At 71.4% G+C, this 48,180-nt stretch carries 38 protein-coding genes and 3 pseudogenes; 20 read left to right on the top strand and 21 right to left on the bottom strand.

The genetic code is table 11. From position 1 onward, the window contains the following. Positions 1-130: 130 nt before the first annotated feature. Positions 131-1,651, bottom strand: coding sequence for a glycoside hydrolase family 16 protein (locus tag ACFXI4_RS40585; RefSeq protein WP_385001490.1), 1,521 nt, complete (start codon positions 1,649-1,651; stop codon positions 131-133). A 326-nt stretch (positions 1,652-1,977) separates the two neighbouring features. On the opposite strand from ACFXI4_RS40585, the pseudogene ACFXI4_RS40580 reads away from it, so the two are divergent. Further along, positions 1,978-2,178, top strand: a pseudogene (locus ACFXI4_RS40580) (hypothetical protein); the annotation flags it as partial. A gap of 226 nt (positions 2,179-2,404) precedes the next feature. On the opposite strand, the gene ACFXI4_RS40575 reads toward ACFXI4_RS40580, so the two are convergent. The 7 genes from ACFXI4_RS40575 to ACFXI4_RS40545 all read right to left on the bottom strand — a co-directional run bounded on the left by ACFXI4_RS40575 (position 2,405) and on the right by ACFXI4_RS40545 (position 11,823). Further along, positions 2,405-3,733, bottom strand: a complete 1,329-nt coding sequence (locus ACFXI4_RS40575; protein WP_385001487.1) for a lanthionine synthetase LanC family protein — start codon at positions 3,731-3,733, stop codon at positions 2,405-2,407. 9 nt (positions 3,734-3,742) lie between these two features. Continuing rightward, entirely contained in the window at positions 3,743-4,522 is a 780-nt protein-coding gene (locus ACFXI4_RS40570) for an IclR family transcriptional regulator (RefSeq protein WP_385001484.1), read from the bottom strand. Positions 4,523-4,690: 168 nt separating this feature from the next. Further along, entirely contained in the window at positions 4,691-7,612 is a 2,922-nt protein-coding gene (locus tag ACFXI4_RS40565; protein WP_385001481.1) for a glycoside hydrolase family 2 TIM barrel-domain containing protein, read from the bottom strand. After that, on the bottom strand, positions 7,609-8,469 hold the full coding sequence (locus ACFXI4_RS40560) for a carbohydrate ABC transporter permease (protein WP_385001478.1): 861 nt from the start codon (positions 8,467-8,469) through the stop codon (positions 7,609-7,611). The genes ACFXI4_RS40565 and ACFXI4_RS40560 overlap by 4 nt, the downstream gene beginning before the upstream one ends. A 14-nt stretch (positions 8,470-8,483) precedes the next feature. Continuing rightward, positions 8,484-9,440 (bottom strand): carbohydrate ABC transporter permease, encoded by a 957-nt coding sequence (locus ACFXI4_RS40555; protein ID WP_385001475.1) that lies wholly within the window; start codon positions 9,438-9,440, stop codon positions 8,484-8,486. Continuing rightward, on the bottom strand, positions 9,440-10,726 hold the full coding sequence (locus ACFXI4_RS40550) for an ABC transporter substrate-binding protein (RefSeq protein ID WP_385001471.1): 1,287 nt from the start codon (positions 10,724-10,726) through the stop codon (positions 9,440-9,442). The genes ACFXI4_RS40555 and ACFXI4_RS40550 overlap by 1 nt, the downstream gene beginning before the upstream one ends. Before the next feature lie 77 nt (positions 10,727-10,803). Further along, positions 10,804-11,823 carry a carbohydrate kinase family protein gene (locus ACFXI4_RS40545; RefSeq protein ID WP_385001468.1) on the bottom strand — a complete coding sequence of 340 codons (1,020 nt, stop codon included), beginning with the start codon at positions 11,821-11,823 and terminating at the stop codon, positions 10,804-10,806. Positions 11,824-11,949: 126 nt separating this feature from the next. Here ACFXI4_RS40545 and ACFXI4_RS40540 point away from each other — a divergent pair, with 126 nt between their 5' ends. From ACFXI4_RS40540 to ACFXI4_RS40525, 4 genes are all read left to right on the top strand, one after another. Continuing rightward, the gene (locus ACFXI4_RS40540; RefSeq protein ID WP_385001493.1) at positions 11,950-12,714 is read left to right on the top strand and encodes a DeoR/GlpR family DNA-binding transcription regulator; all 765 of its coding nucleotides are present in this window, start codon (positions 11,950-11,952) and stop codon (positions 12,712-12,714) included. Positions 12,715-13,000: 286 nt separating this feature from the next. Then, the gene (locus ACFXI4_RS40535; protein WP_385001464.1) at positions 13,001-14,338 is read left to right on the top strand and encodes a 6-phospho-beta-glucosidase; all 1,338 of its coding nucleotides are present in this window, start codon (positions 13,001-13,003) and stop codon (positions 14,336-14,338) included. Between the two features lie 44 nt (positions 14,339-14,382). Next, positions 14,383-17,427: an alpha-mannosidase gene (locus tag ACFXI4_RS40530; RefSeq protein ID WP_385001461.1), complete on the top strand. Its 3,045-nt coding sequence runs from the start codon at positions 14,383-14,385 to the stop codon at positions 17,425-17,427. 4 nt (positions 17,428-17,431) lie between these two features. Then, a complete protein-coding gene (locus ACFXI4_RS40525; protein WP_385001458.1) occupies positions 17,432-18,682 on the top strand; it encodes an alpha-L-fucosidase in 1,251 nt (416 codons plus the stop codon). A 218-nt stretch (positions 18,683-18,900) separates the two neighbouring features. Here the strand turns inward: ACFXI4_RS40525 and ACFXI4_RS40520 are convergent, their stop codons facing one another. Together ACFXI4_RS40520 and ACFXI4_RS40515 are read right to left on the bottom strand one after the other, a co-directional pair. Further along, positions 18,901-20,583, bottom strand: a complete 1,683-nt coding sequence (locus tag ACFXI4_RS40520; RefSeq protein WP_385001455.1) for a carbohydrate binding domain-containing protein — start codon at positions 20,581-20,583, stop codon at positions 18,901-18,903. Positions 20,584-20,767: 184 nt separating this feature from the next. Continuing rightward, positions 20,768-21,889, bottom strand: a complete 1,122-nt coding sequence (locus ACFXI4_RS40515) for an ATP-grasp domain-containing protein (protein WP_385001452.1) — start codon at positions 21,887-21,889, stop codon at positions 20,768-20,770. 356 nt (positions 21,890-22,245) lie between these two features. Between ACFXI4_RS40515 and ACFXI4_RS40510 the strand changes: the two genes are divergently transcribed. Then, a complete protein-coding gene (locus ACFXI4_RS40510; RefSeq protein WP_385001449.1) occupies positions 22,246-23,151 on the top strand; it encodes a metallophosphoesterase family protein in 906 nt (301 codons plus the stop codon). Next, the gene (locus tag ACFXI4_RS40505) at positions 23,099-23,779 is read left to right on the top strand and encodes a 4'-phosphopantetheinyl transferase (RefSeq protein WP_385001446.1); all 681 of its coding nucleotides are present in this window, start codon (positions 23,099-23,101) and stop codon (positions 23,777-23,779) included. The genes ACFXI4_RS40510 and ACFXI4_RS40505 overlap by 53 nt, the downstream gene beginning before the upstream one ends. Before the next feature lie 27 nt (positions 23,780-23,806). On the opposite strand, the gene ACFXI4_RS40500 is transcribed toward ACFXI4_RS40505, so the two are convergent. From ACFXI4_RS40500 to ACFXI4_RS40490, 3 genes are all read right to left on the bottom strand, one after another. Then, on the bottom strand, positions 23,807-24,037 hold the full coding sequence (locus ACFXI4_RS40500) for a hypothetical protein (RefSeq protein WP_362729813.1): 231 nt from the start codon (positions 24,035-24,037) through the stop codon (positions 23,807-23,809). A 168-nt stretch (positions 24,038-24,205) separates the two neighbouring features. Beyond that, on the bottom strand, positions 24,206-24,775 hold the full coding sequence (locus tag ACFXI4_RS40495) for a toxin-antitoxin system, toxin component (protein ID WP_385001441.1): 570 nt from the start codon (positions 24,773-24,775) through the stop codon (positions 24,206-24,208). 38 nt (positions 24,776-24,813) lie between these two features. After that, complete coding sequence (locus tag ACFXI4_RS40490; protein WP_385001438.1) at positions 24,814-25,470, bottom strand: helix-turn-helix domain-containing protein; 657 nt, start codon at positions 25,468-25,470, stop codon at positions 24,814-24,816. Between the two features lie 246 nt (positions 25,471-25,716). On the opposite strand from ACFXI4_RS40490, the gene ACFXI4_RS40485 reads away from it, so the two are divergent. Further along, entirely contained in the window at positions 25,717-26,385 is a 669-nt protein-coding gene (locus tag ACFXI4_RS40485; protein WP_362729804.1) for a hypothetical protein, read from the top strand. A 629-nt stretch (positions 26,386-27,014) separates the two neighbouring features. Here the strand turns inward: ACFXI4_RS40485 and ACFXI4_RS40480 are convergent. Together ACFXI4_RS40480 and ACFXI4_RS40475 are read right to left on the bottom strand one after the other, a co-directional pair. Then, complete coding sequence (locus tag ACFXI4_RS40480; RefSeq protein WP_385001435.1) at positions 27,015-27,794, bottom strand: cache domain-containing protein; 780 nt, start codon at positions 27,792-27,794, stop codon at positions 27,015-27,017. Positions 27,795-27,832: 38 nt separating this feature from the next. Next, positions 27,833-28,573 carry a FadR/GntR family transcriptional regulator gene (locus tag ACFXI4_RS40475; RefSeq protein WP_385001432.1) on the bottom strand — a complete coding sequence of 247 codons (741 nt, stop codon included), beginning with the start codon at positions 28,571-28,573 and terminating at the stop codon, positions 27,833-27,835. Positions 28,574-28,696: 123 nt separating this feature from the next. Between ACFXI4_RS40475 and ACFXI4_RS40470 the strand changes: the two genes are divergently transcribed. The 10 genes from ACFXI4_RS40470 to ACFXI4_RS40425 all read left to right on the top strand — a co-directional run bounded on the left by ACFXI4_RS40470 (position 28,697) and on the right by ACFXI4_RS40425 (position 40,964). Continuing rightward, complete coding sequence (locus ACFXI4_RS40470) at positions 28,697-29,728, top strand: ABC transporter ATP-binding protein (RefSeq protein ID WP_385001429.1); 1,032 nt, start codon at positions 28,697-28,699, stop codon at positions 29,726-29,728. A gap of 77 nt (positions 29,729-29,805) precedes the next feature. After that, on the top strand, positions 29,806-30,996 hold the full coding sequence (locus tag ACFXI4_RS40465; RefSeq protein ID WP_385001426.1) for an ABC transporter substrate-binding protein: 1,191 nt from the start codon (positions 29,806-29,808) through the stop codon (positions 30,994-30,996). A gap of 3 nt (positions 30,997-30,999) precedes the next feature. After that, positions 31,000-31,863, top strand: coding sequence for an ABC transporter permease (locus ACFXI4_RS40460; protein ID WP_385001423.1), 864 nt, complete (start codon positions 31,000-31,002; stop codon positions 31,861-31,863). An 11-nt stretch (positions 31,864-31,874) separates the two neighbouring features. After that, a complete protein-coding gene (locus tag ACFXI4_RS40455; RefSeq protein WP_385001420.1) occupies positions 31,875-32,690 on the top strand; it encodes an ABC transporter permease in 816 nt (271 codons plus the stop codon). Positions 32,691-32,747: 57 nt separating this feature from the next. Continuing rightward, on the top strand, positions 32,748-33,743 hold the full coding sequence (locus ACFXI4_RS40450; RefSeq protein WP_362714966.1) for a LacI family DNA-binding transcriptional regulator: 996 nt from the start codon (positions 32,748-32,750) through the stop codon (positions 33,741-33,743). Positions 33,744-33,894: 151 nt separating this feature from the next. Next, positions 33,895-35,247, top strand: coding sequence for an ABC transporter substrate-binding protein (locus ACFXI4_RS40445; RefSeq protein WP_385001416.1), 1,353 nt, complete (start codon positions 33,895-33,897; stop codon positions 35,245-35,247). A gap of 6 nt (positions 35,248-35,253) precedes the next feature. Beyond that, positions 35,254-36,210 carry a carbohydrate ABC transporter permease gene (locus tag ACFXI4_RS40440; protein WP_385001413.1) on the top strand — a complete coding sequence of 319 codons (957 nt, stop codon included), beginning with the start codon at positions 35,254-35,256 and terminating at the stop codon, positions 36,208-36,210. Further along, the gene (locus tag ACFXI4_RS40435; RefSeq protein WP_385001410.1) at positions 36,207-37,088 is read left to right on the top strand and encodes a carbohydrate ABC transporter permease; all 882 of its coding nucleotides are present in this window, start codon (positions 36,207-36,209) and stop codon (positions 37,086-37,088) included. The genes ACFXI4_RS40440 and ACFXI4_RS40435 overlap by 4 nt, the downstream gene beginning before the upstream one ends. Before the next feature lie 30 nt (positions 37,089-37,118). Next, positions 37,119-38,726 carry an alpha-amylase family glycosyl hydrolase gene (locus ACFXI4_RS40430; RefSeq protein ID WP_385001407.1) on the top strand — a complete coding sequence of 536 codons (1,608 nt, stop codon included), beginning with the start codon at positions 37,119-37,121 and terminating at the stop codon, positions 38,724-38,726. 60 nt (positions 38,727-38,786) lie between these two features. Continuing rightward, positions 38,787-40,964 (top strand): discoidin domain-containing protein, encoded by a 2,178-nt coding sequence (locus ACFXI4_RS40425; protein WP_385001404.1) that lies wholly within the window; start codon positions 38,787-38,789, stop codon positions 40,962-40,964. Here ACFXI4_RS40425 and ACFXI4_RS40420 read toward each other — a convergent pair. Both ACFXI4_RS40420 and ACFXI4_RS40415 read right to left on the bottom strand, forming a co-directional pair. Next, positions 40,933-41,124 (bottom strand): annotated as a pseudogene (locus tag ACFXI4_RS40420) (ABC transporter ATP-binding protein); the annotation flags it as partial. The gene ACFXI4_RS40425 and the pseudogene ACFXI4_RS40420 sit on opposite strands and share 32 nt — an antisense overlap. A 127-nt stretch (positions 41,125-41,251) precedes the next feature. Beyond that, positions 41,252-41,395: pseudogene (locus ACFXI4_RS40415) on the bottom strand (ABC transporter permease); the annotation flags it as partial. A 104-nt stretch (positions 41,396-41,499) separates the two neighbouring features. Between ACFXI4_RS40415 and ACFXI4_RS40410 the strand changes: the two are divergent. Then, a complete protein-coding gene (locus ACFXI4_RS40410; protein ID WP_385001496.1) occupies positions 41,500-41,781 on the top strand; it encodes a hypothetical protein in 282 nt (93 codons plus the stop codon). Here ACFXI4_RS40410 and ACFXI4_RS40405 read toward each other — a convergent pair. The 4 genes from ACFXI4_RS40405 to ACFXI4_RS40390 form a co-directional block, all read right to left on the bottom strand. Continuing rightward, complete coding sequence (locus ACFXI4_RS40405; RefSeq protein ID WP_385001401.1) at positions 41,732-42,670, bottom strand: PDR/VanB family oxidoreductase; 939 nt, start codon at positions 42,668-42,670, stop codon at positions 41,732-41,734. The genes ACFXI4_RS40410 and ACFXI4_RS40405 overlap by 50 nt on opposite strands. Continuing rightward, the gene (locus ACFXI4_RS40400; RefSeq protein ID WP_385001398.1) at positions 42,667-42,837 is read right to left on the bottom strand and encodes a hypothetical protein; all 171 of its coding nucleotides are present in this window, start codon (positions 42,835-42,837) and stop codon (positions 42,667-42,669) included. The genes ACFXI4_RS40405 and ACFXI4_RS40400 overlap by 4 nt, the downstream gene beginning before the upstream one ends. Then, entirely contained in the window at positions 42,834-43,898 is a 1,065-nt protein-coding gene (locus ACFXI4_RS40395; RefSeq protein WP_385001395.1) for a Rieske 2Fe-2S domain-containing protein, read from the bottom strand. Before ACFXI4_RS40395 ends, ACFXI4_RS40400 begins: the two co-directional genes overlap by 4 nt. 147 nt (positions 43,899-44,045) lie before the next feature. Continuing rightward, a complete protein-coding gene (locus ACFXI4_RS40390; RefSeq protein ID WP_385001392.1) occupies positions 44,046-44,357 on the bottom strand; it encodes an ATP-binding protein in 312 nt (103 codons plus the stop codon). 399 nt (positions 44,358-44,756) lie between these two features. On the opposite strand from ACFXI4_RS40390, the gene ACFXI4_RS40385 reads away from it, so the two are divergent. Then, positions 44,757-48,137, top strand: coding sequence for a S8 family serine peptidase (locus tag ACFXI4_RS40385; RefSeq protein WP_385001389.1), 3,381 nt, complete (start codon positions 44,757-44,759; stop codon positions 48,135-48,137). Positions 48,138-48,180 lie beyond the last annotated feature (43 nt).

Genomic DNA, 48,180 nt, shown 5'->3' with positions numbered 1-48,180 from the left:
GGTGGCCCGCGGGCGCGGGCGGGGGGGGGGGGGTCGGGGGGGGGCCCCCGGTCCCCGGGGCCCTGCCGCCCCCGGGGCTGGGCCTGGGGGGGCGCCGGCACCGCCCGGGGGGGCGTCCCCCGCGACCGGGTCAGCGACCGAAGTCGAACCAGTTGACGTTCACGAAGTCGGCGCCCTGCCCGCTGGTGTAGGTCAGATAGACATCGTGGGTGCCGGTGACGCCGGTGATGTTGGCCGGGACCGTCCGCCAGCTCTGCCAGCCCCCGGTGTCGCCGATCGCGAAGCTGCCGACGGGTGGGCTCGTGCGGCTGTCGAGGCGTACCTCGACCAGCCCGCTGACACCGCTCGCCGCGCCGCCGGCGACCCGGGCGTAGAACTGGCTGGCCGCCGAGGAACCGAAGTCGACGTCCTTGTAGAGCGCCCAGTCGCCGTTCGCCACCGAGGTGATGTCCTGGCCGCCGCCGGTGTCCGAGGTGGTCTCGGTGCTGGTGCCGGACTGGCTGTCGTAGGACTCGGCCTCGATCGCGCTGTACGCGTCGCGCGTGCCGCCGGTGCCGCCGGTGCCGCCTGAGTCTCCACCGCCACCGGTACCACCTGAGCCGCCGGTGCCGCCTGAGTCTCCGCCGCCACCGGTGCCGCCTGAGTCTCCGGTGCCGCCGGTGCCGCCCGAGTCTCCACTGCCGCCCGCCGACTGGAGGACCTGGACGTAGTCGACGACGAGCGGGTGGCCGGGAACGGTGCCCGCGTCCGGGCCGCCGCCGAAGGCGTCGGGGAACTCGCCGCCCATGGCGACGTTCAGAATGATGAAGTAGCCGTGGTCGGTGGCGTTGGCCCAGGTCGTCGGGTCGACCTGGTTCTCCTTGACCGTATGGAAGCTGACCCCGTCCAGGTAGAAGCGCATCTGCTCGGGGCTGGTCGACCTGTCCCACTCGACGGCGTAGGTGTGGAAGCCGCCCTGGCAGGTCGCGCCCTCGCAGGCCTTCTGGCCGCCGATGCCGGACTTCTCGTTGCAGGGGCCGTTCGGGAGTGTGCCGCAGTGCATCGTGGCCCACTCGTTGTTCAGGCCCTGGACGTTCTCCATGATGTCCAACTCGCCCACGCCGGGCCAGTTCCACCAGTTGCCGCGGTACGGTGCGCCCAGCATCCAGAAGGCGGGCCAGTAGCCCTTGGCCGCGGCGCCGGTCACGTTCGGCATCTGGAGGCGGGCCTCGACGCGCAGCTTGCCTCCGGGGGCCGGCTGGAAGTCGGAGCGCGTCGTCTCGATTCGGCCGGACGTCCAGTTACCGGCGCCGTCGCGCCGCGGTGTGATGCGGAGGTTGCCCGCACCGTCGAGCGAGACGTTGTCGGGACTGGAGGTCATCGTCTCGACCTCGCCGGTGCCAAAGCCTCCTGGGCCGCCGGGGTAGCCCGTGCCCGTCGTGTACTGCCAACGGGACGTGTCGATGCCGGATCCGGCGGCGCCGTCGAAATCGTCGACGAAGACCCGGCTCCAGCCGGACGGAACATCTGGTGCGGAGGCGATGGCGGGATGGGTGGCGGTCGTGGCGGCGGTCGCCGCCAGGCCCATCGTGGCGAACGCGGCCACGAGGGTACGGCGGAAGGAGTGCCGCCGTCGCTGGCCGGCCGGGGAACGGCCGGGGGATTCAGTCATGAGGGGCCTCTCGCGTACGGGCAGGGGTGCGGGGTGCCACGAGGAGCGCCGAACACCTTATTGAGAGCGCTCTCAAGGCGCCGCCCAGCGTGCTCCCCGAGCCTTGCGTCGTCAAGTGTTAAAGCAAGGAAACTCCTTATCCCCCAAGGGAGTTCAGGCAGTGAAGGCGACGATCGGCCGGACCGCACCGGCCGCCTTCCCGGCCGGCCAGGGCGGGTCTCGGCCGTCGAGGCCGTTGGCGGCTCGCCCACCGCGCCCCGACCGCCGAACCCGCCTCCGGACACGTGGTGCACGCGCTGGCCCATGTCCACTGAGAGTCCGGGGCGCACGAGGCGGCCCGCGGACCGGACCTGCCGCTGCCGGTGCTGCGCGGGGTCGGCGGCAGCGCGGCCCAACGGGAGGTCGTGGCACGGACGTTGCTGTACGCACTGGTGGAGGGCGGCCGCCGCGACGCGGCCCGGCGCCTCCCGGACGCCCGGCTCGATCGCAAGCCGGCACCACGCGACCGCCGGCTGCGCGCGGAACCGCCCGCTGAACCGGCGGCCCGCCGCCGGGGGACCGCCGCCGGGGGACCGGGCCCGGTCATGCGATCGTTCTGCCGCCGGGCGGAGGAAGACCGCGGGCGCCGGGGCTCCCTCTCACGAGTCGGAACAGCGCTCACAGCGTGTGCGAGGTCCCGGACCGGTGGCGGCGATCACCATCGGTCCGGGGACGACGAGACCGGCTGCACGGCGACGCTCGGCCGACCCGCGCTCACGTGCCGTACGTGAGCCGGGTCCCGGCCGGTACCGCCCACCACTGGTCCGGGCGGTCCACCACCGGGGCGCCCGGGCCGGTGTCGAGGTACCGGGCCAGGCGCAGCAGGTAGGCGGCGATGCCCGCCGCGCCCTGCATCCAGGACGTGCCCGGCGGCAGCAGCGGGTTCTCGACGCGGTACTCCACGAACCGCCAGCGGGCGCCCGCCGCGTCCCTTATCGCCCGCTCCACCAGGGCGTCGCCCATCCGCAGCGCGCCGTCCACCAGTGTCTTCGCCCTCGGTGTCCCCGCGCAGTCCTGGGCCGCGTCCAGGAGGACGTCACCCACCCCGGCAGTGCCGCAGCAGCGGCCGTCGTTGTCCCAGAACCCGGGGCGCAGCCGCTCCGGGAGTCCCGAGGCGAGGACCGAGGTCATGCAGCGCTGCCGCAGTTCCCCGACGTCGTGCCCGGCCACCTCGTTGACGCCCGCGTGGGCGAGCGCCGTGAAGAGGTGCGAGGTGCCCGTCGGCCCGTGGCACCAGGTGTAGGTGACCGGCTCCACCTCGCGCTTCGACGGAGGGATCGTGTGCGGCACGACGAAGCCGCCGTCCGCCAGTGAGCCCATGGACAGCACGTGCCGGGCCCCCGCCACGGCGGCCGTGACGAAGTCCTCGCGGTGCAGGGCCGCGCCCGCCACCGCCAGGGCGGAGGCCACCCCGGCGGCGCCGTGCGAGTAGTTCGGGCAGCGCGACTGCGTGCTCGGCGAGATTCCCCAGTCCAGGCCCGCCTCGGTGCGGTCGGCCATCCGCAGCAGGGCCTCGCCGCCGGTCGTCGCGATCGGTTCCGCGTACTCGCCGCCCGCCCAGACGGCCGTCATGACCACGCCCGCGACGCCCATGATGATGTCGGTCAGGGGCGCGTCGGAATCCGGTACGAACGCGGTGGTGGTCCGCCAGCCCTCGGGGGTCGCGAGCTCGGCGAGCCGCCGCAGCACGACCGCCTCGCTGCCCGGTTCGAGCAACCGCAGCGCCGTGGCGTGGCCAGCCAGGCCGATGTAGAGGGAGGGTTCGGCAACGACGGGGGCCCGCGCCGACAGGCGGCGCACGATCCCGGCCGCCAGGGCCTGTTCCCGCTCGCCGAGCGCCCGGTACCGGGCGATCTCCGCCAGCACCGGGGCCAGCCCCGCGATGCCCGAGTACAGCGAGTCCCGGTCCTCGGCGGGCGCGAGGTCGCCGGTGTCCTCGGGCACGTCCTCCGGCAGCCAGGGGCCCTCGTCGTCCCGCACCTGGTCCAGTACCCACGACCAGGCGGCCTCGCCCAGCTCCCGGTAAACCTCGCTCACTGTCACCCGGTCACGCTACACGGCCTGGTCCGTGCGCTCCGGCCGCCAGCCCAGGGCCCGGGAGACCCCCCGGGCAGCCAGCCGCACCGCCGGGACCAGCGCCGGTACCTCGGCGTCCGCCCACGGCACGACCACCGACACGGCGGCGGCCACCTGTCCCGCGGCTCCGCGCACCGGGGCCGCCACCGACAGCGCGTCGTCGGTGACCTGACGGCTGCTCACCGCGACCCCGGTACGCCGGACTTCGGCCAGTGCACGGCGCAACCGGGCGGGTTCCGTCAGGGTGTACGGCGTGAAGGCGGCCAAAGGGCCGCTGCAGTAGTCCTCCTGGAAGCCGGGCGTCTCGTGGGCGAGCAGGGCGAGCCCGACTCCCGTGGCGTGCAGCGGCCAGCGGGCGCCCACCCGGATGTGCACGCCCACCGCCGAACGCCCGGCCAGCCACTCGATGTACACGGCCTCGGCGCCGTCCCGCACCGCCAGCTGCACGTTCTCGTGCGTCGCCTCGTACAGGTCCTCCAGGTACGGCAGCGCGGCCTGGCGCAGCGCGAGCCCCCGGGGCGCCAGCGCGGCCAGCTCCCAGAGCCGCAGCCCCACGTGGTACAGGCCCTCGGCGTCGCGTTCCAGCGCGCCCCACGCGGTGAGCGCGCCGACCAGGCGATGCGCGGTGGTCAGGGAGAGCCCGGCCCGGCGGCCGATGTCGCTGAGACTGAGCGCCGGATGCCCGTGGTCGAACGCGGCCAGCACCGACAGCAGCCGGTCGGGCGCCGAGCGGAGGGCGGGTGCGCTGTGGGGCACGGATCGCAGCATGGCGCACCCGCGGGCCGGCGGCAACCGCCGGCGAGCGACCGTCAGGAACCCACTACGTCCGCGGAGAGGGGGTTCGACCAGAGCCACGTGTCCGCCCACGGGTCGCCGTCGCCCGGTTCGTGGGTGACCGGGCCGTGCGAAGGGCGCGGCGGGATCTCACAGGACGCGCAGGGTCCAGCTCCAGCGGTGGACTCCCGGGGCGACGAGGTACGAGGGGAAGGTGTCGGAACCGCACGAGGCCGTACCGAGGCCCCGGTGCGCGGCGTCGATGTGGACCACGCAGCCCGCCCGGGGCACGAGTTCGTCGTGGTGGGTGACGGCGGTGAGGTCCTCGGCGCGGTAGCGGCTGACGGAGACCTGGCGGGGCCCGTCCAGCTCGACCGCGAGTCCGGTGGCGTCCGGCGCCGACAGCGTGAAGCGCCGTACACCGTGCCGGCCACCGCTCTCCTGGGGCCGCAGATACGGGGTGAACAACTCGTCCACCGGGAGGCGGTGGTGGCCGACGGGGGCACCGGAGGCACGGTCCGGGTACGACTCCCAGGGACCCTGACCGAACCACTCCAGCACATCCGGGCCGGCCACCGTCTCGAAGACCGAGCCGACCCGGGCCACGTCGTCGAACTCCGCGGGCAGTTCGGCCGACTCCTCGACCCGGACGCCACCCTCGACCGCGGTGAACTCCTGCCGGTGCCGCACGGCTCCGGTCGTTCCTGCGTACTCGGCGAGCACCGTCACCCGGTCGTCGTCCCGCCGTACCGAGACCACCTTGCGCACCAGGCTGTCCAGGCCCCAGGCCCGCCAGCGCACCGCGATCCCGCCCAGCTCGTCGTTGTCGGTCGGCGCCCGCCACAGGGAGAGCGCCGGCGCGGCGGCCAGCAGCGGATGCCGCAGCAGCCCCTCGCCGTCCACCTCGACACGGGCCCCGACCGGGACGGCCGCCGGCGCCGGGGCGGGGGCCCGCAGCCGGATCTGCGGCGCGCACACCTCCGTACCGGCCGGTGCCCACGCCTGGTCCCCGGCCGTGGTCACCCGCAGCGTCAGCCATGCCTCGCCGCCGTCCGCCGGGACCTCGAAGGGCAGCGGCACCGCCGCGGTCTCGCCGGGGCACAGCTCGGGCAGCTCCGCCGGACCGGTCAGGGTACGGCCGTCGGCCAGCGTCAGCTCCCAGGTTCCCGTCAGCCAGTCGAAGCCCCGGAAGTGCTGGTGGTTGGCGAGCACGATGCCCTCGTGCCGGAAGCACCTGATGCGGACCGGCGCCGCGATCTCCCGGTGCTCGTACATCGCGGGCTTGGGGGTCCGGTCCGGGAAGACCATGCCGTCCGCGACGAACGCCCCGTCGTGCAGGGCCTCGCCGAAGTCGCCGCCGTACGCCCAGCGGTGACCGGGCGCGGCGACACCGTTGTCGTACAGTCCGGCGCCCGCGCGCCCGACCGGTCTGCCGTCGCTCACCCGCTGGAGGATTCCGTGGTCCCAGAACTCCCAGATGAACCCGCCCTGAAGACCCGGAGTGGACTCGATGGCAGCCCAGTGGTCGGCCAGCGTGCCGTTGCTGTTGCCCATGGCGTGCGAGTACTCGCACTGGATGAGCGGTTTCGTCTGTTCCCCTGACAACGCGTGCGCCACGCAGTCCGCCAGCGGCGCGTACATGGGGCAGGCGATGTCGGAGGTGACGTCCGGGTCGGCCCAGCCGCGCTTGGCCGCGCCCTCGTACTGGACCGGCCGGCTCGGGTCGTGCCGCCGCACCCAGCCCGCCGCCGCGTCGTGGTTCGCCCCGTAGTCGGACTCGTTGCCCAGGGACCAGATGATCACCGACGGATGGTTCTTGTCCCGCAGCACCATCCGGGAGACCCGGTCCACGAAGGCGTTGAGATAGCGAGGGTCGTCGGCGATCTCGTGCGCGTGGTCGTGGGACTCGATGTCCGCCTCGTCGACGACGTAGAAGCCCAGCTCGTCGGCGAGGCCGTAGAGCGCGGGGTCGTTCGGGTAGTGCGCGGTGCGGATCGCGTTGAACCCGAACCGCTTCAGCACCACCAGGTCCGCGCGCATGTCGTCGTACGACACCGTCCGCCCGGTGAGCGGGTGGAAGTCGTGCCGGTTGACGCCCCGCACGAAGATCCGCTCGCCGTTGACCAGCAGGTCCCGGCCGACGATCTCGACGTCCCGGAAGCCGATGCGCTGGTACGACGTGTCGGCGACCGTGCCGTCGGCGCGGTGCAGCCGGACGGTCAGCCCGTACAGCTCGGGCTGCTCCGCGTTCCAGGTGCGGACCCCGGCCACGGTGGCACGGATGCGGGCCTCGCCGAGGAAGTCGGAGACCCGGTCGTCCTCGGTGTTGAACCGGTCGAACTCGGCGTCCTGCGCGAGGAGCGTGCCGTCCAGGTCGCCGGTGACGTACCAGCCGTCCGGCAGCGCACCGCCGCGGTCCCGTACGAGGCAGTCCACCCGCAGGTCGCCGTCCCGGCGTGCCCGCACGGTCACGTCCGCGAGATACAGCGGGTCGGTCGCGTACAGCAGCACGGAGCGGGTGATCCCGCCGTGCCACCAGTGGTCCTGGTCCTCGAGGTGCGAGGCGTCCGACCACTTGACGACGGTCAGCCGCAGGAGGGACCGCTCACCGGGGCGTACCACCCCGGTGAGGTCGAACTCGGCCGCCAGATGGGAGTCCTTGGAGATGCCGACGGGCCGCCCGTCCACGTGCACGAGGAGCACGCTCCCGGCGGCCCCGACCTGGAGGACGATCCGGCGGCCGGCCCACTCGGCGGGCACGTCCAGCTCGCGCTCGTGGACGCCGGTGGGGTTGGCGGCGGGGGAGTGCGGCGGGAACTCGGGGAAGGGCATCCGGACGTTCGTGTACTGCGGCAGGTCGTCCGTCTCCTGGAGGGTCCACGCACCGGGGACGTGCACGGTCGACCAGGCCGCCCCGACCGGCGCGTCGGGGGCCGGCAGCAGCTGGAAGCGCCACTCGCCGTCCAGGGACAGCGCCCCCGGACGGCGGTCCACGGCGTTCATCGGCAACCGCCCCCAGGAGGTCACCTCGGGTGCCTCCCAGGGGCGGACGGCCACCAGCGGGTCCGTCACTTGATGGCTCCCTTGGCCAGGTCGCCGATGATCTGGCGGGCGCCGACCGCGAACACGACGAGCAGCGGGACGAGGGCGAGGAGTGCGCCGGTCATGACCATTCCGTAGTCGGTGGTGCCATGGGTTCCGTTGAGCTGGGACAGCGCGACCTGGAGGGTGACGTTGTCCGGGTTGGTGAGGGCGATCAGGGGCCAGGCGTAGTCGTTCCACTGGCCCATGAAGGTGAAGATGCCGAGGAAGGCGAGGCCCGGCCGGACCACCGGGAGGGCCACGTGCCAGTACTGGCGGAGGAAGCTCGCGCCGTCGATGCGGGAGGCGTCGAGGAGTTCGTCGTGGATGGCGCCCTTCATGTACTGGCGCATCCAGAAGATGCCGAACGCGTTGGCCGCCGCCGGCACGATCAGCGAGGTCATCGAACCGATCCAGCCCAGCTTCGCCATGATGACGAACTGTGGGATGGCGGACAGCTGGGCCGGTACCATGAAGATGACCATCAGCAGGGCGAACAGCACGTTCTTGCCGGGGAAGACGAACTTGGCGAAGACGAAGGCGGCCAGCGAGTCGAAGAACAGCACCAGGAAGGTCACCGAGCCCGCGACCAGCAGCGAGTTCCACATCGACCCGAAGAAGTCGACGTTGTCGAAGAGGCTGCGGGCGTTCTCCAGGAAGTGCGAGCCCGGCAGCAGCTTGGGCGGGTAGGAGAAGATCTCCGACGTGGTGTGCGTCGACATGATCACGGCCCAGTAGAACGGGAAGGCCGAGAGCAGCAGACCGACGATCAGGACGGCGTGCAGGGCGATACCGCGGCTGCGGGTGCCCTTGATGGCCCTGGGGCGGGTCGTCCGGATGGATGCCATGGTGTGCGGCCTCCCTAGTCTTCGCCCCGGCGCTGCACCAGGCGCCAGTTGACGATCGAGAAGATGATGACGACGAGGAAGATGCCCCAGGCCACGGCCGCGCCGTAGCCGAAGTCGTTGTTGTCGAAGGTCTGCTGGAAGAAGTAGAGGACCATGGTCTGGCCGGCGTGGCCCGGACCGCCCGCGAACGTCGAGTCGTTGGACGTGGTCTGGAGCAGGACCTGCGGTTCGGAGAAGCTCTGCAGACCGGTGACGGTCGACACGACGAGCACGAACAGCAGCACCGGCCGCATCATCGGCAGCGTGATCCGGAAGAAGGTCTGCACCGGCCCGGCGCCGTCCATGCGGGCGGCTTCGTACAGTTCACCGGGGATCGTCTGCAGTCCGGCGAGGAAGATGATCGCGTTGTAGCCGGTCCACTGCCACGTCATCAGCGTGGCGATGGCGACCTTGATGCCCCACGGGGTGTTCAGCCACGCGATCTGGTCGAACCCCACCGCCTGCAGAAAGGCGTTCACCAGGCCGAAGTTGGTGGAGAACACGGAGCCGAAGATGATCGCGATCGCGACCACCGAGGTGACGTTGGGCAGGAAGTAGGCGAAGCGGTAGACGTTCTTGAAGCGGACCGCCGAGTTGAGCATCACGGCCGTCACCATCGCCAGGAAGATCATGGGGAAGGTGGCGAGCGCCCAGATGACGATCGTGTTCCCGACCGCGGTCCAGAAGTCGGTGTCGCCCAGCAGGTACCGGTACTGCGACAGGCCCGCCCACTCCATCGAGCCGAGGCCGTCCCAGCGGTGCAGGGAGACGTAGAGCGAGAATCCGACCGGGATGAGGCCGAAGCAGAGGAAGAGGAGGTAGAAGGGGGAGATCGCGGCGTAGAGGTGCCAGTACTTGCGGATTCCGGTACGGGGACCTGCCGTGGCGGTCCGTTCCACGGTCGTGGTGGGCTTGTCCAGTGCGGTGGCCATCAGTAGGTCACCCCCAGGTGCTTGGCTATGCGCCGGCACTTGCTCATGGCGTCCTTCCAGGCCTGCTCGGGGTTCTTGCCGAGGACGCCGACGTTCTTGATCTCGTCCTTGAGGGGTTGCGCGAGCGCCACGTCGAACGGGCTGTTGTAGGCGACCGCGATCTTCTGCGCGGCGGGTCCGAAGACGTCCATGGTGACCTGGCCGCCGAAGAACGGGTCGGGCGCGCGCAGGGTCTTCAGGTCGTACGCCGCCGGGGTCGAGGGGAAGAGTCCCGCGTCCGCGAAGCCCTGTGCCTGGTTGCCGGCGTTCAGCATCCAGGTGATGATCCGGAACGCCTGCTCGGGGTCGCGGCACTCCTTGGTGATCGACAGGAAGGAACCGCCGTTGTTGGACGGCCGTACCGGCATCTGCGCCACCCGCCACCGGCCCTTGGTCTTCGGTACGCCGGTCTTGATGTCGTTGGTGGCCCAGGAGGCGTTGAGCTGGCTGGGCAGCTTGCCGTCCTGGAGCGCGGAGAGCTGGTCGGGCGTGCCGCTGACCAGGTCCGAGACGATCCCCCGCCGCTTCGCCTCCACGGCCAGTGCCCAGGCCCGGCGGACGTGGTCCTGGTCGCCGATGAAGTGCCGGTCCTTGTCGACGTACCGCGCGCTGCCCTGCTGCACCACGTTCTCGAAGACCGCGTTGACGTCGGAGAGCAGACAGGTCCCCGGGATCCGCTTCCTCAGCTGCTCGCCGGCGGCGAAGAACTTCTCCCAGGTGTTCAGTTCGGCGGAGACGTCGTCGGGTTCGTAGGGCAGTCCGGCCTTCCGGAAGACCTGGTACTGGTAGAAGTGCGCGACCGGGCCGCAGTCGATCGGGAAGCCGACCATGGTGCCGTCGTCGGCGATGCCCTGGTCCCACTTCCAGGAGAGGTACTGGCTCTTGTACTTGTCCGCGCCCAGCGTGCGCAGGTCCACGAACTGGTTCGCGTTCGGGAGGTAGGACGCCATGTCCTCGCCCTTGAGGCCCGCGATGTCGGGGATGTGGGCCCGGCCTGTCATGGTGGTGAGCAGTTTCGACCGGTAGTAGCCGCCGATCTTGATGGCCTGCAGGTCGACGTCGGCGCCGTAACGGGCCTTGGCCTTGTTGACGACCGTGTCGCCGAGGCCGCCGTCCCAGTACCACAGGACCATGTTCCGGCCGGTGGAACCGGTCGGAACGGCGCAGCCGGATGCCAGGCCGCCGAGCGCCGTGGCGGCCGTGCCGGCCAGGCCCGCGCGCAGCAGGCCTCTACGTGAGAGCCGCACAGCTCCCACCGCCTTTCGGATCTTTCGGATCTGTTCGGGACTTTCAGATGGAGCGTGGGGGGCTTGGGGCGTGGGGCTCAGTACTGCCGCGCGGGGGGTGTGACGGGTGCGTGGTGGACCGGCGGGCCGGGGTCGGCCGGCAGCCGGTCGGTGAGGAAGCCGTAGGCGCGGCGCAGACCGGGGTCGGTGAGCGAGCGCCACCAGTGGTCGACGCCGTACCAGCCGGGCGCGGCCAGTGCTCCGCCGTGGTGGCCGACGGAGAGACCCGCGGCGAGTACGGCGAACCGCAGCCGTTCCTCCAGTGGCCAGCCGGCGAGCGAGGCGGTGACGAAGCTCGCCCCGAACACGTCCCCGGCGCCCGTCGCGTCGAGGACGTCCACGGCCAGGGCCGGGACCTCCGCGAACTCACCGGTGGTCTGGTCGACGGCCACCGCGCCGTCCCCGCCGCGGGTGACCACGGCCACCGGGACCAGTTCGGAGAGGGTGCCGAGGGCCGCGACCGCGCTGTCGGTGCGGGTGTAGGCCATCGCCTCGGTCTCGTTGGGGAGGAAGGCGTGGCACAGGGCGAGCTGGTCCAGGAGGTCGCGGGACCACTGCTGGGTGGGGTCCCAGCCGACGTCGGCGTAGATCCGGGTTCCGTTCGCGGCGGCCTTGGCGATCCACTCGCGGGGTTCGGCCTCGATGTGGACGAGGGCGGTGCGGGCCTCGGGCGGGTCGCCCATCAGCACGTCCTGCGAGTACGGCGGTTCACAGCCGTGGGTGACCAGGGCCCGGTCCTGGCCGTGGGCGAGGGCGACGGTGACCGGGGTGGGCCAGCCGTCCGCGACCCGGGACAGGGAGAGGTCGACACCCTCCTGTCCGGCGAGGACCTCGTGGCAGTGGGCGCCGTAGAAGTCGTCGCCGAAGACCGTGGCCAGCGAGGTGCGCAGGCCGAACCGGGACGCCGCCACCGCGAGGTTCGCGATGCCGCCGGGACCGCAGCCCATGCCGGCCGTCCAGACCTCCTCGCCCGGTGTCGGCGGCTTCCCGAGCCCGGTGAGGACGAGGTCGTAGAAGAGGAGCCCGGTCAGCAGCACATCGGGCATGTCGTCGTCCACACGCCACCCTCTCGTCAAAACTCGTCAATTTCGATGACGGAATCGTGCGCTGCCACGCGAGATTGGTCAATACACGAGCAGAACTGAGCATAGAAATGATTGAAGATGACGAGTACTGTTCATCGGGTGCTGGCAGAACGACGACACCAACTCATCCTGCGGGCCCTGCGCTCGGGCGGCCCCGCGGCCGTGACGGATCTCTCCGAGCAACTGGGCGTGAGCCCCGCAACCGTCAGGCGTGACCTGCTGAAGCTGGAGGAGGAGGGGCTGCTGACGCGGGTGCACGGCGGTGCCGTCGCCGACGAGGGCGACCAGCCCTTCGCCGACGTCGCCGAGGTGCGGGTCGCGGAGAAGGACGCCATAGCGGCGCACGCGGCGGCCCTGGTCGCGGACGGCCAGTCGGTCCTCCTGGACATCGGCACCACCGCCTACCGGCTGGCCCGCCAGCTGCACGGCCGCCGGCTCACCGTCATCACCAGCAACCTGGTGGTCTACGAGGAGCTCGCCGACGACGAGGGCATCGAGCTGGTGCTGCTCGGCGGCGTGGTCCGCCGCGAGTACCGCTCCCTGGTCGGCTTCCTCACCGAGGACAACCTGCGCCAGCTGCACGCCGACTGGCTGTTCCTCGGCACCAGCGGGGTGCGCCCGGGCGGCCAGGTGATGGACACGACCGTGGTGGAGGTGCCGGTCAAACGGGCGATGATCAAGGCGAGCGACAAGGTGGTGCTGCTCGCCGACACCGCCAAGTTCCCGGGGACGGGCATGGCGAAGGTCTGCGGTCCCGAGGACCTGGACATGGTGGTGACCGACATGCCGGTGGACGCGGCGACGCGGGCCGCCCTGGAGGAGGCCCGCGCCGAGGTGGTGGTGGCGGGAAAGGCTCAGGCTTGAACACCCTGCCCCGGGGCCGAAGGGGATTCCGGGCTCATGCCGCCCGGTCACCCGGCCCGCGGACGGGTCTGACGCGATCAACACCAGCCGGGTCGCAGCCGGCCCGGGTTCTTGGAACAAGTGCAAGGAGACAGTGCGTGCCTGGTTGTCGTGACGCACTATGCGGAGCTGCTCCGTCGACGGGGGCAGAGGTCCGCCGAGGCGGCGGAACCGCGTTCCCCGACATCTCCCGTGGAGGCCCGGTCGCTTCGTGGTCCGCGCGGGTGGGCATCCTGGGAGGAAGCCGGTGAGACTGACCATTCTGGGCGGCGGCGGATTCCGGGTGCCGCTCGTGTACGGCGCCCTGCTGACGGACCGCGGCGAGGGCCGCGTCACCGAGGTCGTGCTGCACGACCTCGACGCGGGCCGCCTCTCCGCGGTCGCCCGGGTGCTGGCCGAACAGGCCGCCGGGGCCCCCGGCGCCCCGACGGTGACCGCCACCACCGACCTCGACGAGGCCCTGCGCGGGGCCGACTTCGTCTTCTCCGCGATCCGCGTCGGAGGCCTGGCGGGCCGCGCCGACGACGAACGGGTGGCCCTCGCCGAGGGTGTCCTCGGCCAGGAGACGGTCGGCGCGGGCGGCATCGCCTACGGGCTGCGGACCGTCCCGGTCGCCGTCGACATCGCCCGCCGGGTGGCCCGTCTGGCCCCCGACGCCTGGGTCATCAACTTCACCAACCCCGCCGGCCTGGTCACCGAGGCCATGTCCCGCCACCTCGGCGACCGCGTCATCGGCATCTGCGACTCCCCGGTCGGCCTCGGCCGCCGAATCGCCCGGGTGCTCGGCGCGAACCCGCGCGAGGCCTGGATCGACTACGTCGGCCTCAACCACCTCGGCTGGGTGCGCGGCCTGCGCGTCGCGGGCCGCGACGAACTCCCGCGCCTGCTCGCCGACCCCGCCCTGCTCGGCTCCTTCGAGGAGGGCAGGCTCTTCGGGGTCGACTGGCTGCAGTCCCTCGGCGCGATCCCCAACGAGTACCTGCACTACTACTACTTCAACCGCGAGGCCGTCCGCGCCTACCGGCAGGCCGAGAAGACCCGCGGCGCCTTCCTGCGCGACCAGCAGGCGCACTTCTACGAGGCGGTCGCCGAGCCGGAGGCGAAGGCCCTGGACGTCTGGGACCGCACCCGCGCCGAGCGCGAGGCGACCTACATGGCCGAGAACCGGGAGACCGCGGGCGCCGGCGAGCGCGACGCCGACGACCTGTCCGGCGGCTACGAGAAGGTCGCCCTGGCGTTGATGCGGGCCATCGCCCGCGACGAGCGCACCACCCTGATCCTCAACGTCCGCAACCGCTCCACCCTGTCCGTGCTCGACGGCGATGCCGTCATCGAGGTGCCCTGCCTGGTCGACGCCAACGGCGCCCACCCGGTCTCCGTGGCCCCGCTGCCCGGCCACGCCACCGGTCTCGTCTGCTCGGTCAAGGCGGTCGAGCGCGAGGTGCTGGCCGCCGCCGAATCCGGCTCCCGCAGGACGGCCGTGAAGGCGTTCGCGCTGCACCCGCTGGTCGACTCGGTGAACGTGGCCCGTCGGCTGGTGGAGGGGTACACCGACGTCCATCCGGGCCTCGCGTATCTTAAGTGACCAGCCGGTCAGAAAGCGCTTTCTATCCCTCTCTGGAGACTTCCATGCACGACGAACGCCGCCGGATCGAGGAGCGCGTAGAACGCCTCCACAACCAGCGCATCAAGCCCGCGATCTACGCGGCCGCCGTTCCCTTCGAGGTGTCCGCCTGGCAGGCCCCCGGGGAGCCGGTGCCCTTCGAGGAGGCCGCCGCCGCCCCGTACGAGCCGTTCGCGATGGACACCCCGTGGGGGCCGCCGTGGGGGACCACCTGGTTCCGGATGCGCGGCCGGGTGCCCGCCGCCTTCGCGGGCCGCCGGGTCGAGGCCGTCATCGACCTCGGCTTCGTGGGCGACTGGCCGGGCAACCAGGCCGAGGCCCTGGTCCACCTCGCCGACGGGACCCCGCTGAAGGCGGTCAACCCGCTCAACCAGTACGTGGCCATCGCCAACCCGGCGGCCGGCGACGAGGTGATCGACTACCTGGTCGAGGCCGCCTCCAACCCCGACATCCTCGCGGGCGACTTCGCGGCGCCGACCCCGCTCGGCGACGTGCTGACAGCCGGCGACAAGCCGCTCTACACCTTCAGGCGCGCCGACATCGCCGTCCTCGACGAGGACGTCTGGCACCTCGACCTCGACATCCAGGTGCTGCGCGAGCTGATGCTGGAGCTCGGCGAGCACGACCCGCGCCGGCACGAGATCGCGCACGCCCTCGACCACGCGATGGACCTGCTGGACCTCGACGACATCGCCGGCTCGGCCGCCGCCGTGCGCGAGGCCCTGAAGCCGGCGCTGTCCAAGCCCGCGCACGCGAGCGCCCACCGCGTCTCCGGCGTCGGCCACGCGCACATCGACTCGGCCTGGCTCTGGCCGATCCGCGAGACCAAGCGCAAGACCTCCCGCACCTTCTCCAACGTCACCTCGCTGGCCGACGAGTACGAGGAGTTCGTCTTCGCCTGCTCCCAGGCCCAGCAGTACGAGTGGGTGCGCGACAACTACCCGCGGGTCTGGGCCCGGATCCAGGAGGCCGTCAAGAAGGGCCAGTGGGCGCCGGTCGGCGGCATGTGGGTGGAGTCCGACGGCAACCTGCCGGGCGGCGAGGCGGTCGCCCGCCAGTTCGTGCACGGCAAGCGGTTCTTCATGGAGCACTTCGGCGTCGAGACCAAGGGCGTGTGGCTGCCGGACTCGTTCGGATACAACGCGGCCTACCCGCAGATCGCCAGGCTGGCCGGCAACGAGTGGTTCCTCACCCAGAAGATCTCCTGGAACCAGACCAACAGGTTCCCCCACCACACCTTCTGGTGGGAGGGCATCGACGGCACCCGCATCTTCACGCACTTCCCGCCCGTCGACACCTACAACGCCCGCTTCAGCGGCGAGGAGATGTCCCGCGCGGTCCGCAACTACGCCGAGAAGGGCGGCGCCACCCGCTCGCTGGCCCCCTTCGGCTGGGGCGACGGCGGCGGCGGCCCCACCCGCGAGATCATGGAGCGGGCCCGCCGGCTCAAGGACCTGGAGGGCTCCCCGCGCGTCGAGGTCGAGCACCCGGACGCCTTCTTCGCCAAGGCCCGCGCCGAGTACGAGGACGCCCCGGTCTGGGTCGGCGAGCTCTACCTGGAGCTGCACCGCGCCACCTACACCTCGCAGGCCCGCACCAAGCAGGGCAACCGGCGCAGCGAGCACAAGCTGCGCGAGGCCGAGCTGTGGGCCACCACGGCCGCCCTGCACGCGCCCGGCTACCGCTATCCGCACGAGAAGCTCGACCGGCTCTGGAAGACGGTCCTGCTCCACCAGTTCCACGACATCCTGCCGGGCTCCTCGATCGCCTGGGTGCACCGCGAGGCCGAGGCCGAGTACGCCCGCGTCGCCACGGAGCTGGAGGCGCTGACCGCCGAGGCGGTCACCGCGCTGGGCGGCGGCCCGGCCCGCGTCTTCAACACCAGCCCCTACGACCGTGCCGAGGTCGTCCGGGACGCGGCGGGCGCCCCGGTGTACGTCGAGGTCCCGGCGAGCGGCAGCGCGCCGCTGACGGCCGCCGCCGAGACCCCGCGGCCGGTGACGGTCGACGGCCGGGTCATCGACAACGGCCTGGTCCGGGTGGAGGTCGCCGAGGACGGCACCCTGTCCTCCGTCCGCGACCTGCGGGCGGACCGCGAGGTCCTCGCCGGCCAGGGCAACCTGCTGCGCCTGCACACCGACCTGCCCAACTACTGGGACGCCTGGGACGTCGACAAGCACTACAAGAACCGCTACACGGACCTGCTGGACCCCTCGGAGATCACGGTCACCGACACGGACCCGCTGCTCGGCTCGATCCGTGTCACCCGTCCCTTCGGCAACGGCTCGACGATCACCCAGACGATCACCGTCCGCGCCGGCAGCCCCCGGATCGACTTCGAGACGGACATCGACTGGCACGAGGCCGAGAAGTTCCTCAAGGCCGGGTTCCCCGTGGACATCCGTGCCGCGCACTCCTCCGCGGAGATCCAGTTCGGCCACGTCCAGCGGCCCACGCACACCAACACCACCTGGGAGGCGGCCCGGTTCGAGGTCTCCGGCCACCGTTGGGTGCACCTCGCCGAGCCCGGCTACGGTGTCGCCGTCATCAACGACTCGACCTACGGCCACGACGTCTCCCGCACCGTCCGCGAGGACGGGGGGACGACCACCACGGTCCGCCTGTCCCTGGTCCGCGCCCCGCGCGTCCCGGACCCGGGCGCCGACCAGGGCCGCCACCGCTTCACGTACTCGCTGCTGCCGGGTGCCGCCGTCGAGGACGCGGTGGCGGAGGGCTATGCCCTCAACCTCCCGCTGCGGGTGGCCGATGCGGCGGGCGCGCCCGAGCCGGTCGTCTCCGTCCTGGGCGAGGGCGTGACCGTCGAGGCGGTCAAGCTCGCCGACGACGCCTCCGGCGATGTCGTCGTCCGGCTCTACGAGTCCACGGGCGGCCGCGCCCGGGGCGTCCTGCGCACCGGCTTCCCGCTGGCGGGCGCCCAGGTGACCGACCTCCTGGAGCGACCGCTCGAGGACGCCTCCGTCGACGGCGACACCGTCGCCGTGCAGCTGCGCCCCTTCCAGATCCTCACCCTCCGGCTGCGCAGGAGCTGACCGGATGACCATGCAACCCTGGTTCACCGAAGCCAAGTTGGGGATCTTCGTGCACTGGGGCATCTATGCCGTCGACGGGGTCCAGGAGTCCTGGTCCTTCTACGACGGCATCGTGCCGCACGAGCAGTACATGTCCCAGCTGGAGCGGTTCACCGGCGCCCGCTACGACCCGGAGGCGTGGGCGGACCTGTTCGCCCGCGCCGGGGCCCGGTACGCCGTGCTGACGAGCCGGCACCACGACGGGGTGGCCCTGTGGGACACCGGGTACGGCGACCTGAACCTCGGCAGGGACTACCTCGGCCCCTACGCCGAGGCCCTGCGCGAGAAGGACCTCAAGGTCGGCCTCTACTACTCGCACTCCGACTGGAACCACCCCGACTACGCCTCCACGCGCAAGCCGGGCCGCCCGCCGGAGCAGGAGGACAACCGCTACTCGGAGGTGGCGGCCGAGCACGAGGACCTGGCCGCCTGGGAACGGTTCATCGCCTACCGCGACGGCCAGATAACGGAGTTGGCCTCGCGGATCCGGCCGGACCTGATGTGGCTCGACGGGGAGTGGGAGCGCAGCGAGGAGCAGTGGCGCATCCCCGAACTGGCCGCGCTCATCAGGTCGTACGTCCCGCATGTCGTCTTCAACGCGCGGATGCTCAGCGAGGGCGACTACGCCACCCCCGAGCAGGGCGCCCCCGTCGTGCCGCCGGACGGCCCCTGGGAGCTCTGCCTGACGATCAACGACTCGTGGGGCTACCAGCACCACGACGACAACCACAAGTCCCTCGCCCAGCTGATCCGGTACTTCACCGAGACCATCGGGGGCGGCGGCAACCTGCTGCTCGACGTCGGCCCCATGGAGGACGGCACCATCCCGCAGCCGCAGGTGGAGCGACTGGAGGGGCTGGGGGAGTGGATCCGGCGGCACGCCGAGGCGGTCTACGGCACCGGGCGCGGGCTGCCGGCCGGGCACCACTACGGGCCCAGCACCCTCTCCGCCGACCGGCGCACCCTCTATCTCACCCTGTTCGACGCCCCGCGCGCCGAGATCGGCGTCCGCGGGCTGGCGACCGGGGTGCGCGGGGTGAGGGTGCTCGGCAGCGGGACGGAGCTGGGCCACCGGGTGGTCGGCGGGCTGCACGAGGCGGTCGGCGTGCTGTGGATCGACCCGCCGGCCGCGGCCGACCTCGATCCGTACGCCACGGTCCTCGCCGTCGAACTGGACGGAGAGCTGGAGCTGTACCGAGGATCGGGCCGGTTCTGATCGGACCGATCCCGATCAGGTTATTGCATGGTTAAGGCACGTTTCGACATGAAAAGTCGGTAGTCCGAAGCCCGGCGACTGGAGCAAGGAGATCAAGTCCGGCAGGGTCCAGGCCGCCCGCCGGGCCGATCCGGCCGCCGAACTCCCGCCCAGGCTGGCCGGGATAGCGAAGGCGTGGGGGTACCCGGTCTAGGACCCCACGCCTTCGCCGCCGGTGCTCAGCCGGTGAAGCCGGCCGTGATCGAGGTGAACTGCCAGTTGCTCTGGCTGATCCCGGAGCAGTTGCTCACCACGCCACCGCCTGCGCAGCCGCGGTCCCGGTTCACGGCCCAGAACGCGAGCCGGGCGATGTGGTGCGAGTTCCCCCAGTCTCGGATCTGCGTCCAGATCGCGGGGGTCGTGGTCTCCTGCTGGTCCGACAGACCGTTCATCCCGGAGATCCCGATGTGCGCGTAGGCCGTCGCGTCGTCCCATCCGAAGGTGGACTTCAGCTTGGTCTTCAGTCCCTCGGCCGCGGCCACCGTGTTGCCGTACATGTCGGCGCCGCCGCCGAAGTCGAACGGCATGATCGTGAAGACGTCGATGTTCGCGCCCAGCGACTGGGCCTGCTCGATGAGCCGGTTGCCGTAGTAGGTCGGCCCGGTGGTCGAGGTGCCGAAGGTGACGATCGTCTTCAGGCCGGGGTTGTTGGCCTTGACCGTCTTCAGGGCGGTCAGGATCTTCGCCTGCACGGCCTCGTTCTCGAACTCGTCCGTGTTCTCCACGTCCATGTCGACGGACTTGAGACCGTACGCGTCGATCACCTTCTGGATCGCCCCGGCCAGCGCGCTCGCGGAGGAGCAGTTGGCGCCGAGCTTGCTGCCCTGCCAGCCGCCGAAGGACGGCGTGATGTCACCGCCGGCCGCCCGGATCTGGTTGATCGCGGTCTGGTCGGCACCCCCGGTCAGCGCCCGGCTGCCGTCCCAGGCAGGCGTGCAGCCCCCCGAGTCCAGCACGAAGGCCATGGTGAAGTTCTTGATGCCGGTCGCGTTCATCACCGTGGTCGGGTTCGGCGGATCCCCCCAGCCTTCGTAGAGGTAGGGCGCGGCCTGCTTGAACCCGGTCCCGCCGCCGGTGCCCGCGTCGGTGGTGACACTCACGGAGTTGGAGGCGGCCGAGACGTTCCCCGCCGCGTCGCGCGCCTTCACGGTGAAGGCGTACGCCGTGCTCGCCGACAGCCCGCTCACCGTGGCCGAGGTCCCGGAGACGCTCGTCGCCAGGGTCGACCCGCGGTAGACGTCGTAGCCGGTCACCCCGACGTTGTCCGTCGCGGCCGACCACGACAGGGAGACGCTCGACGAGGTCTTCCCGGTGGAGGTGAGGTTCGTGGGCGCGGTGGGCGCCTGGGTGTCGGAGCCGCCGCCGCCGGGCCCGTCGAGGCTGATGTCGTCGGCGTAGTAGGTCCCCTGCGCGTACCAGCCGTGGACGTAGATCTGGGCGCTGGTCTGCCCGGCCGCGGTGGTGAAGGAGACGCTCAGCTGGCTGTACTGGGACGGGGAGCTGGTCCAGGTGGAGGTGCCGCCGGTGACCCCGAGGTAGACGTACGAGCCGCGGACCCAGCCGCTGAGCGAGTACGTGGTGTTGGGCTGCACGGCGACGGTCTGGGTGCACTGGGCGGTGTCACTGGAACTCACGGCCCCCGCGAGGGCCTTGGAGCCGCCGTGCACGGGGGAGGAGACGACCGAGCCCAGGTTCCCGGTGCAGGACCAGGGCGACGGACTCCCCGACTCGAAGCCGGGGTTGGACAGGACGTTGGCCGCCTGTGCGGTACCGGGAAGCGCGATGGCCCCGGCGAGCGCGAGGGCGGCGGACCCGAGCAGTGCGAGTATCCGACGTCTGGAACGTCTGAGCGAGTTGCGCACGCGATCTCCCTGCGGGAATGGGGGTGTTCGGGAGTTGCACGAAGGTGCGGAAGGGGGTGCGCAACAAAAATGGTATGGACCAATCGAGCTGTCAAGGAGACGAGCGTGAATTGGTCCATACCGGTGAGCCGTCGTGCCCCGTGAGGGGCGCGGGGCCGCTGCGATGCGCGGCTCCGCCGCCGGCCTAGAGCGGCAGCACCGCAGCCGCGGCGTCGACCGGCTCCACCTCCACGGGAACCGGAGGCGCCAGCACCACGTCGGCCTCCTCCCGCACGGTCGGCACGGACGGCAGAACGGGACGCGGGCCCGAGACCACCGCGTAGTCCTGGCCCAGGAACGGCGGCTCGATCACGCCGGGGTCCTCGCCCAGTGCCAACTGGACGGCCGCCCACGGTGCGTTGACCCCGCAGAGGGACAGCTGGTGCAACCCTCCGGCGGGACGCGTGTTGACGTCGAGCAGGACCGGCTCGTCGCCGTACATCCGGAACTGGATGTTGGACAGGTAGTGCAGGCCGAAGCCCTCGGCGATCAGCCTGGCGGGCTTCAGCCAGCGCTCGTCCAGGGTGAAGCCGCGACGGCGGCCCTTCTTCGTGCGGCCCACCGCCATCCGGACCCGGTTGTCGGGCCCGGTGAGGCAGTCCACGGACACCTCCGGCTCCTCCAGGCGCGGCATGACCAGCCAGTCCACCGGCTGGTCGGCGCACCGCAGCGCCTCGAGGACCAGGTCGAGCTGGACGTACGGCCCCGGGAACCCGTTGAGGTGAAAGAGCGAGAACGGGGCGCGCGTGATCACCCGGAAACCCACCCCGCCCGCACCGGCGGCCGGCTTGAAGCAGGCCTTGTGGCCGTCGGCCTCCAGCGCCTCGACCGCGGCGACCAGTTCGTCGGCCGTACGGACCCGCCACCACGGCGGCACCGGGACCCCGACCGCGCCGACCGCCTCGTAGGCCGTCGCCTTGTCCTCGAAGACCGCCGTCGCCTCCGGCGTCGGCGCCAGCAGGGCCGTACCGACCGCCGCGAAGTCGGCCCGGTGGGCGACGATCGCCGACTGGTGCAGGCGGGGCACGAAGACATCGATGCCACGGCGCTGGCACTGGTCGAGCGCGTACTCGACGTAGCCGGCCGGGGAGAGGCCCTCCGGCTCCAGATCGGCGGTGTCGGCGGCGGCCAGCACGGGGGAGTCGGCGTCACCGTGCGTCGCATGGATCTCGACCGCCCGGTCGCTGGGATTTCTCTTCAGCTGATCCATGAAGAACACGTTCTCCGCGTACGTGCGGTTGAGCCAGACGCGTACGCGAGAGCGCATTAATGCCGCCTTCCGGGGTTTTCGGGCAGGGCTCAGCGAGCCCGTGCCCGGGCAGGGTGGTTGGAGGGTCACCAAACCGCCCTGGACGAAGGGAAGTTCGTGGCGGTGGTGTTGAGGGGGATCATACGGCTTTCAAGGGGCCCCGCGTGCAACGCCCGTGTTACGGATTCCCCGGGGCTGTCCACACGCGTTTTCCTGCACCGTCCACGCCGGTTTCCTTGACGGACGGGCACCGACCGGCGGCCCGTCCGGAACCGGCCGCCGAATGACCCGCGACAGGCCGACAGGTCCCCTTGTTCCGCCGACCCGTCATGTGCTGAGGTGGGTGGCGACGACATGATCGGAAGGGGTACGGGGTGGAGTCCACGGCCGGTGCCGGGCAGTTGCTGGCCATCAGCGACCTGCACATCTCGTACCCGGAGAACCGCGAGCTCGTCGAGAAGATGCGCCCCGGGACGGACGACGACTGGCTGATCGTGGCGGGTGACGTCGCGGAGACCGTCGCCGACATCCGCTGGGTTCTGGAGACCTTCGCCGACCGCTTCGCCAAGGTGCTGTGGGCCCCGGGCAACCACGACCTGTGGACCCACCCCAAGGATCCGGTCACCCTGCGCGGTGTCGCCCGCTACGAGCACCTCGTCGCCCTCTGCCGGGAACTCGGCGTGGTCAGCCCCGAGGACCCCTATCCCGTCTGGGAGGGCCCGGGCGGCCCGGTCGTGGTCGCGCCGCTCTTCCTCCTGTACGACTACTCCTTCCTGCCGGCCGGCTGCACGACCAAGGAGGAGGGCCTCGCCTACGCGCACGGCACCGGCATCGTCTGCAACGACGAGTACCTGCTGCACCCCGACCCCTACCCGACCCGCGAGGCCTGGTGCCGGGCCCGGGTCGAGGCCACCGAACGCCGGCTCGCCGAACTCCCCGAGGACCTGCCGACCGTGCTGGCGGGCCACTACCCGCTGGACCGGCATCCCATGGACGTCCTGTGGTACCCCGAGTTCGCCATGTGGTGCGGCACCACCCGCACCGCCGACTGGCACCGCCTCTTCCGCGTCGACACCATGGTCTACGGACACCTGCACATCCCCCGGACCACCTGGCACGAGGGAGTCCGCTTCGAAGAGGTCTCCGTGGGATACCCCCGCGAGTGGCGCAAGCGCTCCCGGCCCCCGGGTGAGCTGCGCCGTATTCTGCCGATGGAGGTCGCAACCGGTGATCGAGGAGCTGCTCCCGGACTCGGTGGTGGCCGTGGAGATGCTCGGTGACGAGGCGCTCCGCGAAGCCCCCCTCTACCCGGAGGAGGCGGCGCTCGTCGCGCGTGCCGTGCCCAAGCGCCGCCGCGAGTTCTCCGCCGTGCGCGCCTGCGCCCGGCGCGCCATGGAGAAGCTCGGGGTCCCGCCGCAGCCGGTGGTGAGCGGCGAGCGCGGCGCACCGCGCTGGCCGGACGGGCTGGTCGGCAGCATGACCCACTGCGAGGGCTACTGCGCCGCCGCCCTGGTCCGCGCCACCGACCTGGCCTCCCTGGGCATCGACGCCGAACCGCACGCCCCGCTGCCCGAGGGCGTCGCGGAGTCCGTCCTGCTCCCCTCGGAGCGGGAGCGATTGCGGCGGCTCGCGGCCGAGCGGCCCGACCTGCACTGGGACCGCCTGCTGTTCAGCGTCAAGGAATCCGTCTACAAGGCGTGGTTCCCCCTCACCGGGAAGTGGCTGGACTTCATGGAGGCCGACATCGAACTCTTCCCGGAGCCCGGCGGGCATCCGCACGGCACCCTGCGCGCCCGTCTCCTGGTCCCCGGCCCCGAGGTCGGCAGGGAGCGGCTGCAGGTCTTCGAGGGCCGCTGGAGCGTGCGGCACTCCATGCTGACCTCGGCCGTGATCGTGCCGCACCCCTGACGGTGCCCCCGAACATGCTTTGCCGGCTCAGGTGGGTGGGCACCAGTCGTGCAGGAGCCGGAAGAACGCCTCCTCGTTGCCGGCGAGTCCGGCGCGGGCCAGGGCCTCCTCGGCCTCGGCGAGCACGGCCGGCGGGACCAGGAAGGGGCGCGGGGCGCCGTCCGGAGGTCCGTCGAAGGCCGCGCGGACGGTGTGCAGCAGCCGCAGATAGGCCTGGACGGCGGTGCGCTCACGGTCGGTCAGTACGGCGGTGGGCATGGCTCGGCTCTCCCCGTCGGTCGTCACGGTCACGCGCCCGGACGGCGCGGCCGCACCGCGTGTGGCGGTGCGCACCCACCAGCTTGCCGTCCGCCACTGACAACGCCTGCCCGCTGCGCCCGGGTTCGCCCGCTCAGCCGAGTCGGAGCGAGCCGAGCCCAGCCGGGGTCACTTCCCCGGATAGCCCAGCGAGGCCTCGATACGCCCCGCCACGTCGTGTCGCCGCACCCGACCGCGCAGGGCCGAACCCACGAGCCAGACCCGGCACTTGCTGGCCAGCAGCAGTCCGAAGGTCTCCGCGTCCCGTTCCTCGGCCCGGTCGGAGCGGGTGCGGGCGGCCATCCGCCGGACGGCGGCCTGGACGGCGGCCCGGTCGGTGGCCGCGCCTCCGCCGGTGCCTTCGCCGACCCGCCGGGCCGCCACCGCGACCCCGTCGACGTCGTGGCCGTGGTGGTCGGCGTGCATGTGCCACAGCTCGTGACCGAGGATCACCAACTGGTGGTCGGGCGCGGTGCGTTCCTCGACCACCACCAGGTCCCGGTCGGTCAGGTCGAGCCACAGGCCGCTGGCCGTGCCGGGCGGGAAGACGGCCGTACGGAACAGGACCGGGCGGCCGCGGCGGCGGCTCATCGCGTCGCACAGCGCCCGGTACAGCTCCTGCGGCGGGGCGGGCGCGGGCAGGGTCAGCTCCCCGACCAGCCCGCCGCTCAGCCGGCGCATGTCCCTGCCGATGGCCATGTTCTCCTGGTTCTCCTGTTCCCTCGTTCCCTCGCAGCTCACGACTCGGGGCGCTTGACGCTCTCCAGGAGCATGTCCAGCCATTCCGCGACCTTGTCGCGGTGCTGGTCGGTGGGGAGCTGGGCGGCCCGCCAGGCGATCCCGCGCACCCCGTGGTCCTGCAGCAGCCGTTCCAGCGGGTCCGCCGCGGCCTCGGCCGCCGCGCGCTCCCGGTCGGCCAGCTTCTGCAGCAGCTCCTGCTCGACGCGCTGGAGGGCGCCCGCCAGCGCCTCGGGGTCCGCGGCGGTCAGGAATCCGGCGTGCACCCGGAAGAACCGCTGGAGAGCGTCGCAGTGCTCCATGGTCGGCCGCCGGTCACCGTTGAGCAGGGCGCCGGCCTGCTGCCGGGACATACCGGCGCCGTCGGCGATCTCCTGCTGGGTGTGTTTTCGGCCGTTGGGCTTGAGGCGGGTGCGGCGCAGCAGGTCGAGGCGTTGCAGGAAACGTTCCTGGACGTCGGGTTCGCCCGCGGGCCGACCACCGAGCAGGGCCTTGACCACGGGCTCGGGGACACCGCTGGCGTAGGAGAGCCGTCGGATGTCGTAGACCTCCGCGTACGCGACGCCGAGCCGGTCGGCGAGCGCGGTGACGCGGGAGACGACGGCCGGCAGCTGGGCGGTCGCCGTGGCGCCCGGATCCTCGTAGCCATCCGTCACCGACAGAACTCCTACGTCTCTCAGAGGGATCAGAGGCTTCGCACATGCGGTCGCCGTGGACCGCCCGGCGTGAACCTCCCGGAGATTATCCGGTCGTTCGAACTCACATCCAGGTGTCGCCACAACTGTGGCCAATTTCGGCCGTCAACAGGCATGAAATGCCACGATAGTTGACATGCCTCTGGGTGGGGCAGCAGGATCACATCGCCGCGAGAAGGCCGCATAGGCAAGAGGGGTGACCTCCCGATGGCATATCAGGCAGGTGGGCGGCGACCGGCGCCGCGGCCCGTCCCCGAAAGTCTTGAGGCCCAGGCCTATCTCCAGGACTACGCACTGCTGCTGGACGCCGTTCCCTTCCCGTCCCTGGTGGTCGACCACCGCTGGGACGTGGTGCTGGCCAACGACGCGTTCGAGACACTTTTCGGGGAGGTCGCCCCGCATCCCACCGCCATGCCGGGGGACAACTTCCTCCGGTTCGTCCTGTTCCATCCGGACGCCGGTTCGGTGCTCGGCGCGCACGAGTCGGGCTGGTGCCTGCCGATGCTGGCCCAGTTCAGGGCCACCCTGGAGCGGTGCGGCCACGACCACGAACTCCAGTCGATCCGGCGGGAGATCGCCCAGGACCCGATCATGGAGGCGGCCTACCGGCACGGGCTGCCGCACTGGCTGCGCGCGGTCGGGGAGGAGGGCGCCCGGCTCGACGGTGCCGTCCGGCCCGTGCTGCACCCGGACCCGCAGCTGGGCGCCACCGAGTGCCGGGTGGTCGGCGAGACCCCCAGGACCCTTGAAAGCATGGGCTACGCGCGTTACACCCTGGTGCTGCGTGTCGCTCCCCGCCCCGCCGCCCCGCGCCGCTCCCGCCGGCCCGGTGGCCTGGGTGCCCATCTGACCGTGGTCCCCGCCCCTGACGCCTGACCCGGCACCGTCGGCGTTCAGGTCGCCGACGGCGCCGGGCCGGCGCTCCCTCCTGCCCCCACCGCCAGCCGCCCGGACACGGCCGCCCGCCGCGCCCCGGCCCTGGCCCCGGGATCCGGACACGGGACAGGTCCCGCGCCGCGGTGCCCGAACGCGGCGCGCCTCCCGTACCTGGTGCTCAGGCACCCGTTCCCGTTCACGCCGTAGTGCTGCGCGCGGCCGCTGGACATGCCCTGCCGTGGCCTCTGGCCGGCCATGGCAACCGCGCGCGGGTCCGGAGGTGGCCGGTGGCGTCCGCGGCGCGGGGCACGTCCCGTGCCGTGATGCCCGGGCGCGCGTTCCCTTTCATGCGGCGGCGCTTGCGCGCGGCCGCCCGCTCGGGTCGTGGCGGCCGCCAGGACGAGCGGCACGCCGGTGGGGCGCGGGCCCGCGGTCGCCGAACGCGCCCGGCGTGGCCTCTGCCGGGGCGTGGCACCCGCGAGCGGTTCCCGACTCGGGCCGTCGCATCCGGACGCATGGCGCCCAGGGGCGGCCCCAGCCGCGGTGTTCAGACGTGGGGCGCGGCCCGTGTCGTGGCGGCCGGGCGCGGGTTCCCGTGCGTGTCGCCGCGTTCGCGCGTGGGCTCCCGCTCAGGTCGTGGCGACCGCCAGTACGAGCGGCACACCCCGGCAGGGCACCAGGCGCAGCGCGCCGAACAGGGCCGGGTGGCCGTTTTCCAGTACGGCGGCGAAGTCCGGTCCCCTGGTCAGTGAACCGGCCAGGTGTGCGGGGTCCGCCGACGCCGCCACCCGGCCGCGCGCGTTGACCAGGCGGGCCGGCCCGGGCAGCACCCGCAGCAGGGGCAGTGCGGCCGCCTCGAAGTGCCGTAGATACACGTCGGCGGCGGCCACGCCCGTGAAGCGGCCCGCCACCTGGACCGGAGCGGACAGGGTGAGGCTGTACTCGTCCGAGCAGAGGTAGTCGACGTACGGTCCGGCCACAGCCCGCCGCCCGGTGTCGCGGGGCAGCGTGAACCAGTCCCAGTGCGTGTAGTCGGAGTACGCCGAGGTGCGCGGGTCGAGGTCGAGGAGCAGAGGGCGTACGTCCCCGCCGGCGTCGCTCTGCCACCACTCCAGCCACGCCGGTACGTCGGCCAGCAGTCCGGGCGCGGAGACGAAGCCGACACCGGACACCAGCTCCTGCCGGATCAGGCGCAGATGGAGTCCGGGGCGCAGTGCGGCGAGGTCCGCGGTCACCGGACGGCGGCCCTCGGCGGCCACCCGGGCCAGCAGCGCGGCGGTGTCGGACCGGGTCTGCTCGACGGCGTCGAACACCGCCTCCAGGGCGTGGCCGACCCGCTCGGCCACGTACTCCTCGGCTGCGGCCGGGGTCCTGGTCGCGGGGGTGGCGGGGGCGGTGCCGCGGCTCATGCTGCCCTCCGGCGGACGGGGGAGCCGGCGCGGCGCGGCTACAGGGTCAGCCGCAGGGCGATGAGCCGCGCCGTCGAGTCCCGCACGCACCGCTCGGCCAGCTCCCTGGCCGATGCGTCCGCCCCATCCTGCACGGCCGAGATTACGGACCGGTGACGGTCCGCCACCTCTTCACGATATTCGTCGTCGCCGAGCACAAGGCACAGCAGCGCCCCGACCTCCGTCTGGAGCGCCACCTGTTCCCGGGTGAGCCGGGCCGACTGGGCGGCGGCGGCCAGCTCCACCTGGAAGCGGCCGTACAGCCGGCAACGCGCCGAGGCGTCCCGGGCCTTGCCCAGCTCCTCCGTGGTCCGGCGGAGTTGGGCAAGGTCGTGGTCCTCGGTGCGCTCCGCCGCGAGGTGCGCGGCGGTGCCGGACAGGGCCGCCCAGTGGTCGCCGAGGTCGCGCAGTTCCTCGGGGCTCCAGCCGCGCAGCCGCTCCACGAGCCGCTCCCGGCCGGGGGTGTCCGGCAGGGAGACGAAGCTGCCGCCGCCGCGGCCCCGGCGGGTGACGACCAGGCCCTGCTGGCGCAGGGCCATCAACGCCTCCCGCAGGGTCACCGTGGACACCCCGAGCTGTCCGGCCAGCTCCGTCTCGCCGGGCAGCTGCTCCCCGTCGGCGAGCAGGCCGAGTTCGATGGCGTCGCCGATCCGGCGTACGACGGCGTCCACCCGGGCCCTGCTGTCCACCGGGGCGAAGACGGCCCTTTTGGCGCCGCCGTCCGTCTGCTGCTGTTCCACGGCCCACCACCCTATGCGTTGACCCAAGCTTTACCTCAGAAGGGTCTTGAGCTTTGAACTATGACTTCATATCTTTCCGATCACCACGTCCAACGCAAGAGAGCGCCAGAGAGGTTCCCGCCCATGGAGGCCAGCGCGATCCGGTTGCGGGATCTGCGGAAGTCGTTCGGTGACACCAGTGCCGTGGCAGGGGTCGACCTTGAGATCCGCGACGGCGAGTTCTTCTCGATGCTCGGCCCCTCCGGCTCCGGCAAGACCACCGTCCTGCGCCTGATCGCCGGATTCGAGACCCCCACCTCGGGCGTGGTCGAACTCGCCGGACAGGACGTCACCCGCCGCGCCCCCTTCGAACGGGACGTGCACACCGTCTTCCAGGACTACGCCCTGTTCCCGCACATGAACGTCGAGCAGAACGTCGCCTACTCCCTCAGGGTCCGCAAGGTCGCCAAGGCCGAACGCCTGGTCCGGGCCCGCAAAGCCCTCGCCGAGGTCCGGCTCGACGGCTTCGGCACCCGCCGCCCCGCCCAGCTCTCCGGCGGCCAGCGCCAGCGCGTCGCCCTCGCCCGCGCTCTCGTGGGACGCCCCCGCGTCCTGCTGCTCGACGAGCCCCTCGGCGCCCTGGACCTCAAGCTGCGCGAGCAGATGCAGCTCGAACTCAAGGCCCTGCAACGGGAGGTGGGCATCACGTTCGTCTTCGTCACCCACGACCAGGAGGAGGCCCTGACGATGAGCGACCGCGTCGCCGTCTTCCACCAGGGCCGTATCGAACAGGTCGGCACCCCGGCCGAGATCTACGAACGCCCCGCCACCGCCTTCGTCGCCTCCTTCGTCGGCACCTCCAACCTGCTCACCGGCGAGGCCGCCCAGCGCGTACTCGGCGAGAGCGGCACCCACAGCGTCCGGCCCGAGAAGATCCGGGTCCTGGCGGAGGACGCGGAGCCGGGCGGACCCGACCAGGCCGACGCCGTCGGCACCGTCGCCGAGGTGGTCTACCTCGGCGACGCCACCCGCTTCCTGGTCGACCTGGACGGCGGCGGCCGGCTCACCGCGCTCCAGCAGAACCTCGACACCTCCGCCGAGGACGTCGCCGCCTACCGCGGCACCCGCGTCCGGCTGCGCTGGCAGCGCCGGCACACCGTCCACGTCCCCGGCTGACCCGCCGACCCGCACCACCGGGTCCGCCGTCCCCACCCCTGGCACCCCTGGCACCCCTGGCACCCCTGGAGTACGTCGTGCGCCTCATCCGTCCCCGCGCCGCGGCCGCCGTCGCCGCGCTGCTGCTGGCCGCCACCGCCTGCGGCTCCTCCGGCTCCGGCTCCTCGTCCGGACTCAACCCGCCCGACCTCAAGCCCCTGGCCAAGCTCGGCAAGAGCGAGGGTGCCGTCAACCTGATCGCCTGGGCCGGCTACGTCGAGGACGGCTCCGACGACCCCAAGGTGGACTGGGTCACCGATTTCGAGAAGCAGACCGGCTGCCAGGTCCACTCCAAGGTCGCCGCCAGCTCCGACGAGATGGTCAAACTGATGAAGACGGGCGAGTACGACGCCGTCTCCGCCTCAGGCGACGCCTCGCTGCGCCTGATCGCCTCCGGCGACGCGGCCCCGGTCAACACCAAGCTCGTACCGAACTACAAGGACATCTTCAGCGGCCTCAAGGACGGGGCCTGGAACTCCGTCAAGGGCCAGATGTACGGCATCCCGCACGGCCGCGGCGCCAACCTGCTGATGTACAACACGCAGAAGGTCGCCCCCGCGCCCACCTCCTGGTCGGCCGTCTTCGACGACGCGGGCACGTACCAGGGCCATGTCACCGCCTACGACTCGCCGATCTACATCGCCGACGCGGCCCTCTATCTCAAGTCCACCAAGCCCGAGTTGAAGATCAAGGACCCCTACGCGCTCGACCAGAAGCAGTTCGACGCGGCCGTCGCCCTGCTCAAGAAGCAGAACGCGGACATCGGCGAGTACTGGAGCGACTACCTGAAGGAGATCTCCGCCTTCAAGAGCGGCGACTCCGTGATCGGCACCAGCTGGCAGGTCATCGCCAACCTCGCCGCCGATGAAGGCGCGAAGGTCAAGGCCTTCGTGCCCAAGGAGGGCTCCACCGGCTGGTCCGACACGTGGATGGTCTCCGCCGAGGCCAAGCACCCGAACTGCGCCTACAGGTGGCTGGACTGGATCGTCTCCCCGAAGGTCAACGCGGAGGTGGCCGAGTACTTCGGCGAGGCCCCGTCCAACGCCAAGGCCTGCGACCTGACCAGCGACAAGAGCTTCTGCGCGACCTACCACGCGGCCGACGAGAGCTACTGGAAGAACATCGCCTTCTGGAACACGCCCATCGAGCAGTGCCTGGACGGCCGCACCGACGTCAAGTGCGTGCCGTACGCGAAGTGGGTGCAGGCCTGGACCGAGATCAAGGGCTGAGCCATGACCGTGCTCACCCGGACCGCGGGGGCGCTGCACCGGCGCCCCCGGCTCCGCCTCGCCCTGCTGCTGACCGCTCCGCTGCTGTGGCTCGCGGTGCTCTATCTGGGCTCGCTGGCCGTGCTGTTCGTCTCCGCGTTCTGGACGACGGACTCCTTCACCTCCGAGGTGGTGAAGGTCTGGTCGACGGACAACTTCCACGAGCTGTTCACCACGCCGGTGTTCCGGCAGGTGGTGCTGCGCAGTGTCGGCGTCGCCCTCGCGGTGACCGCCCTGTGCGCGGTGATCGCCTTCCCGGTCGCCTTCTACACCGCCCGGGTGGCCAGGCCCCGGCTCCGCCCGCTCCTGGTGGTCGCCATCCTGACCCCGCTGTGGGCGAGTTACCTCGTCAAGGTGTACGCCTGGCGGCTGATCCTGTCCGAGGGCGGGCTCGCCGACTGGCTGCTGAAGCCGTTCGGGCTCAGCGGGCCCGGCTTCGGGCTGCCGGCCACCGTGCTCGCCCTGACCTATCTGTGGCTGCCGTACATGATCCTGCCGATCCACACCGCGCTGGAACAGCTGCCCGACAACCTGCTGGACGCGTCCGCGGACCTGGGAGCCCGCGCCGGCCGCACCTTCCGGTCCGTCGTGCTGCCGATGGTGCTGCCCTCGGTCGCCGCCGGGTCGGTGTTCACCTTCTCGCTCAGCCTCGGTGACTACATCACCGTGCAGATCGTCGGCGGCAAGACCCAGCTCATCGGCAACCTCGTCTACGCCAACATCGAACTCAACCTGCCCATGGCCGCCGCGCTCGCCACCGTCCCGGTCGTCGTCATCGTGCTGTACCTGCTCGCGATGCGCCGTACGGGCGCGCTGAGCAGCCTGTAGAGGAGCCCGCCGTGCAACTCTCCCGTTCCGCGCGGATCGCGGTGCGTGTCGCCGCCGGCCTCGGCTTCGCGGTGATCTACGTGCCGCTGCTGCTGGTCCTCGTCAACTCCCTGAACCCGGACCGCAGCGCGAGCTGGCCGCCGCCCGGCCTGACCACCCGCTGGTGGTCCACCGCCTGGCACAGCTCGGGTGCCCGCGAGGCCCTGTGGACCTCGGTGAAGGCCGGGCTCGGCGCCACCGCGATCGCCCTGGTGCTCGGCACGCTGATCGCCTTCGCCGTCGCCCGGCACCGGTTCTTCGGCCGGGACGCCCTGTCCTTCGTGGTGGTCCTGCCGATCGCGCTGCCCGGCATCGTCACCGGCATCGCCCTCAACTCGGCCTTCAGCACGGTCCTCGCGCCGCTCGGCGTCGGCCTCGGGCTGTTCACCGTGGTCGTCGGACACGCCACCTTCTGCGTGGTGATCGTCTTCAACAACGTGGTCGCCCGGCTGCGCCGCACCTCCGGCAGTTACGAGGAGGCCGCGGCCGACCTGGGAGCCGACATCTTCCGTGCCTTCGCCGACGTCACCTTCCCCCTGGTGCGTTCCGCGCTGCTCGCGGGCGGACTGCTCGCCTTCGCGCTCTCCTTCGACGAGATCGTGGTCACCACCTTCACCGCGGGACCGGGCGTCCAGACCCTGCCGCTGTGGATCTACGACAACATGACCCGCCCCCAGCAGGCACCGGTGGTCAACGTGGTGGCGGCCGTCCTCGTGCTGCTGTCGGTGATCCCGGTCTACCTCGCCCAGCGCCTGTCCTCGGACACGGCGACCGGCAGTCGCGTCTGATCCCTGCCTTCCGCCCTTACGCAAGCAGCTTGCGTAAATTGCGCTATCCTTGCGCTCATGACACGACGACTTGCGGAAGTGGCGAAGAAGGTCGGGGTCAGCGAGGCCACGGTCAGCCGGGTGCTCAACGGCAAGCCCGGGGTCTCCGAGGCCACCCGGCAGGCGGTGCTCTCGGCCCTGGACGTCCTCGGCTACGAGCGCCCCACCCAGCTGCGCGGCGAGCGCGCCCGACTCGTCGGTCTGGTCCTGCCCGAGCTGCAGAACCCCATCTTCCCGGCCTTCGCCGAGGTCATCGGCGGCGCGCTCGCCCAGCTCGGGCTGACCCCGGTGCTGTGCACCCAGACCAAGGGCGGGGTCTCCGAGGCGGACTACGTGGAACTGCTGCTGCAACAGCAGGTCTCGGGCGTGGTCTTCGCCGGCGGTCTGTACGCCCAGGCCGACGCGCCCCACGACCACTACCGGCTGCTCGCCGACCGCAACATCCCGGTGGTGCTGGTCAACGCGGCCATCGAGCACCTCGGCTTTCCTGCCGTGTCCTGCGACGACGCGGTGGCCGTGGAGCAGGCCTGGCGGCACCTCGCCTCCCTCGGTCACGAGCGCATCGGTCTGGTCCTCGGTCCCGGCGACCATGTCCCCTCCGCCCGCAAACTCGCCGCCGCGCGGGCGATCGGCGAGGTCCCCGACGAGTACGTGGCCCGCGCGATCTTCTCCATCGAGGGCGGTCACGCCGCCGCGTCCCGGCTGATCGACCGGGGTGTCACCGGCATCATCTGCGCCAGCGACCCGCTCGCGCTCGGCGCGATCCGCGCCGCCCGCCGCAAGGGGCACGAGGTTCCCTCCCGTATCTCCGTCGTCGGCTACGACGACTCCGCCTTCATGAACTGCACCGAACCTCCGCTCACCACCGTCCGCCAGCCCATCGAGGCCATGGGCCGCGCCGCCGTCGAACTGCTGAGCGTCCAGATCGGCGGGACCGCCGTACCGCCGGAGGAGCTGCTGTTCGAGCCGGAGCTGGTGGTCCGCGGCTCCACAGCGCAAGCGCCCAAGGTCTGATTTACAGCAGAACCAATCCGCTGCCAATCGGCTGTCGAATAATTACAGATTCTGCGCGACATCTTGCGCACGGCTGTCGCCGGTGCTTGAGTGTGCGGCGCCCACCGGTCCCGGTGCGGCGCCCACTGCTCCTGTTCTGGGGGGTCCACCGATGTCCAGCACCGGGTTCCGCCGTGCTCTCGTCGCGATAGGTGTCTGTTCGTCCCTTGCGCTCTCGGCCTCGGCCTGCGGGTCGGGCGACGACGACGCAGGAAGCGGCAAGACGCGCATCACCGTCAACTGCGAGCCGCCGAAGAGCGCCAAGGTCGACCGTTCGTTCTTCGACCAGGACACCGCCGACTTCGAGAAGAAGAACCCGGACATCGACGTCGTCATGCACGACGCCTTCCCGTGCCAGGACCCGAAGACCTTCGACGCCAAGCTCGCCGGCGGCCAGATGGAGGACGTGTTCTACACGTACTTCACCGACGCCAGGCACGTCGTGGACATCAACCAGGCCGCGGACCTCACGCCGTACCTCAAGGACCTGAAGAGCTACGACACCATCCAGAAGCAGCTGCGGGACATCTACACCGTGGACGGCAAGGTCTACGGCATCCCGCGCACCGGATACAGCATGGGGCTGATCTACAACCGCGCGCTCTTCCAGAAGGCCGGTCTCGACCCCGACAAGCCGCCGGCGACCTGGGAAGAGGTCCGCGCCGACGCCAAGAAGATCGCCGCCCTCGGCAACGGCACCGTCGGCTACGCCGACTACAGCGCGCAGAACCAGGGCGGCTGGCACTTCACCGCCGAGCTGTACTCCCAGGGCGGCGACGTCGTCTCCGCCGACGGCAAGTCGGCGACCGTCGACACCCCCCAGGGCCACGCCGTCCTGCAGAACCTGCACGACATGCGCTGGACCGACGACTCGATGGGCAGCAAGCAGCTGCTGATCATCAACGATGTCCAGCAGATGATGGGTTCGGGCAAGCTCGGCATGTACCTCTCCGCCCCGGACAACATCCCCATCCTGGTCAAGGAGAAGGGCGGCAACTACAAGGACCTCGCCCTCGCCCCGATGCCCGGCGGCCAGGGCACCCTCATCGGCGGCGACGGCTACATGTTCAACAAGAAGGACACCCCGGCCCAGATCAAGGCCGGCCTCAAGTGGCTCGACTCCATGTTCCTCACCCCCGGTGACGGCTTCCTCGGCGACTACGCCCGCGCCAAGAAGAACAACGCGCCCGTCGGCCTGCCCGAGCCGCGGCTGTTCACCGGCGCCGCCGACGCCAAGGACCAGGAGGTCAAGAAGGCCAACGCGAACGTCCCGGTGGAGAACTACCAGGCCTTCCTGGACGGCAACCAGTCCCTCCAGATGAAGATCGAGCCGCCTGACGCCCAGCAGATCTACTCCGTCCTCGACGGCACGGTCTCCGCCGTCCTCACCAAGAAGGACGCCGACATCGACCAGCTCCTCAAGGACGCCAACGAGAAGATCGCCGGCATCCTGGCCCGGAGCTGACCCGCGATGACCAAGACAGCCGAGCGCCGACCCGCCCCCGCGGCGGTCGGCGCCCGACAGGCCCCGGCGCCGTCCCCGGCAGGGGACCGGAGACGGCGCCGGTTCCTCGACCAGGTCCGCGCCTACGGGTTCCTGCTCGGCGGACTGATCTGCTTCGCCCTGTTCTCCTGGTACCCGGCGATCCGCGCGGTCGTGATCGCCTTCCAGAAGTACACGCCCGGCTCCTCGCCGGAATGGGTCGGCACCGCCAACTTCACCCGGGTGCTGCACGACCCCGAGTTCTCGGCGGCCTGGCGCAACACCCTCACCTTCACGCTGCTGGCGCTGCTGATCGGCTTCGCGATCCCCTTCGTGCTCGCCCTGGTGCTCAACGAACTGCGGCACGCCAAGGCGTTCTTCCGGGTCGTGGTCTACCTGCCGGTGATGATCCCGCCGGTGGTCAGCGCCCTGCTGTGGAAGTGGTTCTACGACCCGGGAGCCGGCCTCGCCAACGAGACGCTGCGCGCTCTGCACCTGCCCACCTCGAACTGGTCCAACGGCGCCGACACCGCGCTCGTCTCCCTGGTCATCGTGGCCACCTGGGCCAACATGGGCGGCACCGTCCTGATCTACCTGGCCGCCCTGCAGTCCATCCCAGGTGAGCTCTACGAAGCCGCCGAACTGGACGGCGCGAACCTCCTGCAACGCGTCCGGCACGTGACGGTCCCGCAGACCAGGTTCGTCATCCTCATGCTGATGCTCCTTCAGATCATCGCGACCATGCAGGTGTTCACCGAGCCGTTCGTCATCACCGGCGGCGGTCCCGAGAACGCCACGGTCACCGTCCTCTACCTCATCTACAAGTACGCGTTCCTCTACAACGACTTCGGCGGCGCCTGCGCCCTCAGCGTCATGCTCCTGGTGCTGCTCGGTGTGTTCTCCGCCGGCTACCTGCGCCTGACCCGCTCCGGGGAGGACGGATGAGCAGCGCCACCCGAACCCTGATCTCGCCCGCGACCCTGGCCCGCCCGCGCGGGAAGGCGGTCTACTGGACCGTCTTCACCGGTGTCGTCCTGCTCTTCGCGCTCGCCTTCCTCTTCCCCGTGTACTGGATGGTGACCGGAGCGATGAAGTCCCCGGACGAGGTCGCCCGGACCCCGCCCACCCTCGTCCCCGATCACTGGCACCTGACCGGGTACACCGATGCCTGGGACCTGATGCAGCTGCCCGAGCACCTGTGGAACACGGTGGTGCAGGCGGCCGGTGCCTGGGCCTTCCAGCTGGTGTTCTGCACGGCCGCGGCGTACGCCCTGTCGAAACTGAAGCCGGCCTTCGGCAACGTGGTCCTCGGCGGCATCCTGGCCACCCTGATGGTCCCGGCCCAGGCCCTGGTCGTACCCAAGTACCTGACCGTCGCCGACCTGCCGTTCATCCACACCAGCCTGCTCAACGACCCGCTCGGCATCTGGCTGCCGGCCGTCGCCAACGCCTTCAACCTCTACCTCCTCAAGCGGTTCTTCGACCAGTTGCCGCGTGACGTGCTGGAGGCCGCCGAGATCGACGGCGCCGGAAAGCTGCGCATCCTGTGGTCGGTGGTGCTGCCCATGTCCCGCCCGGTGCTCGGGGTGGTGTCGATCTTCGCCCTGGTCGCGGTGTGGCAGGACTTCCTGTGGCCGCTGATGGTCTTCTCCGACACCGACAAGCAGCCCATCAGCGTGGCCCTGGTCCAGCTGTCGCAGAACATCCAGCTCACCGTGCTCATCGCCGCGATGGTGATCGCCAGCATCCCGATGGTCGCGCTGTTCCTCGTCTTCCAGCGGCACATCATCGCCGGGATCAGCGCGGGCAGCACCAAGGGCTGACGCCCTTCCTCCGACAGAAAGGCACGCACAGTGGGACAGCCCAGCCATGCCCCGAAGGACCTCGACTGGTGGAGCTCGGCCGTCATCTACCAGGTGTACGTCCGCAGTTTCGCGGACGGCGACGGCGACGGCACCGGCGACCTCGCGGGCGTCCGCGCCAAGCTGCCGTACCTCGCCGAACTGGGCGTCAACGCCCTGTGGTTCAACCCCTGGTACCTGTCACCGCTGAAGGACGGCGGCTACGACGTCGCCGACTACCGGGCCATCGACCCGGCGTTCGGCACCCTCGCCGAGGCCGAGAAACTCATCGCCGAGGCGGAGGAGCTGGGCATCCGGACGATCGTGGACATCGTCCCCAACCACGTCTCCGACCAGCACCCGTGGTTCCAGGCGGCGCTGGCGGCCGGACCCGGCAGCCCAGAGCGCGAGCTGTTCCACTTCCGTCCGGGACGCGGCGCGAACGGCGAACTCCCGCCCAACGACTGGCCGTCACAGTTCCTCGGCTCCACCGAACCGGTGTGGACCCGGCTCCCCGACGGCGAGTGGTACCTGCACCTGTTCACCCCCGAACAGCCCGATCTCAACTGGGACCACCCGGCCGTCCGCCAGGAACACGAGGACATCCTGCGGTTCTGGTTCGAACGCGGTGTCGCCGGCGTCCGCATCGACTCCGCGGCCCTGCTCGCCAAGGACCCCGACCTGCCGGACCTGGCCACCGATCCGCGGCCGCACCCCTTCGTCGACCGCGACGACCTGCACGACATCTACCGCTCATGGCGCGCGGTGGCCGACGCCTACGGCGGCGTCTTCGTCGGCGAGGTCTGGCTCCCCGACGCCGAGCGCTTCGCCCGCTACCTTCGCCCCGACGAACTGCACACCGCCTTCAACTTCTCCTTCCTGTCCTGCCCCTGGGACGCGGACCGGCTGCGGACGTCGATCGACACGACCCTCGCCGAGCACGCCCCGGTCGGCGCGCCCGCCACCTGGGTGCTGTGCAACCACGACGTGACGCGCACGGTCACCCGATACGGCCGCGAGGACACCGCCTTCGACTTCGCGACCAAGGCCTTCGGCACCCCCACGGACCTGGAGCTGGGCACCCGCAGGGCCCGCGCGGCCGCGCTGCTGTCCCTGGCGCTGCCCGGCGCGGTCTACGTGTACCAGGGGGAGGAACTGGGGCTGCCCGAGGCCGAGATCCCGGCGGACCGCATCCAGGACCCGATGTACTTCCGGTCGGGCGGTACCGATCCGGGCCGGGACGGCTGCCGGGTGCCGATGCCCTGGGCCGCCGGTCTGCCGTACGCGGGATTCGGTTCGAGCGAGGAGCCGTGGCTGCCGCAGCCGGCCGGCTGGGCGGCGTACGCGGCCGACCGCCAGCAGGAGGACGGTGAATCCATGCTCAGCCTCTACCGCCGGGCCATCGCCGCCCGTCCCCTCTTCGGTGCCGGTCCGCTGACCTGGCTGCCGGCTCCGGAGGGCGTCCTCGCCTTCACCCGCGGCGAGGGAACGGTCTGCGTGGTCAACCTCGCTCCGGAGGCCGCCGAACTCCCCGCCCACACCCGGCTCCTGCTCACCAGCGGCCCGCTGGACGACGAGGGCCGGCTGCCCCGGGACACGGCGGTCTGGCTGACGACCTGAGCCACCGGTACCGCTCGCGCTGTCCCCCCACTCCCTCCCCCACACCGAAGGGATCAGCACATGCAGAGCACCACCGCCCGATCTGTCAGGAGCATGCCAGCAATGGCGGCCGCCGTGGCCCTCGCCGCCGGGCTGCTCGTCGCCGTCGCGCCCGCCGCCCACGCGGCCGCGGGCGCGAATCTCCCCTTCACCTCGGTCGAGGCGGAGACGGCGACCACCACCGGTACCAGGATCGGTCCGGACTACACCCAGGGCACCCTCGCCTCCGAGGCCTCCGGACGCCAGGCCGTGCGCCTCAGCTCCGGGCAGCGCGTCGAGTTCACCGCGCCCCGGGCGGCCAACACCGTGAACCTCTCCTACAGCGTCCCCGACGGCCAGTCCGGCTCCCTCGACGTGTACGTCAACGGGGTCAGACTGGCGAAGACCCTGACGGTCACCTCCAAGTACTCCTACGTCGACACCGGCTGGATCGCCGGCGCCAAGCAGCACCACTTCTTCGACGACGCGCGGCTGCTGCTGGGCCAGAACGTCCAGGCGGGGGACAAGGTCGCCTTCGAGTCCACCGGCACCCAGGTCACCGTCGACGTCGCCGACTTCGAGCAGGTGGCCGGGGCCGCCACCCAGCCCGCCGGGTCGGTCTCCGTCACCTCCAGGGGTGCCGACCCCAGCGGCAACGGCGACTCCACCCAGGCCTTCCGGGACGCCATCTCCGCCGCCCAGGGCGGGACGGTGTGGATCCCGCCGGGCGACTACCGGCTGACCTCCTCCCTGAGCGGCGTACAGAACGTCACCCTGCTGGGCGCCGGCAGCTGGTACTCGGTCGTGCACACCTCACGGTTCATCGACCAGTCCAGCTCCTCCGGGAACGTCCACATCAACAACTTCGCGGTGATCGGCGAGGTCACCGAACGCGTCGACTCCAACCCGGACAACTTCGTCAACGGCTCGCTCGGGCCCAACAGCTCGGTCTCCGGGATGTGGATCCAGCACCTCAAGTGCGGCTTCTGGCTGACGGGCAACAACGACAACCTGGTCGTCGAGAACAACCGGGTCCTCGACACCACCGCCGACGGCCTCAACCTCAACGGCACCGCCCACGGCGTCCAGGTCCGCAACAACTTCCTGCGCAACCAGGGCGACGACTCCCTGGCCATGTGGTCGCTGTACTCACCCGACACCAACTCCAGCTTCACCGCCAACACCATCTCCCAGCCGAACCTGGCCAACGGCATCGCCATCTACGGCGGCACCGACATCTCCGTGAAGAACAACCTGATCTCCGACACGAACGCGCTGGGCAGCGGTATCGCCATCTCCAACCAGAAGTTCGCCGACCCGTTCTCGCCGCTGTCCGGGACGATCACCGTGGACGGCAACACGCTGGTCCGCACGGGCGCCGTCAACCCCAACTGGAACCACCCGATGGGCGCCCTGCGTGTCGACTCCTACGACAGCGCCATCAACGCCACCGTCGACATCACCAACACCACGATCACCGACAGCCCGTACAGCGCCTTCGAGTTCGTCTCCGGCGGCGGGCAGGGCTACCCGGTCCGCAACGTCAACGTGACCGGCGCGACCGTGCGCAACGCCGGGACGGTCGTCGTCCAGGCCGAGGCGCAGGGCGCGGCCACCTTCCGCAACGTCACCGCGAGCGGCGTCGGCGCGGCCGGCGTCTACAACTGCCCCTACCCGTCGAACTCCGGCTCCTTCGCGCTCACCGACGGCGGCGGCAACTCCGGCTGGTCCAGCACCTGGTCGGACTGCTCCAGCTGGCCGCAGCCCGGCAGCGGCAACCCCGACCCGGACCCCGGCCGCAACCTCGCCAAGGGCCGCCCGGCGACCGCCACCGGCTCGCAGGACGTGTACACGCCGGGCAAGGCGGTCGACGGCGACGCCAACAGCTACTGGGAGTCCGCCAACAACGCCTTCCCGCAGTCGCTCACCGTCGACCTCGGCTCCTCCTACGCGGCACGCCGGGTGGTGCTGAAGCTGCCGCCGTCCTCGGCCTGGGGCGCGCGCACCCAGACCGTCGCCGTGCTGGGCAGCACCGACGGGTCGGCCTACTCGACCGTCGTGGGGGCCACCGGCTACCGGTTCGACCCGGCCACCGGCAACTCCGTCACCGTCGCGCTGCCCTCCGGCACCAGCCTGCGCCATCTGCGGCTGACCGTCACCGCCAACAGCGGCTGGCCGGCCGCACAGTTCAGCGAGGTGGAGGCATATCTGACGGCGTGACCCGCGCCGCCGGGGAAGTCCCGCGCTTCGCCGCCTGGATCTGCTCGTACACATGGGTGCGCAGTTCGGCGAAGCGCGGGGCGACCCGGGTGTGCAACTGGTCCCGGTCGTCCGGCAGATCCACCTTCAGCCGCTCCTGGACGACGGTCGGCGAGACGGACGAGTTCGCCCGCCTCCACGGTGAAGGTGAGGTCCCGCACCGCCTCGATGCGGCGGCCGGAACCGTCGTAGACCTTCCTCGGGCAGCGTACGTCGAGCACGGACCGCCCCCTCTCGATGCGCACTCGGGACCGCCGGATCGTCGCGCGCAGTCCGTGGTACCAGCCGAGCACCCGCCGTTCGACCAGCTGGAAGAGCACCGACAGCGCGAATCCGAGCAGGCCCAGCAGCAGGATCCCGGTCCACATGCCGGGGGTCGCGAAGAAGCGCCGGGTCCTGGACGGGGACGTGGTCGTGTGCGTCGCCGGTGCGGGCCCGGCGGGCGGTGGCCGCCGCCGTCCCGGTGGGGGCGCGCCGGCCGGCCCGCGGTACCGCGGTGGGCCGAGCGACGCTGGCCGACCCGCCGGAAGCGGCGTGCGTGCCGCTCGACGGCGACCCCGAGGACGGCGTGACGACACTGGCCGCTCCGGTGCGGGACGGCAGCGGCCTGGCGGTGGCCGGGGTGAGTCTCGCGGTGCACTCCGGCCGGATGTCCGACTCCACGGTCCGCCGCGATCTGGTGCCGCGTCTCGGGGCCGCCGTGGCGGCGATCGAGGCGGACCTGGGGATCACAGATCGAGCACCAGGCGATCCCCTCGACACCGCGACACACAGATGAGCATGGTCTCCCCGGCCGCCCGTTCCTCCTCGGAGAGCACCGAGTCCCGGTGGTCCGGGTCGCCTTCGAGGACGTCCGTCTCGCACGTCCCGCAGGTGCCCTCGGTGCAGGAGTACAGCACCTCGACCCCGGCGGCCCGCACGGCGTCGAGCACGGAGACCCCGGGTGTGACGGTGAGGCTACCGCCGCTCCGCCCGAGGACGACCTCGAACTCCCGCTCGCCGTCCGCCTGCCGGGCCTTCGGCTGAAAGCGCTCCGTCCGCAGCACGGCCGCCGGGCAGCGCTCCTCCACGGCGTCCAGCAACGGCCCGGGACCGCAGCAGTACACGAGGGTGCCGTCCGGGACGTCGTCCAGTACCGGGCCGAGGTCCAGCAGCCCGGACTCGTCCTGCGGGGCGACGGTGACCCGCTCCCCGCCGTAGCGCGCCAACTCGTCGGTGAACGCCATGGACCGCCGGGTCCGGCCGCCGTACAGCAGGCTCCACTCGGCGCCCGAGGCCTCGGCGGCGGCCAGCATCGGCAGGATCGGGGTGATGCCGATGCCTCCCGCGACGAACCGGTAGCGCGGGGCAGGCTCCAGCCGGAAGCGGTTGCGCGGTCCACGCACCCGCACCGTGTCGCCGACGCCCAACCGGTCGTGGACGTGGGCGGATCCGCCCCGTCCGGCGGGCTCCCGCAACACCGCGATCCGCCATCCGCAACGGTCCCCGGGATCCCCGCACAGCGAGAACTGCCGCTCCAGCCCCGGGCCGAGCACGACGTCGACATGCGCCCCCGGCTCCCAGTCCGGGAGTTCCCCGCCGTGCGGACGGCGAAGGGTGAGGGAGACGACCCCGTCCGCCGCGGGAACCCTCTCACCGACGACCAGTTCGTCCTCGTAAAGATTCATGGCGTGCGCTCCGGGGGCCGGTGTCCTTCGGGGTGGCCGAGCATCCACGTCCACATCTCCACCGGGTCCTGCGCGGTGTGCTCGGCTCCGCAGTGGCAGGTGCCGTGCAGCACGTCGGTGCCCGGCAGCCAGTCGACGCGGTAGATCTCACCGGCGGTCCCGCTCACAGGACCCTATCCACGGGCTTGTCGCCCTCCTCGGCCAGCCGGGCGAGGATACGGCGGGCGGCGAGGCCGCCGGTGTCGATGTTGATGCTCAGCTCCTGGTAACCGGACCGCTCCGAACCCAGCGTCCGCTGAAGGAGGTTGAGGGCGTCCACGTCCTGCATCACCACCGTGTGGTTGTTGTCCCGCAGGAAGTCGGTGACCTCGGCGTCGTCGGTCGCCCAGTCCCGGGAGACCATCCAGAAGTCGTACACCTTCCCGTCCGAGGACGGGGTGATCGCGTAGGTGATCTCGGTGTGGAAGCCGTGCGGGTCGTTGCCGTCGGCCTCGGGCATTACACCGGACGGTGCGATCCGGCTGTGCAGCAGGTACAGACAGGGTGCGTGGTACTCGATGTCCTGCCAGCGGGTGATCCGGCCCTCGATCCCGGTCGAACGGGCGTAGAACGGCGGGCACTCGGCGTCGTCCATGTGCCGGCTGACCCGCACGATCCCGGCGCCCTCGTCGACCTCCGTGGTGATCGGCGTCTCGGCGACCTCCGGGGTGCCTATGTAGCCCCCGTGCAGGTAGGTCTCGTGGGAGAGGTCGAGGAGGTTGTCGACGAGGAGTCCGTAGTCGGCGTCGACGGGCTCCATGCCCCTGACCGTCGTCCAGCCCGGCGCGTCCAGGTGCCGGGCCCGCGGCACGGCGTCCGGGTCGGCGAGCCCGGGGTCGCCGATCCACACCCACACCAGGGAGTCCCGCTCGACCACCGGGTAGGAGGCGACGCGTGCGGTGCGCGGGATGCGCTTCTGCCCCGGCACGTACACGCACGCGCCGGTCCGGTCGTAGGTGAACCCGTGATACCCGCAGACGATCCGGTCACCGTCGAGCCCGCTCTCCGACAGCGGGTAACGCCGGTGCACGCAGCGGTCGTTGAGAACGACGGGACTGCCGTCCTCCTCGGCCCGGTAGAGCACGAGCGGCTCCCCGAGAACCGTCCGCCCGAGCAGCTCGCGCCCGACCTCGTGACGGTAGGCGGCGACGTACCACTGGTTCCTGGCGAACGCGGTGATGTGCGGCATGAGAGGGGTCCCGTCATCCTCGACGTCGTGTCGGGAACACCATGACGACGGCGCCTCCACCCCGGCAACAGGACTTCCGCCGGGCGGAAAATCCCCGGTCGGCGGAGAGCGATCTGATTCGGAGGGCCTCGGCCGGCTTGAGCCGCCTCAGGCTGCCGCGAGGTCCTGTTCGGCCCGGATGGTCTTTCCGATGTCGCCGAACCTGGTTCGCCGGCGGTCGGTCAGTTCCGCGATCAGGAACGGGCCCCGTCCTCCCCGGTCGCTGGAGCGCGCGTATCTCAGATGCGGGGCTGTGGCGCTGCCGTCGGAGACCTCGCAGATGAGCATCTGGCGGTCGCCGATCATCCGGAGGCCGAAGGGTCCGCTTCCGTGACGGATCGCGTTGGTGACCAGCTCGCCCACCACGAGCTCGGTCGTGAACGCCGCCGCGTCTTTCCGCAGGAGTCGGTACGGGATCACGAGGAACCCAGACCCGCGCATCCGTCGGTGGCGCCCTCGTGGCGCCGCCGGCCGGCTCGTTCGGCCCCATCGGGCCGCACCACGTCGACGGGGGATGCCCGCCGCCCGGGCTTCGAGAACGGTGGCGGCGGTGCCGCCCCCTCTGCCGGTTGGGGGGGACTGTCACCCGGATCGTCGCATTCGGGAACCCCTCGTCCCGCGAGCAGCGGTCCGGGTCGGCGAACTTCGACGGGACGGCCTTCACCGCGGCTCGACCGGAGGTGAGCCGGCGCCGGGCCTGGGCCACCGCCCTCTTTGTGAGGTATTGGCGTTGGCGTAAAGGTGACTTGACGCCTGATGGACAGGGCAAACTGCTGACCTCGGCGCTCGACGGCACCACGCTGTCCTCCCATGAGAGACATGAACAACAGGTGGCGCCGCGGGGTGCGCCTTCCACGGCCTCGGCGTACGGCGGCGACCGCCGCCCTCGTGGCGCTCGTGGCCGGTCTGACCGCCGTCCCCGGGGCCGCTCAGGACCTCGGCCCGCACACCGGGCTCACGCAGGCCGCCGCGCGGACCGGAGCGGACCGGACGCAGATCGTCTCCCGGCATCAGGTCACGTTGATCACCGGTGACCGGGTCACCCTGGACACGGACTCCTCGGGCCGGCAGAGCGTCACGGTCGAGCCCGCCAAGGGACGCGAGCACCTCACGTTCGTCAAGCGTCAGGACGGCCGGGACTGGGTCGTCATACCCGCCGACGCCCTCCCCCTGCTGGCCGCCGGCCGCCTCGACGCGGCGCTGTTCAACGTCTCGGCCCTGGTCGCGGGGGAGTACGCCGAGCGGTCCGGCCTGCCGCTGATCGTCCAGTACGCGGGTGACGCGGGCACCGCCGAGCGCCGGCTCACCACGGCCGGGGCCGACGGTGCCCGGACCGTCGCCGGCACCACCTTCGCGACACTTTCCGAACACCGCGAGGACGCCGCGGAGTTCTGGAAGGGCATCGCCCCCGGCCGGGCGGGCGCCACGTCCTTCGGGGCGGGCCTGCGCCGGGTCTGGCTCGACGGACACTCCAAGGTCCAGGCCGAGAGCACGGCGAGCCGCATCGGCGCCCCGCACGCCTGGCAGCAGGGGTTCACCGGCAGCGGCGTCAAGGTCGCGGTGCTGGACACCGGCTACGACCCGAACCACCCGGACCTCAAGGGCCTCGTCACCGAGTCGGCGAACTTCACCGACGAGCCGAACACCGACGACCTGATGGGGCACGGCACCCACGTCACGTCGACCATCGCCGGTTCCGGCGCGCTCTCCGACGGCCAGTACAAGGGCGTGGCTCCCGGTGTGCGGATCCTGTCCGGCAAGGTGTGCACCGGGGACGGCAACTGCGACAACTCCGCCGTCGTCGAGGGTCTGGCCTGGGCGGCCCAGCACGGCGCCAGGGTGATCAACCTCAGCCTCGGAGACACGGACACGCCGGAGACCGACGCGGTGGAGGCCATGGTCGACACCGTCAGCCGTGACTACGGCGTCCTGGTGGTGGCCGCGGCCGGCAACAACGGCTCCGGCAGCAGGGTCTCCTCGCCCGCCTCCGCGGACCGGGCGCTGGCCGTCGGCGCCGCCGAGGCCGACGACGACCGCGCCGTCTTCAGCTCGGTCGGCCCGCGGACCGGCGACTCCGGCCTCAAGCCGGACGTCATCGCCCCCGGCGTCGGCGTCGTCGCCGCCAGGGCGGGCGGCACCACCGCCGACGACGGCTACATCGCGATGGACGGCACGTCCATGGCCACGCCGCACGTGGTCGGCGCCGCGGCCATCCTGTTCCAGCAGCACCCGGACTGGACCGCCGGGCAGGTCAAGCGTCAGCTGATGCAGTCGGCGACCGGCGCCCTCGAGCACGGCGCCTACTACCAGGGCGCCGGGCGCGTCGACGTCGCCCGGGCGGTCGACCAGGAGGTCACCGCCGACGTCGCCGCAGTGGACTTCGGGCTGGTCCGCTGGACCGACGCCCAGCGGCCGCCGGTGACCCGGAAGATCACCTACCGGAACCCGGGCGCCGCCCCGGTCACCCTCCGGCTGGCGCAGAACGCGAGCAGCGGCCTGCTGGACAAGCCCGCCCCCGCCGGCCTGTTCCGGCTGAGCGCCGACACCGTCACCGTGCCCGCGCACGGAACGGCGGACGTCACCCTCACCGGGACCCCGGAGGCGACGACGGCCTACGCCGCCTACAGCGGCGTGGTGACCGCGAGCACCCCGGACCACCAGGTGTCGGTGCGCGTCCCGTTCGGCCTGGACCTCGAGCAGCCGTCCTACGACCTGCGCATCGACATGAAGAGCCGTACGGGCGCGGCCCCCGACACCGCGTACCTGCTCGTCCAGTCGGCCGACCACAAGTCCTTCGAGGTGGAGGCGCTCGGCAAGAACAGCACCGTGGTGCGGCTGCCGAAGGACACCTACTCGGTGAGCGGCTTCTTCTTCGACGCGTCGTTCACCGAGGGCGTCATCGTGGGCGTGCCGAAGGTCGTGATGACCGCCGACCGGCAGGTCGCCATCGACGCACGGAAGGCGAAGCCCGTGACCGTCTCGGCGCCGAACCGCTCGGCGCGCATCCTCTCGGCGGAGATCGGCACCATCAGCGTGGGCGACGAACTGCTCTCCGTCACCATGTACGACGCGGTCGGCGAGGACCACCTCGAGGGCGTGTACGCGACCCCGACGGCACGGGAGAAGGACTCGGAGTTCACCTACCTCGTCAGCACCGTCTGGGGTGGCCCCACCGGCGCGGACGGCAATCCCTCGTCGGTCTACTACCTCTCCCACCCGGTGCACGGCGCCATCCCGGCCGACCCGGGGTACCGCCCCCGCTCCTCGGAACTGGCCGAGGTGCACACCACCTTCGCCGCCACCACCCCGGGCACCACCGCTGCCCGGCTCGTCTGGATGTACGTGGACAACGTCCGCTTCAGCGCACCCTCGATGACGGGCCTGCCGGTGCCGACCCGGCGGGTCGACTACTTCTCGTCCGCCGAGGGACTGCGCTGGCAGGCGGCCTTCGACCAGAACAACATCTTCGACCCGGACACCCGCGGCCAGAGCTACCTCGGCGACCTGCACGGCTACAAGGCCGGCACCGAGGTCGAGGAGCGCTGGAACGGCGGGATCCAGGCCGTGGGCCTCGCGTCCTCGATGGCGGCCTTCCGTGAGGGCGACACCATCTACCGCCCCTTCCAGTCGGCCGCGAACGGAAACCTCGACCTGGTGGCCGACACGACGGCCGGCCTGCCCACGGTGGAGCTGCGGCGCAACGGCGAACTCGTCTCCGAGGACTGGAGCATGAGCGACGTGCCCGCCGACGCGACGCCGGCCGACTACCGGCTGACGGTCGAGCAGGACCGCGACCTCACCCCCAGCTCGGTCTCCACCCACGTGTCGGCCGAATGGCGGTTCCGGTCGCAGACCACGGCGACCCGGCAGGCACTCCCGCTCTACGCGGTGCGCATGTCGCCGAAGCTGGACGAGTGGAACCGGGCCGAGGCCGGCCGCAGGCTCGACATCCCGGTCCTGATCCAGCGGACGCCCGGCGCCCCGGTGTCACCCGTCCGCGTCTTCACCACCGAGGTCTCCTTCGACGAGGGGAAGACCTGGCAGCCGGCGCGGGTCAAGGGCTCCGGCATGGAGCGCACCGTGACCGTGGAGCACCCGCGCCGCGCGGCGGGCGGCTCGGTCAGCCTGCGCGTGAACGTCGAGGACGCGGCGGGCAACTCCTTCGAGGAGACCGTCGTCAAGGGCTACCTGCTCAAGTAGCCGGCTGACGGGACGGGGCCCACCGGACACGTCCGGTGGGCCC

Origin of the sequence: Streptomyces sp. NPDC059224, assembly GCF_042754285.1 — a bacterium.
In the GTDB taxonomy this organism is placed as follows: domain Bacteria; phylum Actinomycetota; class Actinomycetes; order Streptomycetales; family Streptomycetaceae; genus Streptomyces.
This window is presented reverse-complemented; position numbering and strand designations above follow the sequence as displayed.

Excerpts from the sequence above, each read along its gene's own strand:
- ACFXI4_RS40585 (WP_385001490.1), bottom strand. The coding sequence starts at position 1,651 with ATGACTGAATCCCCCGGCCGTTCCCCGGCCGGCCAGCGACGGCGGCAC.
- ACFXI4_RS40560 (WP_385001478.1), bottom strand. The coding sequence starts at position 8,469 with ATGGCATCCATCCGGACGACCCGCCCCAGGGCCATCAAGGGCACCCGC.
- ACFXI4_RS40555 (WP_385001475.1), bottom strand. The coding sequence starts at position 9,440 with ATGGCCACCGCACTGGACAAGCCCACCACGACCGTGGAACGGACCGCC.
- ACFXI4_RS40530 (WP_385001461.1), top strand. The coding sequence starts at position 14,383 with ATGCACGACGAACGCCGCCGGATCGAGGAGCGCGTAGAACGCCTCCAC.
- ACFXI4_RS40525 (WP_385001458.1), top strand. The coding sequence starts at position 17,432 with ATGACCATGCAACCCTGGTTCACCGAAGCCAAGTTGGGGATCTTCGTG.
- ACFXI4_RS40515 (WP_385001452.1), bottom strand. The coding sequence starts at position 21,889 with ATGCGCTCTCGCGTACGCGTCTGGCTCAACCGCACGTACGCGGAGAAC.
- ACFXI4_RS40500 (WP_362729813.1), bottom strand. The coding sequence starts at position 24,037 with ATGCCCACCGCCGTACTGACCGACCGTGAGCGCACCGCCGTCCAGGCC.
- ACFXI4_RS40495 (WP_385001441.1), bottom strand. The coding sequence starts at position 24,775 with ATGGCCATCGGCAGGGACATGCGCCGGCTGAGCGGCGGGCTGGTCGGG.
- ACFXI4_RS40485 (WP_362729804.1), top strand. The coding sequence starts at position 25,717 with ATGGCATATCAGGCAGGTGGGCGGCGACCGGCGCCGCGGCCCGTCCCC.
- ACFXI4_RS40480 (WP_385001435.1), bottom strand. The coding sequence starts at position 27,794 with ATGAGCCGCGGCACCGCCCCCGCCACCCCCGCGACCAGGACCCCGGCC.
- ACFXI4_RS40470 (WP_385001429.1), top strand. The coding sequence starts at position 28,697 with ATGGAGGCCAGCGCGATCCGGTTGCGGGATCTGCGGAAGTCGTTCGGT.
- ACFXI4_RS40460 (WP_385001423.1), top strand. The coding sequence starts at position 31,000 with ATGACCGTGCTCACCCGGACCGCGGGGGCGCTGCACCGGCGCCCCCGG.
- ACFXI4_RS40450 (WP_362714966.1), top strand. The coding sequence starts at position 32,748 with ATGACACGACGACTTGCGGAAGTGGCGAAGAAGGTCGGGGTCAGCGAG.
- ACFXI4_RS40445 (WP_385001416.1), top strand. The coding sequence starts at position 33,895 with ATGTCCAGCACCGGGTTCCGCCGTGCTCTCGTCGCGATAGGTGTCTGT.
- ACFXI4_RS40440 (WP_385001413.1), top strand. The coding sequence starts at position 35,254 with ATGACCAAGACAGCCGAGCGCCGACCCGCCCCCGCGGCGGTCGGCGCC.
- ACFXI4_RS40435 (WP_385001410.1), top strand. The coding sequence starts at position 36,207 with ATGAGCAGCGCCACCCGAACCCTGATCTCGCCCGCGACCCTGGCCCGC.
- ACFXI4_RS40425 (WP_385001404.1), top strand. The coding sequence starts at position 38,787 with ATGCAGAGCACCACCGCCCGATCTGTCAGGAGCATGCCAGCAATGGCG.
- ACFXI4_RS40405 (WP_385001401.1), bottom strand. The coding sequence starts at position 42,670 with ATGAATCTTTACGAGGACGAACTGGTCGTCGGTGAGAGGGTTCCCGCG.
- ACFXI4_RS40395 (WP_385001395.1), bottom strand. The coding sequence starts at position 43,898 with ATGCCGCACATCACCGCGTTCGCCAGGAACCAGTGGTACGTCGCCGCC.
- ACFXI4_RS40385 (WP_385001389.1), top strand. The coding sequence starts at position 44,757 with ATGAACAACAGGTGGCGCCGCGGGGTGCGCCTTCCACGGCCTCGGCGT.